Here is a 55820-nt window from a genome sequence, read left to right as displayed (position 1 = left end):
GGCGACGACGTGGCCACGGTGCTCGCCGAGGCGCTGCACGAGGCGGACGTGTCGGCCGTCGCGCCCGCGCTGGTCGGCGGCCTGGCCGAGGGGCACGACGAGCTGCTGCGGCCGCTGGCCGACGCGGTGGGCCAGGGGCTGGTGTCGCACGAGTTCGGGCTGTACCACGCGGTGCAGTGCCAGGACGAGGTGCCGTTCAACACCTTCACCACCAGATCCCGACTTTTCACGGTAAATGTGGACAAAGCGGTGTGTGATGCTTGGCGGCTCCCCAAGTCCACCCCCGTGAACGCCGTCCCCAAGGCCCCCATCTACGTCGTCGGCGGCGACCGGGATCCCACCACCCCCGCGCGGACCGCCGGGGCCGCCGCCAGGGCCATCCCCGGCGCCCGTTTCGAGACGTTCCGCGGCAGCCACGCCGTCTTCCTCACCAGCGCGTGCGCCAGGAAGCACATCGCGGAGTTCGTCGAGACCCCCGACCGCGCATGGCCGAAGCCCTGCGAGCCCGACCCGGCCCAGCCGCCCACGCTGCGGCTCGCCGACACGCACGTCACCGGCGCGCCGTACCTGATCTCGAAGGCTCCCTGGCTGGCCGCGCCCTTCGGGCTGTTCGCGCTCGTCTCGCTCGTCCAGCTCGCCGCCGGCGCGCTGCGCGGCCGGTCGGTGACCGCCTTCGCGGGGCTGGCCGGCGTCGCGTTCGCCGGGCTGACCGGCCAGGCCGTCTACGGCATGGCCGAAAGGAACGAGACGGCCCTGGCCGTCGGCGTCCCGGGCACGATCGGCCTGTACACGTGGATCGCGGTGGCCTCGGCCGTGCTGAGCGTCGCGGCCCTGTTCCACGATCGGCGGTGGCCGCACATCGTGGCGGCGGTCGCCGGCGCCGGATTCCTCGTATGGTGGTTCACCTGGTTCCTGTGACGCGCATCCGTGAGCTGGACGCCCTCCGCGGCTTCGCGGTGGGCGGCATCATGCTGGTCAACACCTGGCAGCACGCGAGCCACGAGCCGTACACCGGGATCGACCGCGCGATCGAGGCCCTGTTCCAGAGCCGCTTCTACCCGATCTTCTCGCTGCTGTTCGGGATCAGCTTCGTGCTGTTCCTCGACCGCTCGAAGAGCCGCTGGGCGCTGGCCCGCCGGCTGGCCTGGCTGGCCTGCTTCGGCCTGCTCCAGCACACCTTCTACGAGGGCGAGGTGCTGACCGACTACGCCCTCTACGGCCTGGTGGTGCTGCTGCCCGCCTCGTTCCTGCCGGGCGGCCTGCCGGTGCTGGCGCTCGGCGTCGTGGCGACCGTCTGGGCGACCTGGCACGGCGCGGGCCCGACGCTCATCCCGGGCCTGTTCCTGGTCGGCATGGGGCTGATGCGGCTGCGTCCGCCGCGGAGCCTGCTGGCGCCGGTGTTCGCGGGCTCGGCGCTGACGTCCTTGGTGCTGACGGCCACCTGGGCGGGCGTCGCCGACGTGCCCGGGGCGGGCGACTGGACCGTCTACAGCGTGGCCGCGCTGGCCGGGGCGGCGGCGTACACCAGCGGGCTGCTGCTGGCGCTGCGGCCCTGGTTGTCGGCCCTGCTGGAACCGCTGGGCCGGATGGCGCTGACCAACTACGTCACGGGCACGGCGGTGATCGCGCTGTGCACGGTCCCGCTGAAGACCGGCGCCACCCGCTGGCCGGTGCTCGCGGTGGCGCTGACGACCGTGGTGGCGCAGACGTTGATCAGCGGGTGGTGGCTCACCAGATTTCGGTACGGCCCCCTTGAGTGGATCTGGCGGTGCCTGACCTGGTTTCGACTGGTGCCCAACCGGTTAGAGTCGGGCCGTGACCACAATCGCCCTCTGCCAGATTCCGGTCTCTCCTGACCCCGCCACCAACCTCAAGAGGGCCAGGGAGGCGCTCGCCCGCGCCGAGGGGGCCGACCTGGCGATCTTCCCCGAGGCCACGCTCACCCGTTACGGCAGGCGCGTCACCGAGCTGGCCGAGCCGCTGGACGGGCCGTTCGTGTCGGGGCTGTCGGAGGCGGCCCGCACGCACGGCCTGGCGGTGATCGCCGGGGTGTTCGAGCCGGGCGAGGGCCCGGCCGGGTCCAAGGTGCACAACACGGCCGTGGCGATCGGCGCGGACGGCGCGATCAAGGCCGCGTACCGGAAGATCCACCTGTTCGACTCCTTCGGCTCCAAGGAGTCCGACATGGTGGCGCCGGGCGCCGAGCCGACCGTGGTCGAGCTGGCCGGGCTGCGCGTCGGGCTGGTCACCTGCTACGACATCCGCTTCCCCGAGCTGACCAGGGCGCTGGTCGACAAGGGCGCCGACCTGTTCGCGGTGATCGCCGCCTGGGGGTCGGGCCCGCTGAAGGAGGACCATTGGGTCACGCTGGTCCGCGCACGGGCCCTGGAGAACACGATGTGGACCGCCGCCGTCGGCCAGGCGCCCAACCCGGAGGAGTCGAAGGACGGGTTCGGCGTGGGGCGCAGCATGCTGGTCGACCCGCTCGGGGTGGTACGGGCCGACCTCGGCACCGGCCCGGGGGTCCAGCTCGTCCGCCTCGACACCGAATGGACGGCCACCGCCAGGGCCATGCTCCCGTGTCTGGATCACCGGGTGCTCAAGGGTCAACCGACCGTAAAGTAGAGCCATGAGCGGAACGCAGATGCAGAAGGTCGTGCCGCCGCGTCTGCTCGTGCCGTACCTGTCGGGCAAGCGCACCGTGATCTCCGGTTACGTCTACCGGGTCCAGGACTGCGTCAGGCTGACCACGCCGGCGGCCCTCTACTACGGCCTCGACCTGTCCTTCGACGGCTCGGAGCTGTTCCCCGAGGTCCCCGAGCTCTACGTCATGCGCTGGCACGCCCGCGACGTCGACACCTACGCGGTGCCCTACGGCCCGCACATGGGAGGTGACTGGAGCGACGTGCCGCCGTTCGCCGGCAACGGGTTCACCACCTCGCCCGACCACGTGGTGCCGCAGTTCCACACCGTCCCGATGCCGATCCCGGCGGGCGCGGAGATCGTCCACGTCACCGGCGAGGGCGAGCGGCCCTTCGCCGGCTACGACGGCCTGACCTGGCGGCCCGCCGCATGAGCGAGGAGATCACGCCGGTCGCCTCCGGCTTCGTGGCCCGCTTCGGCGAGCGTACGCTGCCGGCCGCGCTCGGCCCCGACAACGACCAGGTCGTGCTGTTCAGCGAGGTCGACCTCGACGGCTTCGAGCCCTCCTCGGGCTACTGGCGGCGGGTGGTGGCCAGGTCGCAGCTGGAGTGGCTGGTGCTCATCCGCACCGTCGGCGCCTTCGGCGGCGAGCCGTGCATTGTGCTCGACGAGGACGACGACGGCCTGCACATCGCCTACACCGGCCACAGCGGCATGAAGGCCGAGGCGCTCGGCTACTGGATGGTCGACCACGGCGCGTACGAGGTCGTCGTGCCGCGCGAGGAGGTCTTCTCCATCCGCGTCGAGCGCGTGCCCGTGCCGTAGCCTCTCAGCCGAGGCCGCGATAGCGGGCCAGGCGGGCCGCCAGGCGGTCGGCCGGGCCCACCTTCAGCAGCTCGGCGATCTCGTGCTCCAGCGCCCGCCCCACGCGCTCGCAGAACTGCCTGGGCTCGTAGGCGGCGTCGGGCAGCTCGGGGATCACCCGATCGACGATGCCGTCACGCCGCAGGTCGGTGGCGCGGATGCGCTGGGCCTGGGCGATCTCGGGGGCGAAGTCGACCGACCGGTAGAGGATGGCCGAGGCGCCCTCCGGCGGCAGCGGCGACAACCAGGCGTGCTGCGCGCACAGCACCCGGTCGGCCGGCAGCAGCGCCAGCGCCGCCCCGCCCGCGCCCTCGCCGAGCAGCAGGCAGACGGTCGGGGCGTCGAGCGTGACCAGCTCGGCCAGGCAGCGGGCGATCTCGGCGGCCAGCCCGCCCTCCTCGGCCGACTTCGACAGGTCGGCCCCCGCGGTGTCGACCACGGTGACCAGCGGCAGCCCCAGCTCGGCCGCCAGGCGCATGCCGCGCCTGGCCACCCTGAGCCCGGCGGGGCCGAGCGGCGAGCGCTGGCGCTGCCTGCGCCGGTCCTGGCCGAGCACCACGGCGGGCGCGGACCCGAACCTGGCCAGCGCCAGCACGAGCCCCGGCTCGTTCTCGCCGGCGCCGCTGCCGCTGAGCGGCGTCACGTCGGTGGCGGCGAGCTTGAGCAGCGTGCGCACGCCCGGACGGTCGTCGCGGCGCGAGCGGGTGATCGCCTCCCACGCCTCGACGGGCCGCAGGTCCTCCTCGGGCGGCTCGCCCGCCTCGACGGGGGCGCGGCCCGCGCACAGCACGGAAAGGGCCCTGATCGCGACCCTGCGGGCGTCGTCGGCCGACACCACGGCGTCGACCAGGCCGTGGTCGTAGAAGTTCTCGGCCACCTGGACGGCCTCGGGAAAGGGGTAGCCGTGCAGCGCCTCGAACACCCGCGGCCCGAGGAACCCGATCAGCGCCCCCGGCTCGGCCGCGGTGACGTGCCCGAGCGACCCCCAGGAGGCCAGCACGCCGCCGGTCGTCGGGTGGCGCAGGTAGACGACGTACGGCAGCCCCGCCGCGCGATGTTGTTGCACCGCGACGGTGATCCGGACCATCTGGACGAACGCCAGCGCGCCCTCCTGCATCCGCGTGCCGCCCGAGGCCGGGGAGGCCAGCAGCGGCAGCCGCTCACGCGTGGCCCGCTCGATCGCGGCCGCGATGCGGGTGGCCGCGGCGACCCCGACCGATCCGGCCATGAAGGAGAACTCGCAGACCACGACGGCGACCCTGCGGCCGTCGAGCAGCCCCTCGCCGGTGATCACCGACTCGTCGTAGCCGGACTTCGCGCGGGCCGCCGCCAGCTCCTCGGCATAGGAGGAGCCGGGCTCCGCCGGGTCGGCGGGCGGCGCGTCCCACGATTTCCACGACCCCCTGTCGAGGACCGCTTCGATCAGTGTGCGCGCGTCCGGACGGCTCACTATCGCTCCTAACGATCAACCGATGATGCCATGGTGACGCACGAGGGTACATGCCGGAGCCGGGAATTGCCGATCATCCCTCCCGCTCTTCGAGCCAGGCGAGCACGGCCTCGCCGTCCTGGCCGAGCGCGGGGGGCGCGGTGTGCTCGGCCGCGGGCAGGCCGTCGAAGCGCAGCGGCGGCCCGGGCAGCTCGATCGGGCCGAGCACGGGGTGGTCCACCTCGACCACCAGCCCCTGGGAGCGGGTCTGCTCCCAGGCGTAGACCTCGTCGATCGACCTGATCGCGCCCGCGGGCACGCCGGCCTCGCCCAGCCTGGCCAGCCAGTGGGCGCGGTCGTGGTCGGCCAGGGCCTTCTCCATGTCGGCGATCAGCTCATCCCGGTGCGCGAATCTCTGCCTGTTGGTCGCATATTTCGCCACATCAGGGTCGATGTCGAGTAGTTTGGCGACCTTCTTCCACTGGCCGTCGTTCGCCACGGCGATCTGCAGCAGGCCGTCGGCGCAGCGGAAGGCGCCGTAGGGGGCGATGGAGGCGTGGTGGTTGCCGTTGGCGCCGGGGACCTGGCCGCCGACCGTCCAGGCCGTGCCGTGGTAGGAGTGGACGCCGGTGACCGCGGCCAGCAGGGACGTGCGCACCACCCGGCCCCGGCCGGTCCGCTCGCGCTCGTACAGGGCCGCCGCCACGCCGTACGCGCCGTGGATGCCGGCCAGCAGGTCGGCGATCGAGGCCCCCACCCGGTACGGCTCCTCGCGCGAGGGCCCGGTCAGCGACATCAGCCCCGCCTCGCCCTGGGCGATCACGTCGTAGCCCGGCCGGCCGCCCTCGGGCCCGTCGTGGCCGAACCCGGTGATCGACAGGACGACCAGGCGCGGGTTGAGCTCGTGCAGGCGCTCGACGGGGAAGCCGAGCCGGTCGAGTACGCCGGTGCGGAAGTTCTCGATCAGCACGTCGCTCTGCCGGACGAGCCGCTCGATCAGCTCCCTGCCCTCGGCGGACTTGAGATCGACCGCGATGGACTGCTTGTTGCGGTTGGCCGCCAGGAAGTAGGTCGAGATGTCATGGTCGGGCCCGACGAAGGGCGGCCCCCAGCCGCGCGACTCGTCACCCCCGTCGGGATGCTCCACCTTGATCACCCGGGCGCCCAGGTCGCCGAGCATCTGCGCGGCGTGCGGCCCCGCGAGGGCCCTGGACAGATCGAGCACGACGACGTCGCCGAGGGGTCCGGGCAAGGTCAACCTCCAGCTTGCGTTGGGCCGGAAGAATATTCTCTCAGGCGGCCGTCGCCCATCGCCTACCCTGGTCCGGTGAAATCCCTGGCCCGCCGCATCCAGGCCCTGCCGCCCTCCTGCGGGCCCGTCCGCCTGGTGGCCGTCGACGGCCCGGCAGGCTCGGGCAAGACCACGTACGCGGGCCGGCTCGGCGCGGCGCTCGGCTGCCAGGTGATCCACAGCGACGACTTCCCCGTCCACTGGGACGACGGCCCCGGCGCCTGGTTCCGCCTGCTGGACGAGCAGGTCCTGCAACCGCTGCGGCACGGCCGCCCGGCCGGTTTCCGCAGGTACGACTGGGTGGGCGAGCGCTATGCCGAGCACGTCGCCGTGCCGGCCGGGCCCGTCCTGGTCGTCGAGGGCGTCGGCACCGCCCGCCGGTCGGCCGCCGGCCTGCTGGCCTTCACCGTCTGGGTCGAGGCCCCGGACGCCGTGCGGCTGCGGCGCGTCCTCGACCGCGACGGCCCGGAGCTCGAACCCCGCTGGCGGAAGTGGTTCGCGGCCGAACGGGCCTGGTTCGCCGCCGACCGCACCCGCGAGCGCGCCGATCTCGTCGTCGAGACGTGAACCGGGTCGCCCTCCCGCCCGACTGAGCAGGGTGACGGAAGGACGACATGACAGATGAGCTGCTCGTCGTACGCGCCCAGCTGGGCGAACGCGCGGCGATCGCCGAACTCGTGCACCGGTGGCACACCCCGGTCTGGACCTACGTCCGGCGCATGCTGGACGCCGAACGGGCCGACGACGTCGCCCAGGAGATCTGGGCGGCCGTCGTGCGCGGCCTGCCCCGGCTGCGCGCCCCCGGACGGTTCGCGCCCTGGCTGTTCACCATCGCCCGCCGGGCGGTCACCGACCGCCTGCGCGAGGAGTACGCGAGGGCGGAGAGCGCGGCCGAGCCCGAGCCGGTGACCGAGGACCCCGCCGGGGCCGTCGTGGACCGCGCCGGCCTGGTGGCCGCCCTGTCCGCCCTGCCCCTTCCCGAGCGGGAGATCCTCGTCCTGCACTACCTGGAGGACCTGCCGGTCGAGGAGTGCGCCCAGATCTGCGGCATCCCCGCCGGAACCGTCAAGTCCAGACTCAGCCGCGCCCGCCGCCTCCTGCGCGACCACCTGAAGGAGATCGACCATGACCGATGAGCCGCGCCTGACCGCCGACGAGATCATCGAGCGCCTCGAACCGTCGCTGTCGCCGTGGCGGCGCGTGCGCGCGCTGACCGCCCTGCTCGCGGGGACCGCCGGGACGGTCTTCGTCTGCGCCCTGTGGTGGACCGAGCCCGGCCCACTGCCCGGCCGCACCCACCTGGCCTTCGCCGCCCTCACCGCGTTCTGCCTGGCCTGGGCCTGCTACGGCGGCTGGCTGAGCACGCGCAGGACGCCGCTGTTCGCCCGCGACCGGGTGATCGCCGGCTGGATCGCCCTGGCCGCCGCCCTGCTCACCACCGCGCTCGTCGCCGCCGTGGCCACCGGCGCGCTGGCGCTCGGGCTCGCGTTCGTGGCGGCGAGCGCCGTGCTGACCGGGCAGGCCCACGCGCGGCGGGCGCGGCTGCTGCGGCTCAAGCGGGATCTAGGTGGGTGACGTCGTTGAACGCCACCACCTCGAACCCTCCGCCCGCGGCCCGCCAGACCGACAGCGACGCGTTCAGCACCGGCGCGAACCGCAGGACGTCGGCCAGCTCGGCGTCGTCCCGCCCGGCCATGACGTGCCGCAGCCCCAGCACCACCGAGTCGTGGGCGACGATCAGCACCCGCCGCCCGTCGGCCGCCTCGCGCAGCCCGGCCAGGAAGTCCTTGAGCCGGACCACCACGTCGGCCAGCGACTCGCCGCCGGGCGGCCGGTAGGCGTAGGGGCCCTCGGCCCGCATCCGCCGCACCTCGCCGGGGAAGCGCTCGCTGATGGCGGCCAGGTTGAAGGGCGCGAACGCGCCCGACTCCTGGTCCCTGAGCCGCCCGTCCACGGTCACCGGCAGCGCGGCGGCTCCCCAGGACTCCCGGACGGCGTTCCAGGTGTCCAGCGCCCGCAGGTACGGCGAGCACCACACCACCTCGGGCGCCTCGCCGTCGGGCAGCCCGGCCAGCCTGCGGCCGAGCGCCTGCGCCTGGAGCAGGCCGAGGTCGGTCAGCGACACCTCGTCGTCGCCCCGCTCGTAGACCAGCGGCCGGTCGCCGGCCTGCGCGTGCGCCAGGTTCGCCTGGCTCTCCCCGTGTCGTACGGCGATGATCCGCGAAGGTCCCATGCCGGACATCCTCGCATCCGGAGGCCGCACCTGGCCGGGGTCGCCGGAACGGGCCGTCGTAGGGTGATCTCATGACTGAAGTCGCAGTACTCGGGGCCGGGCTCATGGGCGCCCCCATGGCCCGCAACCTGCTCAAGTCCGGCCTGTCGGTCAGGGTGTGGAACCGTACGCGGGACAAGGCCGAGCCGCTGGCGGCCGACGGCGCGCTCGTCGCCGGCTCCCCCGCCGAGGCGGTCGAGGGCGCCGACGTGATCGTCACGATGCTCAGCGACGGCGACGCCGTCCATGACGCGATGACCGCCGCCGCGCCCGCGTTCCGCCCCGGCCAGGTGTGGGCGCAGATGAGCACGGTCGGCGTGGCCGCGGTGGACCGCCTGGCCGCGCTGGCCGCCGAGCACGGGCTGACCTTCGCCGACGCGCCCGTCCAGGGCACCAGGCAGCCGGCCGAGCAGGGCAAGCTGGTCATCCTGGCGGCGGCCCCCGAGCAGGCCCGGCAGGCGCTCGCCCCGGTCTTCGACGCCGTCGGCTCGCGCACGCTCTGGCTCGGCGAGGACGGCTCGCAGGGCACCGGCACCAAGCTCAAGATGGCCGCCGTCAGCTACGGCATCTCGATGACCGGCATCGTGGCCGAGGCCCTGGCCCTCGCCAAGGGGCTCGGCCTCGACCCCGGCATGGTCCGCGAGGTGGTGACCGGCGGCCCGATGGACAACGTCTACTTCCAGGCCAAGTCGAAGGCCATCCTGGAGGGCGACTTCGAGCCGTCCTTCACCGTCCACAACGCCGAGAAGGACACCCGGCTGATCACCCAGGCGGGCGAGTCGGCCGGGGTGCGACTGGACATGGTGGCGGCGGCCGGCGAACGCCTGCGCCGCGCCGAGGCCCAGGGACACGGCGACCAGGACATGGCGGCCACGTACTTCGCGAGCTTCGGCGAGGAGTAGCCCGCACCGGCGCCTACAGTTCGTCCACCTCGGCGAACGTTCTTCCGCCGGACAGCCTCGGGTAGCCGGGGCCGCGGTCGAAGAAGCGGTCCGCGGGGGGACGGAGGCGGGCGCGGAGTTCGGCGGTGCCGCGTTCGTCGATGCGGTCGCCGTCCAGGACCACGCCGTAGTCGCCGAGGGCGCCGGCGATCGAGACCTTGCCGTCGCGGACGTCGGCCGCCACCGCCCTCGGGTCGCGGTCGTAGGGGGAGCCCCAGCCGCCGCCGCCCGTCGTGCGGATGCGGATCAGGTCGCCGGCCTGGACGGGGTGGTCGTCCACCAGGCCGTCCATCTCCTTGCCCGCGATCTCCACCCGGAACGGGCGCCCGGCCAGGCCGCCGTTGACGCCCCAGCACGACAGGATCGACCGGTCGGCGATCGACATGTACGACGCGTCCCGGAGCATTCTGATGTGCTTGTCGTAGCCCAGCCCACCGCGGAACATGCCCGGACCGCCCGAGTCGCAGGCCAGCCCCAGCCGCTCCACCCGGAACGGCCAGCGCGCCTCGGCGAACTCGACCGGGATGTTGCGCGAGTCGGGGACGATGTGGATGGTGTCCTCGCCGTCGGCGTACCAGCGGCCGCCCGAGCCGCCGCCCAGGACCTCGCGCATCAGGTACGGCATCCCGTCGGCGTCGGTGCCGTACACGCCGGTGTAGCGGATGGTCTCCTGGTCGGCGGGCATGCGTCCGCCTGTGGCCTTGGCCAGCACGCCGGCCAGCACGCCGAGCAGGCGCAGGATGACGAACGTGCGGGCGTTGGTGGGGGCGGGGAAGACCGGGGTGAGCAGCGTGCCCTTCTCCGGGAAGACCATCTTGATCAGCGGGACGACGCCCTCGTTGACGTCGAGCTCGGCCATGCGCTCGGGCGTGTCGGCGAGGTTGCGCAGCACGGGCGCGAGCCACTTCTTCAGGAAGACGCCGTCGGCGTAGTCGCCCGCGTGGTTGATCGGGCCCTTGGCCTGGGGCGAGGTGCCGGTGAAGTCGATCGTGAGCGGCGCGTCGGCGGCGTGGTCGACGGTGAGCGTGATGCGCTGGGCGTGCAGGCGGGGCTCGTCGACGCCGTCGTGCTCGGCGTAGTCCTCCCAGACGTACGTGCCTTCGGGGATCTTGGCGAGCAGTTCCCTGCGGAAGGTCTCGGTGGTCTTGGAGACGATCGCGTCGAAGCACTCCTCGACGGCCTGCCTGCCGTACCGGTCGAACAGCTCGCCGAGGCGGCGGGCGCCCATGAGGCAGGCCGAGCACTCGGCGTCGAGGTCGCCGGCCAGGGAGTCGGGCATGCGGGAGTTGCGGGTCATGATGCGCAGCGCGGTCTCGTTGGGGACGCCCTGGTCCCACAGCTTGATCGGCGGGATCATCAGGCCCTCTTCGTACACCGAGCGGGCGTGCGAGGGCATCGAGCCGGGCACCGCGCCGCCGATGTCGTCGTGGTGGCCGAACGCCTGCACGAACGCCACCACCGCCCCGTCGTGGAAGACCGGCACGGTGACGCACAGGTCGGGCAGGTGGCCGATGCCGCCCTCGGACAGGTAGACGTCGTTGTGGAAGTAGACGTCGCCGGGCTTCATCGTCTCGATCGGGAAGTCGCGCACGATCGGCTGGACGAGCGCGCTGTAGGAGCGGCCGGTGAGCTTGCGCAGGCGGGCGTCGTGGATGCCGGCGCGGAAGTCGTGCGCGTCGCGGATCATCGGGGAGCGGGCCGTGCGGGCGATGGCCGTCTCGACCTCCTGCTCGACGGAGGCCAGCGTGCCCTCGACGATCTCCACCAGGATCGGATCAATCACGTCGGATCTCCACATTTCCGTATTCGTCCACCTTCGCGGTGAAGCCCGGGTGCACGGGGATCGTCGATCCGTACTCCTCGATGACCGCCGGGCCCTGGACGGTGGCGCCGGGGCCGAGGGCGGCGCGCTGGTGGATCGGCGTGTCGCGGGTCTCGTCGAAATGCACGGGACGGACCGAGGTGGCCCCGCTGCCCGGCCCCTCCAGCCGCCGGACGGCCGGACGGGTGATCGGACCGATTCCCGAGACGCGCAGGTTGACCCATTCGACGCCGTGGCGGGGGTCCTCCCGGTAGGCGTAGCCGTACAGCTTCTCGTGGGCGTCGTGGAAGCCGTCGATCACCGTGCGCTTCCAGTCGTCGTCGAGCGGGCCCGCCGGGGCGGCAACGCGCACCTCGAACGCCTGCCCGTAGTAGCGCAGATCGGCGCTGCGGACGTAGACCGGGTCGTCGAAGCCCTCGCGGTCGAGCGCCTCGGCGGCCTGGCCCTCCAGTTCCTGGAAGATCTGCGCGGCGGTCTTGAGCGCGAGGTCGCGGGTGACGTACGTGCGCACGTAGTCGTTCTTGACGTCCACGGTGAGCAGGCCGAACGCCGAGACGTTGCCCGGGTCGCGCGGGACGACGACGGCCGGCAGCCCCAGGATGTCGATCAGGCGGCAGGCCAGCAGCGGCCCCGACCCGCCGAACGTCACCAGCGGGAAGTCGCGTACGTCGAGGCCGCGCTTGACGGTGAGCTGCCGGATCGCGTTGCTCTGGTTGAACGCGCTGATCTCCAGGATGCCGGTCGCGGTGCGCTCGGGGGTGAGCCCCAGCTTGGCGGCCAGCGCCTCGACGCCCTGGCGGGCGGCCTCCACGTCGAGCGGGATCTCGCCGCCGAGCAGGTGGGGCGGGATGCGGCCGAGGAAGACGTGCGCGTCGGTGACGGTGACCTCCGAGCCGCCCTTGCCGTAGCAGAGCGGCCCCGGATCGGCGCCGGCGGAGCGGGGGCCGACCTTGAGCGTGCCCTCGGGCGAGATCCAGGCCACCGAGCCGCCGCCCGCGCCGACCGTGACGATGTCGATCATCGGGATCTTGCACGGGTAGCGGCCGACCGTGCCCTCGGTGGTCAGCGACGGCTCGCCGTCGATCACCACGGCCACGTCGGTCGAGGTGCCGCCGCCGTCGAGGGTGATCACCGAGGGGTGCCCGGCGGTGGAGGCGATCAGCGCCGCGCCGAGCGCGCCCGCCGCCGGGCCCGACAGCACGGTGGTGATCGGCTGGTTGACGACCTCGCGGGCCGACAGCACGCCGCCGTTGGACTTCATCACCGAGAACGGCATGCCCAGCCGGTTGGACAGGTTGGCGATGTAGCCGCGCATGGCGGGCTTGACGGCGGCGTCCACCAGGGTGGTGATCGAGCGTTCGTACTCGCGGTACTCGCGCAGCACGTCGCTGGAGAGCGAGATCACCGCCTCCGGGTGCTCGCGCCAGAGCACCTCGCGCATGCGGCGCTCGTGCTCGGGGTTGGCGTAGGAGTGCAGGAAGCACACGCCGACCGCGTTGATGCCCTTCGACCTGAACCAGCGCGCCGCCTCGACGGCCTGCTCCTCGGAGAAGGGCCGCACCTCGTTGCCGAGGTGGTCCAGCCGCCCGCCGACCGTCCTGACGAGATGCACGGGGACGATCCGCGGCGGCTTGACCCAGAAGTAGGAGTTGCCGTAGCCGTCCGGCACGCTCTGCCTGGCGATCTCCAGGACGTACTCGAAGCCCTCGGTGGTGATGAACCCGAGGTTCGCGATGCGGTCTTCGAGCAACTGGTTCGTGGCGACGGTGGTGCCGTGGACGATGGAGGCGACGTCGAGCTCGCCCAGCTTCCCGATGCCCGCGACGAACCCGTCGGCCGGGTTCGCGGGGGTCGAGGGGGTCTTGGTGGTGACGATCTCACCGGTCTGCTCGTCCACCGCCACGACGTCGGTGAACGTGCCCCCGGTGTCCACTCCGATACGGACGCTACGCATGGCTCCTCAGCTTCGGCGACGGCCGAGAACTTCGTCGATGACCCGGGGCGCGTTCTGGGTGCCGACATAGGCCGCCAGGCGCACCACCAGCTCCTGGGACTTCGCCAGTTCGGCCTCGACCTTGGCCTTCCCCGACTGCCCCGCCTGCACGCCGAAATAGGCGCCCATGATCGTGCCCACCACCCCGGCGACGCCCGCGAACAGCGCGGCGAACTCCTTGGTGGCGAACACGGCGGCGCCGAAGGCGATCAGGATCGCGACGATGCCCGCCACGACGACCAGGAAACCGTACCGCCATCGGGTGGCGTCGGCCTGGGCGGCCGTCACGTCGTCCTGTGTCAGCATCGCGTCGAGCGTCGGTGGATTGTCGGTGACCACAGTTCCTCCTGATAGTCCAGGGGAGAAATGTCCCACGAGGTCATGGGACAAGCCAAGCCGCTAAGCTGGCCTCCTGTGACCGAACTGTCTGCCTTGTCTGCCGTGCCTTCTGGAGCGCGGGACGCCGTGCTGAAGTTCTACTTCGGCCCCATGGACTGCGGGAAGTCCACTCTGGCGCTCCAGATGAACTACAACCACGGCCGCCAAGGGCGGCGCGGGCTGGTCCTGACCAAGCACGACCGCTCCGGCGGCCCGAAGGTCACCAGCCGGATCGGGCTGGGCCTTGAGGCGATCGAGGTGGAGGACACCCTCGACCTCGTGCGCCTGGTCACCTCGCACGAGCGCATCGACTACCTGATCTGCGACGAGGCCTGCTTCTACACGGTCGAGCAGATCGAGCAGCTCGCCGACCTGGTGGACGAGCACGGCATCGACGTCTACGCCTTCGGGCTGGCCTCCGACTTCCGGTCGGTCATGTTCCCGGGCGCGCAGCGGCTGTTCGAGCTGGCCGACGAGGTGTGCCGGCTGCAGGTCGAGGTGTTGTGCTGGTGCGGCCGCCCGGGGCAGCTCAACGCGCGCGTGGTGGGCGGCGTGCTGGCGCGGACGGGCGAGCAGGTCGTGATCGGCGACACCGACGCCTCGGCGGTGCGCTACCAGGTGCTCTGCCGCCGCCACCACCGCTCCGGCCAGCTCGGCGAGGGCGCCACCCCGGCCTGACCCCGGCGCCACACACCAGCCGGCGCAGGGCGCCGCTCCGGTCTCACACCAGCCGGTGCAGGGCGTCCCTGAACAGGCGTTGCTCGTCCTCCGGCAGGGTGGAGAGGAAGGCGCGCTCGGCGGCCTCCACGGCCGGCACCGCGAGGCGCATGGTCTCGCGGCCGCCGTCGGTCAGCTCCACCGCGTTCTTGCGGCGGTCGCCCGGGTGGGGCCGCCGCGCCACCAGCTTCTTGGCCTCCAGCGCGTCGACCATGGCGACCATGGTCGTGCGGTCGATGCCGAGCCGCTGGGCCAGCTCCTGCTGCGACAGCGGCTCGGGGGCGTCGATCACCGCCAGCACGGCGAGCTCCCGCCCGTCGAGGCCGTACGGCTCCAGCGCCGGGCCGGTGAACTCGGCCAGGCGCAGCGCGGCATGCTTGAGCAGGTAACCAAGGCGACGGCTGGACACCCCCCGATTCTCGCACCGCCGCGGGCGGGGCCGTTCAGACCGCGCAGAAGCCGTCGTCGTCGCACCCGTCGGCCGGCGGCGCGAGCTGGGTGATCGGCGTCTGCCCGGTACGCTCGGCGACCTCGTCGATGGCCGCCGCGAAGGCGTCCTCGGGCTGCGCGCCCGACACCGCGAACTTGCCCTCGAACAGGAACAGCGGCACCCCGCTGATGCCCAGCGCCCCGGCCCGGCCGAGCTGCTCGCGCACCTGCTCGGCGCCCTCGCCGGTGTCCTCGACGCCGACCTCGGCGGCCAGGCGGCTCAGCACGCCGGGGTCGCCCACGTCCGCGCCCTCGCCGAAGTACGCGCCGAACAGCCGGTCGGCCATCTCCTTGCCGAGCCCCTGGGCGGTGGCGACCTCGATGAGCCGGTGGGCCTCGAAGGTGTTGGCGCTGACGGCCCGTTCGTAGTCCATCGCCAGGCCCTCTTCGGCGGCGACGGACCCGACGCGCTCGGTCATCTGCCGCGCGCCGGGCCCGAACTTGCGCTCAAGGGCCGGGATCAGCGGCTCGGCCTCGGCGGGGGCGTCGGGATTGAGCTGGAACGGGCGCATGGTCACCTCGATCGTGCCGCCCTTGGCCCGGAAGCGCTCGGCGGCGCGGGCGAATCTGACATGCCCGATGTAACACCAGGGGCACACGACATCGGAGAAAATCTCGACTTTCACCTCAGCCACAACCACGCGGCCCGCACGGCGATTCCTGCGGGCCGCTCCCGCAAGGAGCCGATCAGCCGGCGGCCAGTTCCTCCAGGCGGTAGGGCAGGTAGGCCGAGTCGTCCACCAGCGCGGACGCGCCGCGCCACCATCCGAACCACTCGCCGCTGCGCCACATCCAGTCGACCCGCTCGATGGCGGCCACCACGTCGCCCACGGTCCCCCAGCGTTCGCCCAGCTCCTCCCGGGTGACGCCGTGGCGTACGGCCCAGGCCCGCAGGACGCCCGCGGCGGCGGCCGGGATCTCGCGGGCGTAGGGGTCGGGCTTCTCGCCGGGGAGCCGGTGGGGCCCGAGCCCGGCCGCCACCCCCCAGCTCCACTGGGCCTCGGCGGGCCTGGAGTAGCGCAGCGACTGGAAGTCCAGATTGGACCCGAGCGCGTCGTCGGAACGGCGGGCGACGACCGCGTCGAGCCGGCCGCCCGCGTCGAAGTGCACCACGAGCCGCTGGCCCGGCCTGACTCCCGGCGGCAGGGAGAAGCGGTCCTCGGCCTGCCAGGAGTTGAGGTCGACCGCGGCGGCGGGACGGCCCCAGAGCTGGTCGGCGGCGTCGTCGGCGCTCCAGGCGGCCAGCATCTCCAGCGCGGTCAGGTCCGTCCACGGCTCGATCGCGACGGCCGTGCGCAGCACCTCGTCGGGAGAGGGCAGCTTGCCGCCCCTGGGCCGCGTCCACCAACCGTCGCCCAGCTCGCGGGTGCCGACGAGGAGCGCGGCGATGGCGGCCAGTTCGGCCGATCTGCGGGTGAGGGAGGCGCCGAGCGCGAGCCCGAGCGCGCGGTCGGTCCGTTCGTCGCCGAGCACCGGCCGCACGTCGGCGACCAGGGTCTCGGCGGTCGGGCGCTCGTCGCCCAGCAGGTTGCGTACGATGCGCCTGGCTTCGGTCCGTGCGTCTTCAGCGTGTGCCTGCCGCATACCGCCACGCTACGCCCGGAGATCCTTTTCCGCGAGGGTCGTCGGGGCGCGTCCCTCAGCCACGCCGGCCGCGTCCGCCTCGGGCGAGCAGCCAGCCGACGGCGACGCCGGTGAGGGCGACGCCCGCGCCCATGCCGAAGGAGGCCAGCAGCGCCCACGGGCGGGTCTCGGCGGCCCGTCCGGGAGGCCGCTGGAAGACCGCGGGAGCGGCCTGGGCGGGTGCGGCGTCGGCCGGCGCCTGGGCGGCGGGGAGCGGGGCGCAGAGGTGGCCCTCGACGGCGGAGAAGAACTCCCCCGCCGTGCGCCGGGCCACCGAGCCGAGCATGCGCTGCCCGACCCCGCCGATCATCCCGCCGATCACGGCGTCGGCGTCGTAGTCGACGCGGGTGCCGCCGTCGATCTCGCTCAGGCGCACCTGGACGGTGGCCTCGACCGTGCCGGGCGCGCCCTGGCCGCGCGCCCGCAGGGTGAAGCTCTCCGGCGCGTGCGGCTCGGCCAGCGCCACCTCCCCCTGGTAGACGCCCTTGACGGACGCCACGCCCGCGTTGACCGTCATCCTGTAGGTGTCCGGCCCGGTCTCCTCCAGGCGCTCGCAGCCCGGGATGGTGCGTACGAGCACCGCCGGGTCCTGGAGCGCGGCCCACACTCGATCACGTTGTACGCCGATCACGGCGCTGCCCGCCACCTTCATGCGGCCACTCTAGGCACCGGTGAGCGGCTGGTTAAGGGCAAGACCTGCCAGTCGCGCGACGCGTCGTGCGGATCAGGGCTGGCAAGATGGTGCTCCATGTGCTGGGGGCGTGGAACGGTCTGGGGCGGGGCCGGGCGTGGCGGGCTGGGTCCCGTCGTGCTCGCCGGGGTGCTGTCGGCGCTGGTCGCCGGGTGCGCGCAGGGCGGCACGACCGGCGACGTCGAGCCGGGGCCGTCGGCGAAGCCGTCCGCGACCGGCGCGCGCACTCCCCGGCCCACCCCGCAGGGCCCGCCGGGGGCGCTGCCGCGTGCGGGCGAGGTAGGCCCGATCAGGGGCGAGGACGGCCTGCCCCCGGTGATCAGCTCGATCCCCACCAAGCGCAAGGTCGTCTTCCTGACCATCGACGACGGCTGGGAGCAGGACCCCGGCTTCGTCAAGCTGGTACGCGACCGGCGCGTGCCCATCACCGCCTTCGCCATGCGCGACGCGGTCGAGGCCAAGGGCAGCCCCGACCCGGCGGGCGGCCCCGGCCGCTACGTGGGCGCCGGCAAGTGGGGATATTTCCGCCAGCTCCGCGATCTCCACGTGCCCATCGAGAACCACACGCTGACCCACCCCGACCTGCGCCGCCTGCCCTTCGACGGCCAGCGCCGCGAGATCTGCGGCTCGGCCCAGGTAGTCGGCAAGGAGATCGGGACCCGGCCGTCCCTGTTCCGGCCGCCGTTCGGCAGCTACAACACCGACACGCTGCGGGCCGCCCGGCGCTGCGGGATGAAGGCCGTGCTGCTGTGGACGGCCAGCGTCCAGCCGGGCGGCAAGATCGCCTATCAGGTGCCCGACAAGCGCCTGCGTCCCGGCGACATCCTGCTCCTGCACTTCCGCCCCAACCTGGCGGCGGACTTCCGCGTGCTGATCGACAAGATCCGGCGGCGCGGTTTCGAGCTGGGCAATCTCCAGGCCTACCTGGACGCCTCCGGCGGGGTCCGCCGGGCGGGGTAGAGAACGATCCGCCCGGCGGGTGACGCGCCGGGACGCACCCGTACGGAATCCTCGACGAGTAGCCAGAAAACGGGGGATGTGACCAAGGTCGCATCGCGATGCTCTACGCCCTGTAGTACTACTACAGGTAGAAGTACTACAGCCTGTAGAGCGATGAGCGGGTGGGGAACAGATGGACGCGCTTGACCTGGCACGGTGGCAGTTCGGGGTCACCACCGTGTACCACTTCTTGTTCGTACCCCTGACCATCGGTCTGGGCATCTTCGTGGCGGGCCTGCAGACGGCCTGGCACCGTACGGGCAAAGAGCACTACCTCAAGCTCACGAAGTTCTTCGGGAAGCTGTTCCTGATCAACTTCGCCATGGGCGTGGTGACCGGCATCGTGCAGGAGTTCCAGTTCGGCATGAACTGGAGTGAGTACTCCACGTTCGTCGGGGACGTGTTCGGCGCCCCGCTGGCCATGGAGGCGCTGCTGGCCTTCTTCATGGAGTCCACGTTCCTCGGCCTGTGGATCTTCGGCTGGGACCGGCTGCCGAAGAAGGCGCACCTGGCCAGCATCTGGGCCGCCGCCATCGGATCGAACCTGTCGGCCTACTTCATCCTCGCGGCCAACGCCTGGATGAAGCACCCGGTCGGCTACGAGGTCGTGGACGGCAAGGCCAGGATGACCGACCTGTGGGCGGTGCTGACCAACTCCACGGCGGTCGCGCAGGTCCCCCACGTCATCGGGGCGGCGTTCATCGTGGCGGGCGGGTTCGTGCTGGCGGTCAGCGGCTACTGGCTGCTCAGGACGCGCGCGCCGATGTGGCGCAGCGCAGCCCGGGGCGCGCTGGTCATGACGGCGATCGCGGGGGCGGTCGTCGCGGGCACCGGCGACATGTCGGCCAAGCTGATGTACGAGCAGCAGCCCATGAAGCTGGCCTCCGCCGAGGGCCTGGAGCGCGACACCGCCGGGGCGGCCTTCTCCCTCGCGCCCGGCATCGAGATCCCGAAGGTCCTCAGCTTCCTGGCCACCAACGACCTCAACGCCACCGTCCAGGGCACCGAGGACCTGCAGAAGCGCTTCGAGCAGCAGTTCGGCCCCGGCGACTACCGGCCCGACCAGACGATCGTGTTCTGGTCGTTCCGCGTGATGATCGTGTTCGGCATGGCCACGGCGGGGCTGGCGCTGCTCGGGCTCTGGCTGACCCGGCGCAGGCGCGAGGTGCCGCCCTGGCTGGCGCGGGCGCTGCTGCTCGCGCTGCCGCTGCCGTTCGCCGCGGTGATCGCGGGCTGGCTGCTGAGCGAGATCGGCCGGCAGCCGTGGACGGTCGCCGGCGAGCTGCTGACCGCCTCCAGCGTCTCGCCCGGCGTGACCCTGGCCGAGGTCGCCATCTCGCTGACCGTCTTCACGCTCCTGTACGGCGGCCTCGCCGTGGCCGAGGTCGTCCTGCTGGCCAAGCACGTGCGCAAGGGCGTCGAGGAGCCGCAGCCGGCTCCCGAGGCGCAGCCGCTCGAACCGTCGCTGATGTACTAGAGGGACCAGACCATGATCAACCTGTGGTTCGTCATCATCGCCTTCCTCTGGACCGGGTACTTCGTCCTCGAAGGCTTCGACTTCGGCGTCGGCCTGCTGGCGCCGCTCCTGAGCAGGAACGCCGCCGAGCAGCGTCAGAGCCTGCAGACCATCGGCCCGGTCTGGGACGGCAACGAGGTGTGGCTGATCACGGCGGTCGGCGCCATGTTCGCCGCGTTCCCCGCCTGGTACTCCGGCCTGTTCAGCGCCTTCTACCTGCCCGTCACGCTCATCCTGGTCGGCCTGATCGTGCGCGGCGTCGGGCTCGAATGGCGCGGCAAGGTCGCCAACCCGATCTGGTGCGACGTCGGCATCCTGGTCGGCAGCGGCCTCCCGGCCTTCCTGTGGGGCGCGATCTTCGCCGACGTGCTGTTCGACAGCGGCCCGGCGGCCCTGGTCGGCGGGGTGTTCACGCTGACGCTCTGCGTGCTGCACGGCGCGGTCTTCCTGGCGCTGCGGACCACCGGCCCGGTGCGCCGCCGGGCCAGGACCGCTGCCATGGCCGCGGCGGCGGTGGCCATCCCGGTGGCCGTGCTCGCCCTGTCGAACCTGGGCTCACCGCCCGCCCTGGCCGCCATGGCCGCGCTGGCCGCCGCCGCCGCGCTGATCTGGCGGCGCAGGGAGGGCTGGGCGTTCGGCGCGACGGCCGCGGGCATCGTGCTGGCCACGCTGGCGGTCTTCATCGAGCTGCGCGTCGCGCCGCTGCCGGGGCTGACGCTGGCGCAGGCCGCCTCGGGGCCGTACACGCTGACGATGCTGAGCTGGATCGGGCTGATCACGCTGCCGTTCGTGCTGGTCTACCAGGGCTGGACGTACTGGGTGTTCCGCAAGCGGGTCATCCTGACGGCGGCGTAGGGCCCGCTAACCGACCTTGCGCATCTGGTTCGTGCGGTGGTCCTTCAGGTGGAGGTCGCCGCCGAGCCGCTCCTTCAGCAGCTCCAGCACCTTGCGGCTGGACAGCACGGTCCACAGGTTGCCGACCAGGTGGGGGTTGTACTCGGGGGCGGCGTCCATCCAGGCGTCCTTGCCGGACTGGCTGGCGAACGTCGTGACGAAGAACTGGCCGTCGGGGGTCCGGCAGTAGCCCGTACGGATCTCGGCGGCGTCCACCTGCATGCGCGGCTTGCAGCCGACCTTGGCGGCGAGCTGTTCGACGGTCTGCGGCGCCGCCGCCCGCGGGGCGCTCGGACCGGGCGCCGCGGAGCCGCCCCCGGAGGAGCAGGCGGCGACCAGCCCGGCCAGCAGCGCGAGAGCGGCCAGACGTGGAAATGTCGTCATGTGCGGAGGTACGCACGGCCGCCCGCGCCGGTTCAGCGCAGGACGACGCAGCCCCGGGCGCGCAGGAGATCGAGCACCGGCGGGTCGTCGTAGAGCTTGTTCCAGCGCAGGTCGAGCTTGCGCAGCCCGGTCAGCGCCGCGAGCGAGTCGGGCAGCTCGCGCAGCCGGTTGTTGCGCAGGTCGAGATGGGTGATCCCGGACGGCAGCACGGGCAGCTCACTCAGGTGGTTGTTGCGCAGGTCGAGCACGCGCAACCCGGTCAGCGCCGCGAGGGAGGCGGGCAGCCGGGTCAGCCGGTTGCCCTGCAGGTGCAGCTCGCGCAGGCTGCCGAGCCCGCCGACGGTCTCGGGCAGCGCCTCCAGCCGGTTGTTGTACAGCCGCAGCTCCACCAGGGACGTCATCGACCCGAGCGCGTCCGGGAGCCTGGTCAGCCGGTTGTCGGTCAGGTTGAGGTAGGCCAGCCGGTCGAGGCGGCCGAGCGCGGCGGGGACGTCGGTGAAGCCGTTGTCGCTCAGGTAGAGGTAGTCGGTGAGCGGCAGGTCGCCCACCTCGGGCGGGATCGAGGCGAGCCGGTTGTGGCCGAGGTCGAGCATGCGCAGCCGGGTCAGGCCGCCGATGTCCGGGGAGATCTCGGTGAGGGCGTTCTCGGCGAGGTTGAGGGATTCGAGCGCGGTCAGCTTCCACAACGCGGCGGGCACGGAGGTCAGCCGGTTGCCGCCGAGCGCCAAGTGGCGCAGGCGCGGGCCGAGGTCGCCGGGCAGACGCTCGATCCGGTTGCCGTAGAGGAACAGGGTCTCCAGTCCGGGCGGGCAGGCGGGGACCTCGCTCAGCTCGTTGCCGTCGAGGTGCAGGGCGCGCAGCGCGGTCAGGCCGGACAGGCCGGGCAGCCCGCGCAGCCGGTTGCCGTCGAGCCGCAGCTCCTCCAGCGAACCGAGCCCGGCCACCCGGTCGGGCACGTGCGTGATCCCGTTCCAGGCCAGGTCGATCGTCCGCACGTCGTCGGGGACGTCGGGGAAGGCGGTCAGGCCGGCGCCGGGAGCGAGCATGCCGCAGATCATCGCATACGCAGCCCGTACAGGTCGGACGGCGAGATGGGCATGCGGTCGATCTCGATGCCCTCGGCGTCCTCGATCGCCGAGGCGATGACCGCCGACACCGGGATCACGCCGGCCTCGCCCGCGCCCTTGATGCCGAGCGGGTTGAGCGGCGAGGGCGTCTCCAGGTGGGCGGTCTCGATCGGGGGGATCTCGGTGGCGTACGGCATGAGGAAGTCCATGAAGGAGGCGTTGACGAGCTGGCCGTGGACGTCGTACTCCATGCGCTCGTACAGGGCGCCGCCGATGCCCTGGGCCACTCCCCCGTGGATCTGGCCCTCCACGATCATCGGGTTGATCAGCCGGCCGCAGTCGTGCACGACGGCGTACCTGACGACCTTGATCTCGGCGGTGTCCGGGTCGGTCTCCACGATGGCCGCGTGCATGCCGGAGGCGAACGTGGACCTGATCGGCGAGTAGTAGCCGCGCCCTTCCAGACCCGGCTCGTCGCCCTCGGCCACCGGCGGCCGGGACGGGTCGGCCACGCCGGAGAACTGGGTCGCCCTGGCCGTCTCCTCGTCGAAGGCGTACCGCAGCGGGTTGGCCAGCACGGCCACCGTCGAGAGTGGGATCGCGGCGGTCGGCGCGCCGACGACGTGCACCATGCCGTCGTCGATCTCCAGGTCGGCCGGGTCGGCCTCCAGCGCCTCGGCCGCGATGCGCAGGGCCTTCTCCTTGACCTTCCGGCAGGCCAGGGCGATGGCGTTGCCGCTGACGACGGCGGCCCGGGAGGCGAAGGTGCCCACCGCGTACCCGAACCTGCGGGTGTCGCCGGTGACCACGCTGACGCGGTCGATGGGCACGCCCAGCTCGGCGGCGGCGATCTGGGCGAAGGCGGTCTCGTGGCCCTGCCCCTGGGAGGTCAGGCCGGTCGAGACGTGCACCCGGCCGTCGGAGGTGATCTGCACGTGCCCGCCCTCGTACGGGCCGACCCCGGTGCCCTCGACGTAGCAGCCGATGCCGATCCCCCGGCCGGGACGCCGCTCGAAGGTGTCCCAGCCGATCAGCTCCTTGATCATGCGGAGCATCTCCGGGTAGTCCCCGCTGTCGTAGACGAGCGGGCGGCCGTCCTGGAAGATCATCCCCTGGTCGTACGGGAACTCCTCGGGCCGGATGAAGTTGGCCGCGCGCACCTCGGTCCGGTCCTTGCCGAGGTAGCGGGCGATCTTGTCCATGGTCCGCTCCATGCAGAACACGCCCTGCGGGCGGCCGGCCCCGCGGTAGGGCGTGACCTGCACGGTGTTGGTGTAGACCGCGGTGAACTCGACCCGGTAGGCCCCCGGCTTGTACGGCCCCAGCAACTGCGTGGAGGTGACGATGGGGACGATGATCCCGTACGGCGTGTAGGAGCCGTGGTCGTGCAGGATCGTCACGTCCAGGCCCAGGACGCGGCCGTCGTCGTCGAAGCCGACGCGCACGTGGTGGATCTGGGCGCGTTCGTGAGCCGAGGAGATGAAGTGCTCCCTGCGGTCCTCGGTCCACTTGATCTCGCGGCCGAGCGTCATCGCGGCCCACGGCACCAGGATCTCCTCCGGCCACGGGTGCACGATCTTGACGCCGAAGCCGCCGCCGACGTCCGGCGCGATCACCTCGACCTGCGGCAGCGGCAGCCCGAGCGCGGCGGCGACGGCCATGCGCACGCTGGTGGAGGTCTGCGTGCTGGAGTGCACGCGCAGGTCGCGGCCGTCCCAGCGGGCGTGCACGCCGCGCCCCTCCAGGGGCGTGCTGGCGCTGCGCTCGATGTCGAGCCGGAAGGCCAGCGTGTGCGGCGCGCCCTCGACGGCCTCGCGCGCGCCCCTGCCGTCGGCCCCCGGCACCTCCTGGACGAGGTGCGCCCCCACGTTCCCCGGCACGTCCTCGTGCACGAGCTGGACGCCCTGCACCGCCTCGGCCAGGCCGACGACCGGCTTGAGCGGCTCGTAGGCGACCTCGATGAGCGCGCAGGCGTCCTCGGCGGCGTACCGGTCGGCGGCCACGACCATGACCACGGGCTCGCCCACGTGCCGCACGACCTCCCTGGCCAGCGGGTACGCCGTGCGCCCGTGGGTGAGCGCCGGGTGCGGGATGAGCAGCGGCAGCGGCCGGCCGACCCGCTCGGGCAGGTCCTCCCAGGTGTAGATCGCGACCAGGCCCGGCACGTCGAGCGCGGCGGACACGTCGATGTCGCCGACGCGGGCGTGGGCGTGGGGCGACCTGACGAACGCGGCGGCGAGCGCGTCGCGGCCGAGGTCGTCGAGGTAGCGGCCCTGGCCGGTGAGCAGTCTCGGGTCCTCCCGCCGCTGCACCGGCTCACCGAACAGTCTGGTGCTCACGACACCTCCACACACGGCCCACCGGCCGGAAGCGAGCTCATGACTCCTCCGCCAGCAGCTCGGCGGCGCGGTGGACGGCCTTGATGATGTTCTGGTAGCCGGTGCACCGGCACAGGTTGCCGGAGACGCCTTCGAGCACCTCTTCGTGGGTGGGCGCCGGGTTGTCGGCCAGCAGGGCGGTCACCGTGCACAGGAAGCCCGGGGTGCAGAAGCCGCACTGCAGGCCGTGGCACTCGGCGAAGGCCCGCTGCACCGGCGAGAGCCCGTCCGGGCCGGCCAGGCCCTCGACGGTGGTGATCTCGCGCCCGTCCACGGTGACCGCGAACGTCAGGCACGACCGGACCGGCTCGCCGTCGAGCAGCACCGTGCAGCAGCCGCAGACGCCGTGCTCGCAGCCGACGTGGGTGCCGGTCAGGCCGAGGTCGTGACGCAGGCAGTCGGACAGCAGGCGGCGTCCGGGGACGCTGACCCGCCTGGCCGTGCCGTTCACGGTCAGCGTGATCTCATGTTCCACCGGTCGCCGTCCCCTCCCGTGCCGCTTCGCGCAGTGCCCGTTCGGCCAGCACGCCCACCAGGTGCCGCCGGTAGGCCGCGGTGGCGTGGATGTCCCCCTCGGGGTCGGTGCCCTCCCGCACGGTCCGCGCGACGGCGGGCCAGTCGACGCCCGCGGCCGGCCGGTGGCCGCACTCGCGCGTCACGTCCATCAGGACGGGGACCGGGCCCACGCCGACGCAGGCGACCCGGGCCGCGGCGATGCGCAGGTCGTCATCGAGCGTGACCACGGCGCAGACGCCGGCCAGGGCGTAGTCGCCGTGCCGCCGGGACACCTCCTGGAACGCCGTCCCGGCCCGTCCGCCGAGCGCCGGGAAGTACGCCGACACGGCCAGCTCGCCGGGGCGGACGTCGGACTCCATGGGCCCGACGAAGAACTCCCGGGCCGGCACGTCCCGCTCGGTGATCCCGGCGGCGCTCCAGCGGGCCAGCCGTACCGAGCCGCCCAGGACGGCCAGCACCGCGGGCAGCTCGGCGGCCGGATCGGCGTGCACCAGGCTCCCGACGACCGTGCCCCGGTTGCGGATCACGGGGTGGGCGACCAGCCGCAGCGCCTTCGTCAGCAGCGGGTGCGCGCCGGACCGGGCCACCCGCGAGTGCCGGGCCAGCGCGCCCACGCGGACCCCGTCGCCGCCCGCCTCCACGGTGTCCAGGACGGCCAGGCGGTTGATGTCGACGACGTGGCCGGGGGCGGCCAGCCGCATGTTGAGCATGGGGATCAGGCTCTGGCCGCCGGCCAGCACCTTGCCGTCTACCTCCGCGAGCGTCCGCAGCGCCTCGCCGAGGTCGCGGGGCGCGTGGTAGTCGAACGGCGGCGGCTTCACCCGGCCTCGCCCTGGACCGGCCGCGGGGAGCGTCCGGCGATGACGCGCAGCAGGTGGTAGCCGCCCACCACCACGACGGTGCCGAGCGCGATGCCCTCAAGGGAGAAGTCTCCGCCGATCATGTGCGTCACCGGTCCGATCGCCAGGATGATGCCCGCGCCGATCGGGACCATGTTGACCGGGTCGGCGAAATCCACCCGGTTCTCGATCCAGATCTTGGCGCCGAGTAGTCCGATCATGCCGTACAGGATGACGGTGACGCCGCCGAGCACGCCGCCCGGCGTGGCGGCGACCAGCGCGCCGAACTTCGGGCACAGGCCGAACAGGATCGCGATCACGCCGGCGATGTAGTAGGCGGCCGTGGAGTAGACCTTGGTGGCGGCCATGACGCCGATGTTCTCGGCGTAGGTGGTCGTGGGCGAGCCGCCGACGGCGCTGGTGACGACGGTGGCGGCGCCGTCGGCGATGATCGCCCGGCCGATGTAGGGGTCGACGTCGGTGCCGGTCATCTCGCCGACGGCCTTGACGTGACCGACGTTCTCGGCGATGAGCGCGATCACCGCGGGCAGCACGAGCAGCACCGCGGAGAAGCGGAAGTCGGGCGCGTGGAAGTCCGGCAGCCCGAACCAGTCGGCCTTGGCCACGGCGTCGAAGCTGACCCGGTCGTGCGGGAAGGCCGTGGCCACGCAGTACGTGCCCTCCGCCGGGCAGGCCGCGCCGGCCGCGTCGCGCAGGTTCTGGCCGGGCAGCACGGAGGTGACCGGACCGGCCGCCCGGTCCAGCACCCACGACAGCGCGAACCCGGCGACCAGCCCGATCAGCACCCCGACGCGCCCGGCGAACCCCTTGAACGCCACGATCACGACGAACGTCACCAGCATCGTCACCAGCGCCACCCACTGGTCCTGCCCCCAGTAGACGTCGGCGACCACGTACGCCAGCCCGAACCCGATGAGCATCACCACCGCGCCGGTGACGACGGGCGGGAAGATCCGGTAGATGATCTGCACCCCGAGCAGGTGCACGGCCAGCCCCGCGAGCGCCAGCACGAGCCCGGCCACCAGGATCGAGCCGGTCACGAGGGCGTCCGCGACGGACTGGTCGGTGCCGACGGCGGCCCTGATGGCGAACACGCCGCCGACGAACGACGCGCTGGTGCCCAGGTAGCTGGGCACCTTGCCCTTCACGATCAGCAGGAACATGATCGTCGCGACGCCCGACATCATCACGGCGACGTTCGGGTCGAGCCCCATGACCAGCGGGAACACGAACGTGGCGCCGAACATCGCGATCACGTGCTGGGCGCCGAAGCCGACCATGCGCGGCCAGCTCAGCCGCTCGTCGGGCCTGACCACCTCGCCGGGCGCCAGATGCCTGCCGTCACCGTGTCTGGTCCATCCGAAAACCATCTGCGCCCTCTCTTCCGGGCCGGCGACCGTGCCTTTGCGGGCACATTAGGACCGCCGCAAGGCGGCTACACGGGCATGATCTGCCAAACATCCCGCGGTCACCAGAGCGAACCTCTCGTACGGGAGGGTCGCCGACCGGAAAGAGAGGGGTTATCGGCCGGTTTCGGGCACCGGTTCGCGGCGCGTGGCGCGCAGCAGGTGATAGCCGATGAGCAGCACGATCGTGCCGAGCGCGATGCCGCTCAGGGAGAACGTGCTGGTGATCGGGAACGCGACCGGACCGATGGCGATGATGATGCCCGCGCCGACCGGGACCAGGTTGACCGGGTCGGACAGGTTCACCTTGTTCTCGATCCAGATCTTGGCGCCGAGGAGGCCGATCATGCCGTACAGGATGGTGGTGACGCCGCCGAGCACGCCGTCGGGGGTCGCGGCCACGAGCGCGCCGAACTTGGGGCACAGGCCGAACAGGATCGCGATGACCGCCGCGATGTAGTAGGCGGCCGTGGAGTAGACCTTGGTGGCCGCCATGACGCCGATGTTCTCGGCGTACGTGGTGGTGGCCGGGCCGCCGACCGAGGTGGCGACCACGGTGCCGACGCCGTCGGCCATGATGGCGCGGCCCATGTAGCCGTCGACGTCCGCGCCGGTCATCTCGCCGACGGCCTTGACGTGGCCGACGTTCTCGGCGATGAGCGCGATCACGACCGGCAGCACCAGCACGATCGCCGACACCTCGAACACGGGCCCGTGCAGCGACGGCAGGCCGATCCAGTCGGCCTTGGCGACGCCCTGGAGGTCGACGCGGAAGTGCTCGGTCACCTTGCCGGTGGCGTCGGGGGACAGGATCTTGCCGCCCACCAGGTCCCAGACCCACGACAGCACGAACCCGAAGACCAGGCCGAGCAGCACGCCGATCCGCCCGAGGAAGCCCTTGAAGACCCCGATGAACACGAACGTGGCCGCCATCGTGAGCAGCGCCACCCACGGGTCCTTGGGCCAGTAGACGTCGGCCGCGACGTAGGCCATGCCGAACCCGATCAGCATCACCACGCCGCCGGTGACGATCGGCGGGAAGACGCGGTGGATGATCTGCACGCCCAGCAGGTGGATGGCCAGCCCGCACAGGCCCAGCACGACGCCGACGGCCAGCAGCGCGCCGGTGACGGTCGCGTCGCCGCCCCCGGCCGCCCGGATCGCCACCACGGCCCCCACGAAGGACGCGCTGGACCCGACGTAACTGGGGATCCTGCCCTTGACGATCAGCAGGAACAGGATCGTCGCGACGCCGGACATCATCACGGCCAGGTTCGCGTCGAGCCCCATGACCAGCGGGAACACGAACGTCGCGCCGAACATCGCGATGACGTGCTGGGCGCCGATGCCCACCATCCTGGGCCAGGAGAGCCGCTCGTCAGGCTTGACGACCTCTCCCGGCGTCAGATGTTTCCCGTCGCCGTGCAGCTTCCACCTGAACACCGCGAACCCACCTCAATCTTCCGCCTGACCAGCGGCGACGTCTTCCGAACATGTCGGAGAGCACAATAAGGGGTGTCGCGACCATCCGGATACGGCGGGCCGTTATTGCACGTGGATCGTGAACCCGTCGCCGCTGACCACCTGGCCCGTGCGGATCTTGGCCGTCTTCCGCAGCTCGACCTCGCCGTCGACCTGGACCAGGCCCTCGGCGATGAGATGTTTGGCCATGCCGCCGGTCTCGGTGACCCCGCAGTACTTCAGCAGGTCGCACAGCGGGATGTACTCGGAACGCAGTTCGAAATCCAGATCCACGAGCCCCAAGCCTAGATGCCGCGCATGCGCAGCACGTGCAGGGCCAGGGTCAGGTTGAGCCGCAGGTGGGGGTCGTCGGTGAAGTTGCCGAGCAGGCGTTCCAGCTTCCCGATCCGGTAGCGCAGCGTGTTGTAGTGGAAGTGCAGCCTGCGGGCGGTCTCGGCGACGTTGAGATTGGTCTCCAGGAGCACCTGGAGGGTGCGCCGCAGGTCGGCGTTCTCGGCGTCCTCGTCCCAGGCCAGCGGGCCCAGCGTCTCGCGGACGAACGCGTGCAGCTCGCCGGTGTCGTTCACCAGCGACAGCAGCCGGTAGACGCCGAGCTGGTCGAAGTGCGCGACCGCGCCGGGCCCGTGGAGCTGCCGGCCCACCCGGGCCGCCTTCAGCGCCTGCGAGTACGCCTCCGGCAGCGTCCCGGCCCCCGGGCTCGGCCGCGAGGTCCCGGTCGAGAACGTCGCGGGCGGCACGTCGGCGAACGCCGAGGCCGCGTCCTTGGCCACCCTGGCGGCGTCGAGCGAGGCGTCCACCACGGCGACGACCTCGTGCGAGAACCCGGCCACCGCGCCGCGCGGGTCGTGCCGCCGGACGGCCGCCGTCCAGCAGGACACCAGCCGGTCCTGGGCGCTGCGCTCGTCGCCGTCGGGGTCGAGCTCGGCCACCAGCACGATCACCGGCCGCGCCAGGTCCCAGCCGAACGCCCTGGCCCTGGCGTTGACCCGCTCGGCCGTCCCGGCCCGGCCGGTGAGCACGTCGCGCAGGAAGTCGGCCCGGTACTTGCTCTCGACGGCGTTGACCGCCTCCTGCCGGGTCACCACCAGCGCGGCGACGGTCGCGGCGCGTTCGAGGATGCCGATGTCGCTGTCCCTGATCGCGCCGGTGGCGCTGTAGGCGATGATCCGGCCGTGGTGGTGACCGCCGGCCAGCACGGGGGCCGAGGCGAACGCCCTGCCGCGCCCGGACGCGTCAGCGGTCCGCGCGGGCGGCGGGCCCTCGCGGGAGATCGACTCGCGCAGCGCGGCGACGTGCTCGGCCGCCCCGGCGGTGGCCAGGACCCGGCCGGAGCCGTCGACGGCGGCCACGGCCACGTCGAGGAGCTGGGCCACCTCGGCGGCGACCTCGTTCAGCCCGCCGCCGGCCAGCACCACGTGGACCAGCGCCCGGTGCGCCTCCTCGGCGCGGGCGAGGACGGCGGCCTGGCGGTTGAGTATGTCGGTGAGCACCTGGTTGAGGATGTCGTCGAAGCCGACGTCGTTGGGCAGCAGGATGAGCGGGAAGCCGAGCCGGTCGGCCTGCTCGGTCATCTCGGCGGGCAGCTCGTCCACGTACCGGCCGAGTTTGATCGCCAGGGCGGCCAGGCCGCGCTCGTCCAGGTCGGCGACCAGGCGGCCGAGCGACTGCGGCGTGTTGCGTAGCGGGTAGCCGGTGGTCAGCAGCAGCTCGTGCGGCTTGACCCAGGCCAGGATGTCGGGCACCTCCATGACGTTGAGCCGCTGCACGATGCGTCCGAGCCCGCTCTCCCCCGCGATCAGCCTGGCCTCGGCCAGTGTCGAGACGCCGAGCACCTCTCCGACGGAGACGCCGTGGATGATCGTTCCGGTGCTGGCCAGACGCACGGGGGGCTCCATGTGGTGATTGTGACTCCACAGGTGGTCTGTCAGGAAGAGCCAACCTTCCCGCTGACTGTTGGCAAATTTCTCCGTACGGAGGGTTCTCCGGCCGTTCTACGGTCAGGACCAGGGTCCGATGGGAGGTTCGGTGACCGTCAGTACTCATGCGCGGCGTTCCCGCGTCCGCGTGACGGGCGCGGCGAGCACCGCCGTGCGTCCCGTGCTGGAGGGGCCGCGCAGCCCGGCCCGGGTGCTCGCGGCGTTCGCGGCGGGGATATACCTGGAGGTCAGGACCGACTGCGAGCCGTCGGTGATCGCCCTCATCACCGGCGAGGCGGCCCGGCTGCCCAACTCGGTGCTGATGGCCACGCCGCTCCCCCATGTCACCGTGGGTGACGACGCCTCCGTGGGCGACCGCGGCGTCGAGCTGGGCTCGCTGAGCCTCGGCGTACGCCGCTGGTGGGACCCGGCTCCCGCGCTGGGCCCGGTGGACCCGCTCAGCCTGGCCGGCATCGTCCTGGACGGCCCGGGACGGCCCGGCCTGGCCGGGAACGACGCGGTCGAGCTGCTGGCGAGCAGCTGCGCGCAGGCCCGGCTGCTGGGCGCGGTGACGGCGGCGGAACGGCTCGTGGGGCTCGGTCCCGGGCTCACGCCGAGCGGCGACGACGTGCTGGCCGGGCTGCTGGTGACGCTGAGGCACCTCGGCGCGGCGACCGGCACGGAACGGGCGGTCTGGCTGGCCGACTGGCTCGCGGCCACCGTCACCTTCGACGCGCGCACCCGTACGACGCCGATCTCGGCGACGCTGCTGCACTGCGCGGCCAGGGGCGAGGCCAGCCCGGAGGTGACCGGCGTGCTGCGCGGCATCGCGGGCAGGCAGGCGCTCGAACCGGCGTTGCGGCGGCTGCACCGGCTGGGCCACACCTCGGGCGCCGATCTCGCGCAGGGCATCTCGATCGGGCTGGACTCGGTCCGGGCGTTGAGCGGGCGCCGGTGAGCGACGACCTGATCCAGCTCCGAAAAGGGACGTACCACGACTCAGTCACCCTGATGCGAATAAGTCGTACGTTGACCGAAATGCCGGGCGTGGAGGTGGCGATGGTGGCCATGGCCACCGAGCTCAACCTCGCCATCGTGCGCGACCTCGGGTTCACGCCCCCGCCCGCGGGGCCCGGCGACCTGCTGATCGCCGTCCGCGGCGGCGACCCCGCGCGGGCCGTCGAGGAGCTGGACGCCCGCCTGGCCGCCCGGACCGCCGCCGGTACGACCACCGCCGGGGAGCAGCCGCCGCGCACCACCCGATCGGCCGCCAGGACGCCGGCCGACCTGGTCCTGGTGTCCGTGCCCGGCGAGCACGCCTTCTGCGAGGCGTACGACGCCGTCGAGGCCGGGCTGCCGGTGATGATCTTCAGCGACGGCGTGCCCCCGGCCCAGGAGCGGTGGCTCAAGGAGCTGGCCGAGGAGCGCGGCGTCCTGGTCATGGGGCCCGACTGCGGCACCGCAGTGGTCGCGGGCGTCGGGCTCGGCTTCGCCAACGTGCTGCGGCCGGGGCCCGTCGGCCTGGTCGCCGCCTCCGGCACGGGCGCCCAGCAGGTGTCGTGCCTGCTCGACTGGGCGGAGGCGGGCGTCAGCCACATCATCGGCGTGGGCGGCAGGGATCTGTCGGCCGAGGTCGGCGGGCTGTCCACGATGCGCGCGCTGCGGCTGCTCGACGACGATCCGGCCACCGAGCTGGTCGTGCTGGTCGGCAAGCCGCCGGACCCGGCGGTGGCGCGGGCCGTCCGGGAGGTGGCCGCCGGGATGCACACGCCGGTGGTGGAGGCGATGCTGCCGGAGACCGACCTCACCGAGGCCGCCGCGCGGACGCTGCGGGCCCTGGGCCGGAGCGTGCCCGAGTGGCCGTCGTGGCCGGGGGCGCTGCGCGGGGAGCCGCGGAGCGTCAGGGGGCTGTACGCGGGCGGCACGCTGTGCGCGGAGGCCGCCGTCCTCGCCGGGCCCGGCGAGTTCACCGACTTCGGGGACGACGCCTACACCAGGGGCAGGGCGCACCCGATGATCGACCCGACGCTGCGCCTGGAGGCCCTGTCACGCGTCCGGGCGGACGAGGTGGTGCTCCTGGACGTCGTGCTCGGCCACGTCGCCGACCCCGACCCGGCGGCGTCGCTGGCGCCGGCCGTCGCCCGTACGCCCGCCACCGTCGTGGTGGCCCTCGTCGGCAGCGCGGGCGACCCGCAGGACCTGCACCGGCAGGCCGCCGCGCTGCGCGGGGCCGGGGCGGCCGTGTTCGTCTCCAACGCCGAGGCCGCCCGACACGCCCGGAGCCTCCTGTGACCCCCACCGCCCTGGTTCCGTCCGTTGCCGTTCGCCGTGTCGCCGGGAGGGTGTCGTGAGCCTGTTGTCGGGGCCGCCGCGGGTGATCACCGTCGGCGCGGGGCTGCTCGACGAGGCGCTGGCGGCCCAGGCCGTGCCGACGACGCCCGTCGCCTGGCGTCCGCCGCTGCCCGGCACCGCCGACGCCCTGGCCAAGGTGCTGGCCGACCCGCGCAGGACGGCCGCCAACGAGCTGGCCGTGCGCAGGCTCACCGGCGCGCGGCCGTACCTGGTGGGCCTGCGGCGGGCCGCCGAGGTGCTGCCCGTGGGCGCGTTCCTGCACGCCGGGCCGCCGATCGAGTGGGAACGCGCCTCGGGCCCGATGCGCGGCGCGCTGATCGGCGCGATGTTGCTGGAGGGCCTGGCCGGCGACGAGCGGGAGGCCGAGGCCGGGCTGGCGGCGGGCGCGGTCGCCCTGCGGCCGTGCCACGAGCACGCCACGGTGGGGCCGATGGCGGGCGTGGTGAGCCCGTCGATGTGGCTGCTGGAGGTGCGCGACGAGGAGCACGGCGGCACCGCCTACTGCTCGCTGAACGAGGGCCTGGGCAAGGTGCTCAGGTACGGCGCGTACGACCCCGAGGTGCTCGACCGGCTGCGCTGGATGGACGAGGTGCTCGGCCCGGTCCTGGCGGCGACGCTGGCCCGTACCGGCCCGGTGGACCTGCGCTCGCTGATCGCCCAGGCCCTGCAGATGGGCGACGAGCTGCACAACCGCAACCGCGCGGCCACCTCCCTGCTGCTGCGCGAGCTGGCCCCGGCCGTCGTCGAGGCCGCGCCCGCGCAGGCGGCGCAGGTGCTGCGCTTCATCAACGGCAACGACCACTTCTTCCTCAACGCGGGCATGGCCGCGGGCAAGGTGAGCACGGACGCCGCCCGTGACATCCCCGGCTCGTCGCTGGTCGTGGCCATGGCCAGGAACGGCACCGACTTCGGCGTGCAGGTCTCCGGGCTCGGCGGACGCTGGTTCACCGGCCCCGCCGGGGTGCCGGACGGGCTCTACCTCGGCGCGTACGGCCCTCAGGACGCCAACCCCGACATCGGCGACTCCACGATCACCGAGACCTCCGGGCTGGGCGGCTTCGCGATGGCCGCCGCCCCCGCGATCGTGCGCTTCGTCGGCGGCGAGGTCGCCGACGCGGTACGGGCCACCCGCTCGATGTACGAGATCACGCTCGCCGAGCACCCCGCCTACCAGATTCCCGGGCTCGGATTCCGCGGCACGCCCGTCGGCATCGACGTGACGCTCGTCGCGAGGACGGGCATTCTGCCGGTCGTCAACACCGGTATCGCCGGGCGGGTGGCGGGCACCGGTCAGGTCGGCGCGGGGCTGGTCGAGCCGCCCGCACAGGCGTTCACCAGCGCCTTGATCGCGCTCGCCGCTGAGTAAGTGATCAGTTTGAAAAGCCGTATATCGGCAGGTCAGGACGGCTGTAAAGGGCCATCGCCTTCCATTACCGATTTTCCGCCGATATCGTGGCGAACCTCATAATCTGCAAGTAGCGCATGGCGCACGGTGTCGCGTACGGCGATCTACCGCACGAAGTGGTCACGCTCTGATGTGACAGATGAGGCTGAATGGGGGCGGCAAGATGGCAGCCGACCGCTTGCTCGGCGGGCCCGGCCCGGACCAGGGTGCACCGGGGGGTGACCCGCAGAGCCAGGGGCGTCTGGTCGGCAGGCGTTACCGGTTGATGTCGCCGGTCGGCAGGGGCGGCATGGGGATGGTGTGGCACGCCCACGACGTGCTGCTCGACCGGGACGTGGCGGTGAAGGAGCTGATCCTGCCGTACGGGCTGGATCAGGCGGGCACGCAGATGGCGCACCGGCGCATGCTGCGCGAGGCCAGGTCGGCCGCGCGGCTGACGCATCCGGGCATCGTCACCGTCCACGACGTCGTCGAGGAGGACGGCCGTCCGTGGATCGTGATGGAACTGGTCCGCGCCTGGTCGCTGGAGCAGGCCGTACGGCAGAGCGGGCCGCTGCCGGTGATCCAGGCCGCCGAGATCGGCATCCGTGTGCTCGACGCCCTCCGGCACGCGCACGCGTCCGGCATCCTGCACCGCGACATCAAGCCGGGCAACGTGCTGCTGACCTCGGACCGGGTGGTGCTGACCGACTTCGGCATCGCCGCCATCGAGGGCGACGTGACGATCACGCAGACCGGGCTGCTCATGGGCTCGCCCGCGTACGTGCCGCCGGAGCGGCTGTCCGGTCAGCCGATCGGGCAGGCGGCCGACCTGTGGTCCTTCGGCGCGACGCTGTACGCGGCCGTGGAGGGGCGGCCGCCGTACGAGGGGCCGGACGCGATCGCCGTGCTGGGCGCGGTGCTCACCCAGGAGCCGGTCAGGCCGCAGCGGGCCGGGTCGCTGCTGCCGGTGATCGAGGGCCTGCTGCGCAAGAACCCGGCCGAACGACTCACCTCCGAGCAGGTCGCCGAGATGCTCGAAGCGGTGCTGCGCGCTCACGGCTCGGCCCGGCCGCGCCCGGTCGAGACGCTGCCGGGCGAGCCGGACCAGACGCCGCTGGGGCTGATGCCGCCGCTGGAGTTCCCGTCCGGGCCGATGCCGTCGCGCATCGTGGAGACCCCTTCGGGGCCGGTGCGGGTGCCGTACGACCCGCTGGCCGGCCCGGCGGGCGGGTACGCGATGCCGCCCTACGACGGGCTGTCGAGCCCGTCGGGCAGCCATCGCACCGACCAGCTCCCGTCCCCGGCCGGCGGCTTCGACGCCTTCGGCGGCCCCTCGGGGCCGCACCGGATGGAGCCGCCCGCCGACGACCCCGACGACCTCGACGCGCCCGTCCCGCCCGCGCCGCAGCCGATCCTGCCGCTGACCTCGGACAGCAGGGCGGCGGCGACCTCGGCCCCGTGGCCACTGGCCTCGGCCGACGACCTGCGCGAGCACTCGCGCGACCTGTCGCACGACATCAGCCACAGCCGCCTGGCGACCCTGCCCGGCTCCTCGCCGCGCTCGGACGCCACGCGCACCGGCCAGTCGCGGACCGGCTCCACACGCACCGGCTCGACGCGAACCGGCTCCGCACGGACCGGTCCCTCGCGCTCCGGCTCCTCGCGTTCCGGCACGAGCCGCCGCCGGGCCCAGGAGGGCGGCGGCCCCTGGACGCGTAACGGCAGGCCCACGCCGCTGCTGATCGCCGGCGCGGTCGCGGGCGTGGCCGTGGTGATCGGCGCGATCGTGGTCATCCTGTCCGGCGGCTCGCCCCAGGTCTCGCCCGGCGCGTCGCCGGGCGCCTCCGCGAGCGCGGCGCCGAGCAAGGCCGGACCGTCGCCGGTGCCCGACGGCTACAAGGAGCACACCGCGCCCGGCTTCGCGGCGGCGGCGCCGGACGGCTGGAAGCTCGCCACCTCGGGGGACGCGGCCACGTTCACCGGCCCCAAGGACTCCGGCACGCGGATCACGGTCGAGCAGGCCGCCCCGCAGGCCGACGGGCTCGCCGAGCTGAGCCGGCGCGAGGCCGACGGCGGCGTGGAGGGCTACATCCAGGTGCAGCTCCAGGCCACGGACTACCGGGGCTGGAAGGCCGCCGACTGGGAGTACACCTACACCTCAGCGGACGGCGTCCCGATGCACGCCCTGACCCGGTACGTCACGCTCGACGACAAGACCGCCTTCACGATCTCGTTCGATATGCCCGAGCTGAAGTGGGACGACCAGGCCGAGGCCCGCAAGGTGTTCCTGGACACGTTCCGCCAGACCACCTGACCCCCCATATTTGTATCGATCAGTCCAAAACGTGCTAGCGTGCTCGTCATGGCACGACCACGCACGTTCGAGGAGGACCGCGCCGTCGAGGCAGCCATGCGCGCGTTCTGGGACGCGGGCTACGAAGGCACCTCGACCCAGGACCTGTGCGCGGCCACCGGCCTCGGCCGCAGCAGCATCTACAACACCTTCGCGAGCAAGCGCGACCTCTACGAGCGGGCCCTTCGCCGCTACCACGAGGAGCGCACGTCCGCGCTGATCGAGCTCATGGACTCCGGCCTGCCGGTCGTGGAGAAGATCCGGACCGTGCTGTGGCAGGCGGTCGACCCGGAGGCCGGCGACCCGGCCGGCTGCCTGGTGGTCAACGCCCTGGTGGAGGTGGCCCCGCACGATCCCGGCATCGCCGCCCTGCTGCGCCGCGACGGCGAGCGACGGGTGGAGGCGCTGCGGGGCGCGATCGAGCGCGGGCGGGCCCTCGGCGAGATCGACGCCGGCAAGGACGCCCTGGCGCTGGCGCACTTCGTCGTGGCCACGGTCAGCGGCTTGCGCGTCGCGGCCAGGGGCGGGGCCGGGCGGGCGGTGCTCGAATCCATCGCCACGACCGCGCTGACCGCTTTCTGACCTCGCGCCGTTCTCTTTTGATGCTCGAATTTTGTACTGAACGTTCTAAAACAGGAGTGTCGATCATGCCTTTGGCGGTGTTCATCCTGGGGTTGGCGATCTTCGCCCAGGGCACCTCGGAGTTGATGCTGGCCGGACTGCTGCCGGAGATGGCCGCCGACCTCGGCGTGTCCGTCCCGGACGCGGGACTGCTGATCTCGGCGTTCGCGATCGGGATGCTGGTGGGGGCGCCGGTGCTGGCCGTGGTCACGTTGCGGTGGCCGCGCCGTACGGCGTTGCTGACGTTCATGCTGGTCTTCACGCTGACGCACGTGGCCGGGGCCCTGACGTCGAGCTACGGCCTGCTGTTCGCCACCCGCGTGGCGGGCGCGGTCGTCTACGCCGGGTTCTGGGCGGTCGCGGCCTCCACGGCGATCGGCCTGGTGCCGCCGAACGCCAGGGGCAAGGCCATGAGCGTGCTGGTGGGCGGGCTGACCGTGGCCACCGTCCTCGGGCTGTCCCTGGGCACGGTCATCGGCCAGCACCTCGGCTGGCGCGCCGCGTTCTGGGCCGTGGCCGCGCTGTCGGCGCTGGCGGCCGTGGGCGTTCTGGCCACGATCCCCGGCGGCCGGCCGGAGCGGGAGAACGCGCCGCGCATCGCCGACGAACTGCGCTCGACGCTGAACCCGCGCCTGTGGATCGCCCTCGCCACCACCTCGCTGGCGACCGGCGCGCTGCTGGTCTCCTTCAGCTACCTGAGCGCGATGCTGGTGGACACCACGGGCATGGAGGCGGCCTGGGTGCCCGCCGTCCTGGCCCTGTACGGCGTCGGCGCGACGATCGGCATCACCATCGGCGGGCGCACCGCCGACGCGCGCCCGTTCCCGACCCTGTACGCGGGGATCGCCGGCCTGGTCGTGACCTCGGTCCTGCTGGCTCTGGCGGCGCCGGTCGCGGTGCTGGCCGTCCCGCTGATCGTGCTGCTCGGGGCGTTCGGCTTCGCCACCAACCCGACGCTGAACACCCGCGCCTTCACCCTGGCCAAGGACGCCCCCACGATGGCCGCCGCGATGAACGTCTCCGCCTTCAACGTCGGCATCACCGTCGGCCCGTGGCTCGGCGGGCTGGCCATCGGGGCGGGCGCCGGGTACCCGTCCGTGGGCTGGATCGGGGCCGTGCTCGGCGTCGCGGCCCTGGGCACGGTGGCTCTGTCCGCCCGTACGCGCCGGGAGCCGGTCGCCGCGGCCCACCGGGCCGAGGCCGTCCCGAGGCCGTGAGGTACCGTCCTGGCCATGGAACTGGCGAGCATCCACTTCTATCCCGTCAAGTCCACCGCCGGACACGACGTCCACCGGGCCGAGGTGCAGCCGTGGGGGCTGGCCGGCGACCGGCGGTACCTGGTGACCGACGGGCAGGGCGGCCTGCTGACCGCCCGCGAGCACCCGATGCTGCTGGCCTGCGTGGCCGAGCTGGACGGCGACACCCTCACCCTGACCGGCCCGCACGCGCCCCCACTGCGCGTCACCCCTACCGACACCCTGACCACGGTGACCGTCTGGCGCACGCCGGTCGAGCTCACCGACTGCGGCGACGACGCGGCCCGCTGGCTGTCGGACCTGATCGGCCGTCCGGCGCGGCTGGCCTGGCTCGACGACCCGACCCGCCGTCCCGTCAACCCCGAGTACGGCCTGCCCGGCGACCGGGTGAGCCTGGCCGACGGCTACCCCCTGCTGCTGACCACGACCGCGTCCCTCGACCGGCTCAACGACTGGATCGCCGAGACGGCGGCCGAGCGCGGCGAGGAGGTCCGGCCGCCCCTGCCCATGGGCCGCTTCCGGCCCAGCGTGGTGATCGACGGGGCGGAACGGCCGTTCGCCGAGGACGAGTGGCGGCGGCTGCGCATCGGCGAGGTCTCCTTCCGGGTGACCAAGGGCTGCGACCGTTGCGTGCTGACCACGATCGACACCGCGACCTACGCCAAGGGCAAGGAGCCCATCAGGACGCTGTCCCGCCACCGCAAGTGGGACGGCAAGGTCTGGTTCGGCATCAACCTGATCCCGGACGCCCCCGGCACGATCACCGTGGGGGATTCCGTCACCATCTTCTGATAGAAGGCACCTTTCCCAAGAGAAATGGATGCCTGTCCTCTTTAGGGTGATGTCGGGGTATATGCGAGACTTCACAGGTGACCAGCACCCCCACGAAACCCCCCGTCTCCCTGCCTGACCTCGTCAACGTCCAACGCCGGACCCTGGTCGTCCTGTCCGCCGCGCAGATCGTGGGCGGTGTGGGCGTGGCCGTCGGGCTGGCGCTCAGCTCGGTGGTCGTCGACGAGCTGTCCGGCTCGACCGTGATCAGCGGGTTCGCCGGGACCGCGACCGTGCTCGGGGCGGCGCTGCTCGCGCTGCCGACCGCGCGGCTGTCGACCCTGGGGGGACGCCGGGCGGGCCTGTCGCTGACCTACCTGGCGGCGCTGGCGGGCTGCGCGATCTCGGTGGCCGCGATCAGCCTGGGGAACTGGCCGCTGCTGCTGGCCGGGCTGGTGCTGGTCGGCGGTGGCAGCGCGGGCAGCCTGGCCGCCCGCTACTCGGCCACCGACCTGTCGCCGCAGGGCCACGCGGGCCGGCACCTGTCGCTGGTGGTGTGGGCCTCGACAGTCGGCTCGGTCGCCGGGCCCAACCTGGCCGAGCCCGCCGACCGGATGGGCATCCAGGCGGGGCTGGCGGCCAAGGCCGGGCCGTTCGCGTTCGCGGCGCTGGCGTTCGCCGTGGCGCTGGTGATCATCATCGGCGGCCTGCGTCCCGACCCGCTCAAGCTGGCCCGCGAGCTGGACGGCGCCCCGGAGCCCGGCCCCGGCCGCCATCGCACGATCAGGACGGGCCTGCGGACGCTGCGCGAGACTCCCATGGCCCGCCGCGCGCTGGTCATGATCGCGGTCTCGCACACCGCGATGGTCTCGATCATGTCGATGACCCCCGTGAAGCTCCACCACGACGGCTCGACCCTGAACGTCATCGGCCTGGTGATCAGCCTGCACATCGCCGGCATGTACATGCTCTCGCCGGTCGTGGGCTGGCTGTCCGACCGGGCGGGCAAGGTGCCGGTGCTGCTGCTCGGCTCGGCGCTGCTGCTCGCGGCGGCCGTCCTGGCGGGCACGGCCGGGCACCGCGTGTGGCAGGTGACCACCGCCCTGATCGTGCTCGGGCTCGGCTGGTCGTGCGGGCTGGTGGCCGGGTCGGCGCTGGTCACCGAGTCGGTGCCGATCGACCGCCGTCCCGCCGTGCAGGGCCTGTCCGACCTGCTCATGAACGTCTGCGGCGCCACCGGGACGATCATCGCGGGCGCCATCGTGGGCATCCTGTCCTACGGCGTGCTCGGCCTGGTCGTCGGCGTCATGGTCACCCTGTCCGGCCTCTGGCTGGCCTCGGCCCGCTACCGCGAACGCGCCTGACCGGCCCGGACGGTCACTTGGCGTCGCCGTAGCAGGCGACGGCGACGGTCTCCATCGGGAAGCGCACCGGGGTGGAGCCGAACAGCAGCCTGCTCGCCTCGGCCGCCGCCGTCGTCACCGCCGCGGCCACCTCCTCCGCCTGCTCCAGCGGGCAGTGCACCATGACCTCGTCGTGCTGGAAGAACACCAGCCTGGCGGGCTCGGGCAGCAGCCCGCGCAGCACCGCCAGCAGCGCCAGCGCCCATTCGGCCGCCGTGCCCTGCACCACGAAGTTCCTGGTGAACCTGCCCCGGTCGCGGGCCGCCCGCCCGCCCTCCGGGCCGGACACGAGCTCCTTCCACCGCCCGGACGGCGGCGGGCTGGTACGCCCGAGCCACGACCGGACCAGCCGCCCCTCTTCCCCCGCCTTGGCCGCGTCCTCCACGAACTGGTACGCCTTCGGGAAGCGCTGCCGCATGACGGCCAGCAGCTTGGAGGCGTCGCCGCTGGTGCCGCCGTACATGGCGGACAGCATCGCGATCTTGGCATTGGCGCGCTCGCCTCCGAACGACCGGGCCAGCGCAGAGTAGAGGTCGATCTCCCCCGCCGCCCTGGCCAGCCCTCCGTCGCCGGCCATCGCGGCCAGCACCCTCGGCTCCAGCTGGGCCGCGTCGGCGACGACCAGCGTCCATCCCTCGTCGGCCACCACGACCCGGCGCATCACCTTGGGGATCTGCAGCGCCCCGCCGCCGCTGGTCGCCCACCGTCCGGACACCACGCCGCCGACGACGTACTCGGGGCGGAAGCGCCCGCCGCGCACCCACTGGTCGGCCCAGACCCAGCCGTGGAAGCTGTACAGCCGGGCCAGCTCCTTGTAGGCCAGCAGCGGCGCGACGGCCGGGTGCTCGATCTTCTTCAGCTCCCACGACCGGGTCGTCTTCAGCGCCACCCCCGCGCCCTTGAACGCCTTGACGAGCTGCTGCACCGAGTCGGGGTTGACCGGGTGCCCGAGGGCCGCCGCCACCTCGTCGGCCAGCGCCTGCAGCTTGGCCGGGCGCATGCCGTGCACGGGACGCGGTCCGAGCATGTCGGTGAGCAGCGCGTCGTGCACGTCCCGGCGCCAGGGCATGCCCTCGTCCGACATCTCGGCCGCGACCAGCGCGCCCGCGGACTCGGCGGCGACCAGCAGCCGGAAGCGGCCCGGCTCGGGCAGCGCCTCGATGCGGCGGAGCTGCTCGGCCAGCACCTCGGCCACCGCCTCGGCCCCCAGCGGCTCGGGCGCGAACAGCGTGCCGGACACGCTCGGCTGGTCGTCGGGCACCGGCAGGCCGTGCAGCCGGGCGTGCGCGGCCCGCGCCGAGCGCGGCTCGCCGTAGCGGCCCTCGTGGGCGAGCAGGAGCCCCTCGGTGAGCGCGAGGTCGTGGCAGCGCGCGACCCGCACGCCCCGCTCCAGCAGCGGCGGGTATGTCTCCCGCGTGTCGGCCCAGACCCACCGCGGCCCGGACCCGGCCTCCAGCTCCCGCACCGCGGACGCCGGATCGGCCACGCGCCGGGCCGTTCCCCCGACGGGGAGCACCGTCTCCCCCGCTACCACGACATACACGCACATAAGGGTGCCAAACAGCTACGACAAACCGATGTGCACCTCGTCCTCCAGCGGCGGCCGGAGCTCCTGCTCCAGGCAGCCGGTGGCGGCGAAGCACCGCAGGGTCAGCCGGTCGGGCGTGACCGACACGTGCAGGAACTGCTTGAAGAACGGCGGGTGGTCCCAGTCGGACAGCTCCGACAGGAAGCGGTGGAACACCTTGTCCACCGGCAGCCTGAACGGCCACGGCCAGGCCCCGAGCAGCCGCGCCGCCCAGCGCATCCGCCGGGTGACCGTGACCTGGCCCTCGATCGGCCGGGCCGGCCGGTTGCCGATCCGGCTCGACATGATGCACACCGCCTCCTCGGGCGTGAGGCGCAGCCACTTCATCCGCAGCCGGCGGGCGTAGAGCTGGCTGTAGAAGGACAGCGAGTCGCCGCGCAGCGGGTAGCACTTGAAGTCGTCCTCGGCCACGCCGGCGACGTCCACCCTGTCGATGATGTGGGTGGCGTGCATGAACGCGCCGCCGCCGCCGGTCACGACGTACTGGATCACCCGGTCGCCCACCTTGACCGGATAGCGCTGGTAGTTGTGCACGTCTCCGCCGATGGCCGCGACGTACCGGTGGGCCGGGTCGCGCACGATGTCATCGATCGTGCCGCCTTCCTCCAGCAGTGACGGCTTGTGGACGTTGCCGGTGTAGATGGGCTTCCCGGTCACCAGGATCTTCGGCCGCGGGTCGAGCGAGACGCGGCGCAGCCAGGCCGTCTGCGCCTTGTCGATCACGTTCTTGATGCCGGTGTCCACGCCCACGATCACCAGGCTGTCGCTCTCGATCGCCCAGTACGACGCCGGCTGCGCGGCCTGCTGGGCCGGCCGCCCCCGTAGCTTGCGCGCCTCGGCCAGCTTCGCCTCGTCGATCGTCTCCGGCTTGCGCCACAGCAGGCCGCGCAGCCCGCGGTCCGGCTTGGGCTTGAGTGGCGGGGCGTCGCAGAAGACCCGCATGAAGCCGCCGAGCCCGTCGTACCAGTCGTGGTTGCCGGGGATGGCGTAGATCGGCGCCTCGTAGTCCTGGTACGGGCGGAAGAACTTGTTCCCGTACTCGTTGCCCGACCCCGTCGGGTAGATGACGTCGCTGGCGATGACGGCGAACGACGTGTCCTCCCCCAGCCTCAGCATGCCGGGGACGACGGCGTACTGGGAGGCGTCGCCCTCGCCGGTGTCGCCGAGGATCAGGAAATTGAAATTTCCCCCGACGCCGGGCTGGATGCGAAATTCCGGATCTATCCCGCGCGCTTCCTGAGCCGCGATCCACCGTTCCCGCACCTCCCCGGAAGGATCACCGAACAAGCCGGCCAGGATCTCGTTCCTGGACAACCAGAGCGTGCGTAAATTCAACCAGGTGAATCCGCCCTTGTCCGGCCTGAGCTGGGCGAACGTCCCCGGTTCCGCACAGCCCCAGCCGGCCCCCGCCTCCGACACCCGTGAGGAATGTTGTTTCCCGCGCTCGGCCGCCACTTCCACCATGACCACATCTTTACCGGCATCTTCCATTCGCGCACACTCCACGCTCCGTACTCCCGGAAACACAGATGGTGCGGCATGGTGTAACCTCACGTCCCCAAGCAAGCCCTTGGGACGCGGAGGTGGGCTCCCATGAACCGGAACGGCCCGGACGACGCGACCCGGATGGGCACTCCCGACGCGGCGGCCGTGCAGGCGCTGCTGGCCTACGCCCTGCGCCTGCCCCGGTGGGGCCGGGGCGCCGAACGGGCCCGCGAGGCCATCGCGCAGAGCCGGGCGCTGGCCGCCAGCTCCCCCGCCGAGTACACCGGCCTGCTGGTCCACTGCCTGCGCACCACGGCCGGGCTGCTGCTCGACCGCTCCCGCGCCGTCGAGGCGCTGCCCATGGCGCAGGAGGCGGTGGCGCTCAGCCGCGGGCTCGGCGGCGGCCACCTCGCGGTCTCGCTGTACCGGCTGGCCGAGGCGTACGAGGCGCTCCACCGCTACAGCGACGCCGCCGAGACGCTGGCCGAGGCCGATCAGATCCCGGGCGGCGACTGAGGCACGAGCACCCCGGGGTTGAGGATCCCTGCCGGGTCGAGCCGGTCCTTGACGGCCTGGAGCACTCCCACGCCCAGCGGGCCCAGCTCCGCGCCGTAGGCGTCCCGGTGGTCGCGGCCCACCCCGTGGTGGTGCGAGATCGTGCCGCCGGCCTCGACGATGGCCGCGTTCACCGCCTCCTTGGCCCGCTCCCACTGCGCGACGGGGTCGCCCTCCTGCGGAGTCACGACGGTGAAGTACAGCGACGCGCCGGTCTCGTACACATGGGAGACGTGGCACATGACCAGCGGCGAGCCGAGGGCGCCGAGCAGGGCCAGCCGGACGGCGTCGTACAGGCGCGGCAGGTTCGACCAGAAGCCGGCCGTCTCCAAGGTCTCCACGGTGGCGCCCGCGCCGAGCAGCGAGTCGCGCAGGTACGGCGCGGAGAAGCGGCCGTGCTCCCATGCCTGGCCGGGCTCGGGGCCCAGCGGCTCGCCGCCGTGCCGGGCCAGGACCGCGGCGGCCGCGGCGTGCCGGTGGCCGATCCAGTCGCCCTCGACGCCGAGGATCACCAGGCAGCCGGAGTCGCCGCCGCCGATCGCGTCCGGCCGGGCCAGGCCGATCATGGTCTCGGTCTCGTCGGAGAGCCGCAGCACGGTAGGAAGCGGGCCTTCCTGGGCGAGTGCCCGCACGGCGGCCGTCCCCGCTCGGAACGACTCGAACCGCCAGCCCTCGTAGCGGCGCTCGGCCGGACGCCTGCGCACCCGCAGCCGCAGCGACGTGATGACGCCGAACGCCCCCTCCGACCCCAGGACGAGCTGGCGCAGGTCGGGCCCGGCCGCGGACTTCGGCGCGCGGCCGAGCTCCAGCGTCCCGGACGGCGTGGCCAGCGTGAGGCCGACGACCATGTCGTCGAAGCGGCCGTACCCGGCCGAGGCCTGGCCGCTGGAGCGGGCCGCGGCGAAGCCGCCGAGCGTGGCGTACTCGAAGGACTGGGGGAAGTGCCCGAGCGTGAGGCCGTGCTCGGCGAGCAGCCGCTCGGCCTCGGGGGCGCGCACGCCCGGCTCGAAGTCGGCCACCATCGACTCGGCGTCGACCGAGCGCAGCCGGTCGAGCCTGCCCAGGTCGAGCGCGATCACGCCGGTGAAGCCGGCCCGCGCGGCCACGAGCCCGCCGACGACGGAGGTGCCGCCGCCGAACGGCACGACCGCGACCCGCTCGGCCGCGCACAGCCGCAACAGCTCGGCCACCTCGTCGTGCGAGCCGGGCAGCACGACCGCGTCGGGGGCGTCGGACCCGTCGCCGGCGCGCATCCGCAGCAGGTCGGGCGTGGATTTGCCGCGCGTGTGCCGCAGCCTGGCCTCGTGCGACGTCAGCACGTGCGCGGGCCCGGCGACGGCCGCGAGGGCGGCCAGCACCGGCTCGGGCAGCGCGACCGGCGGCAGCCGCACGTCGTCGAAGGCAGCGGCCGGGGTTTCGGGCGCGCGCACGCCGAGGAGGTCGTGCAGCAGCTTGCGGATCTGTTCGGGCAGCTCGCGGGCCTTGGCGGGGTCGCCCCAGCCACACCAGAGCATGGGTTCACCGGTCACGCATACACTGTGACACATGACGTCGAACCGTCACAATGAGGGCGTGCTGGACGCGGCACGCGCGTGCGTGCTGGCCTACGGCGTGCGCAGGACCACGCTCACGGACGTGGCCAGGCGGGCGGGCGTGTCGCGGATGACGATCTACCGCCGCTGGCCGGACGTGCGCTCGCTGGTCGCCGACCTGATGACGCGGGAGTGGGTCGCGGTGGTGTCGCGGCTCGACCTGTCCGATCCGGTACGCGCGATCGTGGACGGCGTACGCGGGCTGCGCGCGCACCCGCTGTGGCGGAAGATCGTGGAGGCGGACCCGGAGCTGCTGCTGCCGTACCTGCTGGACCGGCGGGGGGCGAGCCACGAAGCGGTGCTGGCCCTGCTGGAGCCGGCCGTCGGCGGTCCGGCCAGGGCGCGGGCCGTGCTGCTGGTGGCCCAGTCGTTCCTGCTGTCGGCCCCCACGATGCTCGACCCCGTGACGCTCGACGACCTGGACGCCGAACTCGCCGCGCTGCTGGAGGCCTACCTTGGATAGCTCGCTGAACGCCCGCAGAAGGTCGTACGAACTGGGCGTGGTCGCCGGGGAGCGGCTCGACGTGCTGGTGGTGGGGCTCGGTGCGACGGGAGCCGGCGCGGCCCTGGACGCCGCCTCCCGCGGCTTGAGGGTAGCCGCGATCGACGCGCACGACCTGGCTTTCGGCACGTCGAGGTGGAGCTCCAAGATGGTCCACGGCGGGCTGCGCTACCTGGCCAAGGGCCAGGTGGACGTGGCCTACGAGAGCGCGGTCGAGCGCGGCATCCTGCTCAGGACGACGGCTCCGCACCTGGTCAAGGCGCATCCGTACCTGCTGCCGCTGACGCCGGCGGTCGACCGGCGGCAGGCCGCCGTGGTGATGGCCGGCTACCGGCTCGGCGACGGGCTGCGGACCGCCGCGCGCACCCCGCGCCGCCTGCTGCCCGGCCCCACGCGGCTCGGCGCGGCGCGCGCCCACACGCTCGCCCCGGTGCTGGCGCGCGACGGCCTGCGCGGCGGCCTGCTGTCGTGGGACGGCCGGCTGCTCGACGACGCCCGCCTGGTCGTGGCGCTGGCCAGGACCGCCGCCGGGCACGGCGCCCGCGTCCTGACCCGCTGCCGGGCCCTGCGGCTCACGGACGAGGGCGCCGAGGTGCGCGACGAGCTGACCGGCGAGCAGTTCACCGTCCGGGCCAGGGCGGTGGTCAACGCGACGGGCGTGTGGGCCGGGCAGCTCGACCCGGCGGTGCGGCTGCGTCCGTCCAGGGGCAGCCACCTCGTGCTCGACGCGGGGACGTTGCCGGGGCTGATCGCCGGCATGCACGTGCCCATTCCCGGAGAGACCAACCGATTCGCGCTCGTACTTCCCCAGGGCGACGGGCGCGTCTACGTCGGGCTGACCGACGAGCCGGTGGACGGGCCGGTGCCCGACGTTCCCGAAGTGCCCGCGGAGGACGTCACAGCGCTCCTGGAGGTGCTGAACGGCATCCTTGAGGTCCAGGTGACCCCTGAGGCGGTCGCGGGCGCGTACGCGGGCCTGAGGCCGCTCCTGGCCGCCGACGGCCGCACGGCGGACCTCTCGCGCCGGCACGCGGTCCTGTCGGACGGCGGCGTGGTCACGGTCGTCGGGGGCAAACTCACCACATACCGGCGAATGGCCGAGGACGCCGTGGACCGGGCAGTCTCCCTCAAAGAGCTCGACGCCGGACCGAGCCGGACGAAGAAGATCCCCCTGGTCGGCGCCGGACCGCAGCCGGGCGGCGTGCCGGCGCGGCTCACCGAGCGGTACGGCAGCGAGGCCGAGGCGGCGTACGAGCTGGTCAAGGCCCATCCGGAAGAGGTCGGGCTCGGCCTGACCAAGGGCGACCTGCTCTGGTCGGTCCGGCACGAGGGCGCGCTGGACGAGGCCGACCTGCTGGACCGAAGGACCAGGATCGGCCTGGTCGCCGCCGACCGCGACCGGGCGCTGCCCGCGACACGCGACGTGCTCGGGATCCGGTGACCCCGCCCCCGAACCCGCCGATGCGTTAGGTTATCCTTACCTAATTCGTCGGGAAGGGGGAGGCGTTGGCGAGGGGCTGCGAGCACATGGCGGGCTGCCACACGGGAGCCATGCCGACCCTGGCCAGCGCCACCGTGGGAGCCAGGCTCTGGCTGCTCGTCGAGTACGACGGCCCCTGGCCCTCCCACCTGGAAAGCTTGCAACTTCCTGAAGAAATCTCCGAACTCGTGCGCCGAGCGCTCGAACGCGGTATCAGGCCCCAGCTCATCAGGCGTCCGGGGAGGCGAACCCGCCAGCGGGACCAGGGAATCCGTGTGCTATTGGCCTACGCGGCGGGCGACCGCCCCTGGTTGGCCCGCGGTGTCGTCGCAGGTCCGGACGATCTTGACCTGGACGCCTTCGTGGCGGGAGTGCTCCCGGAGTCCTGCATACTTGAAGACGAGCCGGTATTTCTGGTCTGCACGCACGCCAAGCGCAATGTGTGCTGCGCCCGCATTGGACTACCCCTCGCTCGGTCGCTGGCCGAATCTTTGCCCGACAGAGTGTGGGAAACGTCACACGTTGGCGGCGATCGCTACGCCGCCAACCTCGTGTGCTTGCCACACGGAATTTTCTACGGCAGCATGTCTCAGGCTGCTGCACTGGCAGCGGCTAACGCGTACCGGTCGGGCGAGGTCATTCTCGACCGTCTCCGGGGGCGCGCAGGCATCCCTGAGCCATTGCAAGCCGTCGAGCATTTTGCCCGAGCCCATACGGGAGAGTGCTCCGTCGGCGCAGTGGCCGTGGAATCCTCCAGGTCGGACGGCGACGTCACCGAAGCAGTCGTGCGCTGCGGAGACGTCCGGTTCCAGGTTGTGGTTGAGCCATCGGCGTTCACAGCGCCGTGTGGTACGGCTTGCGCCGAGACGATCACCACCTACCGGCTGGTTTCGCTGGACAGGCTCACGCCTGTGCGGTACGCCACGCCCGCCCTCGCCTGACTAGGGAACATCACGGCCCGTCCTTGCGTTGGAACAGTGACGCCAAAAGCGTCCAATGCGGCTCAATTACCGAAATACCTCTCACGAAGGTGGTTTTCTCATGTCTCAGGTACGTCGGCAGCTCGCCCGCCCGCGCCCCAGCTGGGGTTGGCAGGATGATGCCGCGTGCCGGGGTGAGGATCTCGTGCTCTTCTTCGGCCCCGACGGGGAGCGGCAGCCCGAGCGTGACGTACGTGAGCGGAAGGCCAAGGCGATCTGCGCCGGGTGCCCTGTCCGCAACGAGTGCCTAGACTACGCGCTGTCCCGGCCGGAGAAGTACGGCACGTGGGGCGGTCTCAACGAGGACGAGCGCGCCAGCGAGCGTCGCCGTCGCATGCGCCGCGCCGCCAGCGCCGGCATCTCCGCCGCCTGACACACCTCGGCAGCATCAACGATCATCGCGTGATCACTCAGTTGTCCCGATGAACCGGAGCCTGGCCTTCCATGTCCAGGCTCTGGCGAACCCGGTCGGGGTAACTGCCTGATCAGGCCCGAGATCGTCATCCCGGACACACCCGGCCACCCCCGCCCGATCCTGGGCAGGGGTGGCCGTCGCGGTTTCCACCGCACCCACCTTTTCTCCAGGCATTTCCGTCTTTCCTGCGGACTCGACCTTTCTTCCGAGCGTGTCCGCCTTTCGTGCCGGCTCGGCCTTTCCTCCGAGCTCGGCCGCCTCTTTCCCGGCTCGCCCCTTCCTCCAGGCGGGCCTTTCTTGTGGGCGTACCCGCCTTGGTTTTTCTGCGGGCTTGGGTGTGTTTGCTCCTGGTATGGCCGGTTTCCTGGCGGTTGCCCGTTGTTCGGAATGCCGTCATGTGGCGCCTCTAGCGTGCCCGCCATGAGACGCATCACCACCTTGACGTGCGCGGCGGCCATGACGCTCGCCCTCGCCGCCCCCGCCACGGCCGCCCTGGCCGACCCCGCTCAGCCCGAGGGCCGGGGCAGCGCGACGTTCGGCCGCGCCACGCTCACCGGCTTCGCCGCGCTTCCCGCCCAGACCTACGTCCCCCGGAGCGAGCCGTCGGGCTCGCTGCTCGGCACCGCGCCGGTCAACGGCGTCACCCCGCCCTTCCCCGGCCAGCCCGTGCAGGGCTTCAGCGGCATCGCCCGCCGCCACGACGGCAGCTTCGACGTGCTGTCCGACAACGGCTTCGGCAACAAGGCCAACAGCGCCGACTTCCTCCTGCGCGTGCACAACGTCAAGCCGGACTTCGACGCCAGGACGGTCGAGGTGCTCGGCGGCTTCAACCTCACCGATCCGCGCGGGCTCGTCCCGTTCGCCCTGACCCGCCCGGACCGTACGCTGACCGGCTCCGACTTCGACGTCGAGTCGATCGTGCGCGCCACGGACGGCACGTACTGGATCGGCGACGAGTTCGGCCCGTTCCTGCTGCACTTCGACCGCAAGGGCCGGCTGCTCGACGCCCCGATCGAACTGCCCGGCGTCAAGGCCCCCGAGAACCCCTACCTGAACGGCGGCCGTCCCAACCTGGCCAGCAGCAAGGGCTTCGAGGGCATGGCCAGGTCGGTGGACGGCCGCAGGCTCTACCCGCTGCTCGAAGGCACGGTGAACGGCGACCCGGCGGGCACTCTGCGGATGAACGAGTTCGACCTACGCAAGCGCGCATACACCGGGCGCACGTGGACGTACCGGCTGGAGGACCCCTCGCACTCCATCGGCGACGCCGTCGCCGTGGACGAGAACCGCTTCCTGATCATCGAGCGGGACAACCTCCAGGGCGACGCCGCCAAGGTCAAGCGCGTCTACCTGGCCGACACGCGGGACCGGGACCACGACGGCGCACTGGACAAGACGCAGGTGGCCGACCTGCTCGACCTGGCCGACCCGCGCGGCCTCGGCGGCACGCCCGGCACGTTCCGGTTCCCGTTCCAGACCATCGAGGACGTGGCCGTGCTCGACGACCGCACCCTGGCCCTCCTGGACGACAACAACTTCCCCTTCTCCAGCGGCCGCACGCCGGGTCGTCCCGACGACAACGAGTTCATCACCGTCCGCCTCTCGCGCGGCCTTCAGGCGGATCCGCGAATTTTTCGTTAGAGGCATGTAGAGAGGCGCGGGCCGGCTCCGACCTCCTGGTGACACAAGCACGAAGAAGGAGTCCGGCAATGCAGTCCACGCTTCAGACCGTCACCTCGGCCGACGGCACCCGCATCGCGTTCGAGAGCGGCGGCGACGGCCACCCGGTGATCCTGGTGGGCGGCGCGTTCAACGACCGCACCACCGTCGCCGCCCTCGCCACCGCGCTCGCCCCCGGCTTCCGCGCGATCGCCTACGACCGCCGCGGCCGGGGCGGCAGCGGCGACGCGCCCGCCTACGCCGTCGAGCGCGAGATCGAGGACCTCGCGGCGCTGATCGAGCACGCGGGCGGCTCGGCGAGCGTCTTCGGCCACTCCTCCGGCGCCATCCTCGCGCTGGAGGCCGCCGCGTACGGGCTGCCGATCGCCCGCCTGGCCGTCTACGAGCCGCCGTACGTCGTGGACGGCGCCCGCACCCCTCCCGGGGACGACTTCGCCGAGCGCCTGCGCGCCCTCATCGCGCAGGACCGCCGCGACGACGCCGTGGCGCTGTTCCTGACCGAGGGCGTCGACGTGCCGGAGGAGACCGTGGCGGGCATGCGCTCGGAGGGCGTGTGGGGCTGGTTCACCGGCCTGGCGCACACGCTCCCCTACGACGCCGCCGTGTGCGGTCCGGGGCAGCTCCCGCCGGTCGAGCGGCTGTCCCGGATCACCGTGCCCACCCTGGCGATCGGCGGCGACCAGTCTCCGAAGTGGATGCTCGACGCCGTACGGGCGGTCGCCGAGGCCGTGCCGGGCGCGCGGCACCTGGTGCTTCCCGGCGAGGACCACGGCGTGCTCGGCCGGCCCGAGGCGCTGCGTCCGGTCCTGGCGGATTTCCTGTCCTGAGCGGGATCATCCGCTCGCGCGGCTTCTGCCGAGGGCGTCCCGCAGCTCCGCCGCCGCCGCGGGGGTCAGCAGGGGGTGGGAGTAGAGGTCGAGCAGGGTGAGCGCGAGCAGGTGGGCGCCCTCGGGGCTGAACACGTCCACGCCCAGGCCGCGGGAGACGTGCTTGTGCAGGACGCCGATCGACAGCGACATGGCCGTGGACACCGTCGCGCGGGCCTTGCGGCCGGCGAACGGCTCGTCCGTGCGGGTCTCGTCGAGCTCTTCGAGCCACCGCTCGCTCAGCTCGGCGATGCCGTCGAACAGCGGCTCCGCCCAGCCCTCGGCCAGCGCCCGCGCCACGTACAGCCGGTAGGGCGCCAGCGCGTCGAGCGCGGCGGCCACGGGGTTGCTCCCGGCGGGCACGGCCCCGGCGCGGACGTCGCCCTCGATGCGCCGGACGATCCTGATCAGGTGCTCGTCGCACGCCTCGCGCAGCGCCCGCTTGGAGCCGTAGTGGTGGCGCAGCAGCCCCGGGGACACGCCCGCGGTCTCGGCGATGGCCCGGGTCGTGGCCCCCTCGAAGCCGTGCTCGCCGAAGTGCAGCAGCGCCGCCTCCCTGATGCGGGCGCGCGCGGTGAGGTCTTCGGGCTCGGTCATGCGGTACGGCTCCCGTCCGGACGTACGGATCGTGACGACCCTACACGCGGACGCACGAAGCGGACGGAGATAAGGTGCGCCCTATGCCGGATTCACCGCTCGTGACCGCGGACGACCTCGACGAGGCCGTCGCCCTCGCCGTCGACACCCTGCGGGACGCGCCGCCGCAGGCGTGGGAGGAGCAGGCGGGCTCGCTGGAGTGGACCTGCTGGGAGACCGTCGAGCATCTCGCCGACGACCTGTTCTCCTACGCCGCCCAGCTCGGGCTCAGGGTGCCGCCGCTGGACACGTACGTGCCCTTCGCACTGGACCGGCGCAGGCCCGGCGGCCCGAACAACGCCGTCCACGCCGACCGCGCGGCCGGGCCCGTCGGGCTGCTGCAGGTGCTCCAGGCCAGCGGTGCGCTGTTGTCGGCCATGGTCCGCACCGCGCCGCCGGGGGCCGGAGGTCATCACATCTTCGGCACGGGGGACGCGACGGCGTTCGCCGCGATGGGCCTGGTGGAAACGCTCGTGCATATGCACGACGTGTCCGCTGGGCTCGGCCTGGCCTGGGAGCCGTCCGCGGATCTGTGCTCGCGGGTGCTGGCCCGCCTGTTCCCCGACGCCCCCGTGGACACCGCCCCGTGGGCCACGCTGCTGTGGACGACCGGCCGCGGCGAGCTGCCCGGACGCCCGCGCCTGCCCCGGTGGCGCTGGTACAACGAACCCCGCTGATCAGACGATCAGGTCGTCGAACTCCCCGTCCTTGGCCCCGAGGACGAACGCGCTGATCTCGGCCTGCGTGTACACCAGCGCGGGGCCGTCGGGGAACCGGGAGTTGCGCATGGCGATCTCCCCCGTGGGCAGGCCCGCGACCTCGACGCAGTTGCCGTTGGGGTTGCTGCGCCTGCTCTTGCGCCATACGACGGGGAGGTGACCGGCGGGGGTTCCGTTCCGGAACTCGTGCATGGGGGACAGCTCCTAGCGATCTTACGGATGCACGTGCATCCGCGTTTGCGCTGACCATACGACAGCACGACAGACTCCATATACCGGATGCCCAAAAATCCGACTATGGAGTGGATCACAGGAGTTTCAGCAGCTCATCCGGAAATGAACTGTTCCAGAAAGCGCCTCGTCTGCTTCGGCTCCAGCGCCTGGATGCTCAGCCGGTCCATGACCTCCATGAAGTGGTCGGAGTCTGCCGGCTTGTCCAGATAGAGGGCGCTGGTGAGCTGCTCCATGTAGACCACGTCGGGCAGCTCGCGCTCGGGGAAGCGCAGGATGCTGAACGAGCCGCCGGCCGCCGCGTGCCCACCGCTCTCGAACGGCACCACCTGGACGGTGACGTTGCGCTCCTCCGTGGCGTCGAGCAGGTGGCGGACCTGCTCGCGCATGACCTCGGCCCCGCCGAGCGGCCTGCGCAGGACGGCCTCGTCGATCACGGCCCAGAGCTTGAGCCCGCTCTCCAACCGCCTCTGGCGGGTGGTCCGCAGGGTGACGCGGCGGTCGAGCTCGGAGTCGAGCGCCTTCTCGTTGCCGAGCCGGATGACGGCCTTGGCGTAGGCGGGCGTCTGCAGGAGGCCGGGGATGAACTGGTTCTCGAACGTGCGGATGGCGGAGGCGGCGCCCTCCAGGCCGATGTAGACCTCGAACCAGCCGGGGAGCAGGTCGCCGTACTTGTGCCACCAGCCGGGGGCGTTGGCCTGCAGGGCCAGGGCGAGCAGCGGCTCCCGGTCGTCGGGATCGGTGACGCCGTAGAGGGTGAGCAGGTCGGCGACGTCCCGCTGCTTGAAGCTGACCTGCCCGAGCTCAAGTCGGCTGATCTTCGCATGAGATGCGCGAATGGAGTATCCGGCATCCTCTCGGGAGATTCCCTTCTCGGTACGGAGTCTGCGCAGTTGCGTACCCAGCAGGATCCGCAGCACCGTCGGGCTTCCCGGCGAGTAGCTGAGAAGCTTTCCCTCCGCGCTCTGTGCGCTCACTCGACCGCTCCTAGATCATCTGCACGTGCAGATGGTATTCGCATCGGTAAAACACGAAAAGTCTTGCATCAATAACCACACCCCGTAAAGATGGGCACTGGATCACCAGACCGCGCTTCGGGGGCCAGGATGACGACTTTCGACGCTCGGCCGCAAGCCGCCATAGGTTCCGGGCCACCAGGGTGGCTCGCCTCCATTCTGGTGGATGGGCGGGCCGGACCGTGCGACGCGGTGTTCCCGTTCCACGAAAGCACCGCGTCCGAGCCGGGGTGCGTGGCGATGGCCCGGCGTTTCGTGGACCAGACCCTCACCTCGTGGGCGGTCGCCGACCTGGCCTTCGACATGCAGCTGGTGGTCTCCGAGCTGGTCACGAACGCGATGCGGCACGGCGGCGGGGCCGTACAGCTGCGGCTGCTCTTCCGGCGGCCCGAGCTGGCCTGCGTGGTGACCGACCACAGCCAGACCGTCCCGGTGGCGGCGCAGACCGACGTGTTCGCCGAGTTCGGGCGCGGGTTGCGGCTGGTGGACGCGCTCTGCAGCGCATGGGGCTGGTTCGCCCCCGGCGGCTCCAGGAAGCTGGTGTGGGCGGTCCTGTCCACCTAGACACCGGCCCGAGCGTCGGTGTCCGGTAGGGGTCACCTCCGGTCCAGGAGGTCCAGCACGTCGGCGTCGGTGAGCTGGTCGAAGTGCTCGTACCACTGGCCGACCGCTCTGAAGTCGACCGGGGTCAGCAGCACCACCACCTCGTCGGCCTCCGCCCGCATCATCCTGACGGTGTCCTCGGCGCCGACCGGCACGGCCAGCGTCACCTTGGCGGGACCGGCGGCGGCGACCGCGCGCAGGGCCGCCCTCGCGGTGACGCCCGTGGCCAGTCCGTCGTCCACGACGATCACCTCGCGACCGGCCAGCGGCGGCAACGGCCGGCCGCCCCGGTACACCTCCACCCTCCTGGCCAGCTCGTGCCGCTCCCGCTCGACCACGCCGGCCACGTCCTCGGGCGTCATGCCCAGCCGGTCGAGCATCGTCAGGTCGAACACCGGCTCGCCGCCCTCGGCGATCGCCCCCACCCCCAGCTCGGGCGCCGGCGGGTAGCCGATCTTCCGGGTGACGAGCACGTCCAGCTCCCCGCCGAGCCGTCGTACGACGGGCACGGCCACGGCGACCCCGCCGCGCGGCAACGCCAGCACGACGGGGTCGTTCACCTCCGGCAGCCGCTCGGCCAGCAACGCCCCGGCCTCGGCCCGATCCGCGAACAGCTCCATGACCTGTGCCTACCCCCACAACCCGCCCTACTCGCCCCCCACCCCAGGAGGCGGAAGGGGGGCGGGCTCGCCCCCACCTCCCGCACCGAGCGGAACAGGAGGTGCGCCCGGCCCCACCTCCCGCACCAACCGGAACGG

The 55820-nt window shown here is 72.5% G+C and carries 56 protein-coding genes (1 of these 56 running past the window's edge); 30 read left to right on the top strand and 26 right to left on the bottom strand.

Going from position 1 to position 55820, the window contains the following annotated elements:
- The 5 genes in view from ACIA8R_RS05950 to ACIA8R_RS05930 are tightly spaced (at most 4 nt apart) and all read left to right on the top strand, a layout consistent with a single transcriptional unit that may run on beyond the window.
- On the top strand, positions 1–918 hold the 3' portion of the coding sequence (locus ACIA8R_RS05950) for an alpha/beta fold hydrolase (RefSeq protein WP_397036821.1). It extends 753 nt beyond the left edge of the window; only the last 918 of its 1671 coding nucleotides appear in the window; its start codon lies beyond the left edge, outside the window; it ends in the stop codon at positions 916–918.
- Positions 915–1856, top strand: coding sequence for a DUF418 domain-containing protein (locus ACIA8R_RS05945; RefSeq protein WP_364089779.1), 942 nt, complete (start codon positions 915–917; stop codon positions 1854–1856). Before ACIA8R_RS05950 ends, ACIA8R_RS05945 begins: the two co-directional genes overlap by 4 nt.
- Entirely contained in the window at positions 1816–2625 is an 810-nt protein-coding gene (locus tag ACIA8R_RS05940; protein WP_357698259.1) for a carbon-nitrogen hydrolase family protein, read from the top strand. The genes ACIA8R_RS05945 and ACIA8R_RS05940 overlap by 41 nt, the downstream gene beginning before the upstream one ends.
- Before the next feature lie 4 nt (positions 2626–2629).
- Positions 2630–3076 (top strand): hypothetical protein, encoded by a 447-nt coding sequence (locus ACIA8R_RS05935; RefSeq protein WP_357698257.1) that lies wholly within the window; start codon positions 2630–2632, stop codon positions 3074–3076.
- Positions 3073–3468 (top strand): hypothetical protein, encoded by a 396-nt coding sequence (locus ACIA8R_RS05930; RefSeq protein WP_357698255.1) that lies wholly within the window; start codon positions 3073–3075, stop codon positions 3466–3468. The genes ACIA8R_RS05935 and ACIA8R_RS05930 overlap by 4 nt, the downstream gene beginning before the upstream one ends.
- A 4-nt stretch (positions 3469–3472) precedes the next feature.
- On the opposite strand, the gene ACIA8R_RS05925 is transcribed toward ACIA8R_RS05930, so the two are convergent.
- Both ACIA8R_RS05925 and ACIA8R_RS05920 read right to left on the bottom strand, forming a co-directional pair.
- Positions 3473–4957, bottom strand: a complete 1485-nt coding sequence (locus tag ACIA8R_RS05925; RefSeq protein ID WP_364089785.1) for a carboxyl transferase domain-containing protein — start codon at positions 4955–4957, stop codon at positions 3473–3475.
- A gap of 73 nt (positions 4958–5030) precedes the next feature.
- Positions 5031–6188 (bottom strand): CaiB/BaiF CoA transferase family protein, encoded by a 1158-nt coding sequence (locus tag ACIA8R_RS05920; protein ID WP_397036817.1) that lies wholly within the window; start codon positions 6186–6188, stop codon positions 5031–5033.
- 75 nt (positions 6189–6263) lie between these two features.
- Here ACIA8R_RS05920 and ACIA8R_RS05915 point away from each other — a divergent pair, with 75 nt between their 5' ends.
- The 3 genes from ACIA8R_RS05915 to ACIA8R_RS05905 are packed head-to-tail and all read left to right on the top strand — an operon-like array spanning position 6264 to position 7802.
- Positions 6264–6794, top strand: a complete 531-nt coding sequence (locus tag ACIA8R_RS05915; RefSeq protein ID WP_357698249.1) for a hypothetical protein — start codon at positions 6264–6266, stop codon at positions 6792–6794.
- Between the two features lie 47 nt (positions 6795–6841).
- Positions 6842–7363 carry a sigma-70 family RNA polymerase sigma factor gene (locus ACIA8R_RS05910; protein WP_364089794.1) on the top strand — a complete coding sequence of 174 codons (522 nt, stop codon included), beginning with the start codon at positions 6842–6844 and terminating at the stop codon, positions 7361–7363.
- Positions 7353–7802 carry a hypothetical protein gene (locus ACIA8R_RS05905; protein ID WP_357698245.1) on the top strand — a complete coding sequence of 150 codons (450 nt, stop codon included), beginning with the start codon at positions 7353–7355 and terminating at the stop codon, positions 7800–7802. Before ACIA8R_RS05910 ends, ACIA8R_RS05905 begins: the two co-directional genes overlap by 11 nt.
- Here ACIA8R_RS05905 and ACIA8R_RS05900 read toward each other — a convergent pair.
- Complete coding sequence (locus tag ACIA8R_RS05900; protein ID WP_397036814.1) at positions 7780–8460, bottom strand: histidine phosphatase family protein; 681 nt, start codon at positions 8458–8460, stop codon at positions 7780–7782. The two genes, ACIA8R_RS05905 and ACIA8R_RS05900, sit on opposite strands and share 23 nt — an antisense overlap.
- Before the next feature lie 71 nt (positions 8461–8531).
- Between ACIA8R_RS05900 and ACIA8R_RS05895 the strand changes: the two genes are divergently transcribed.
- Positions 8532–9401, top strand: coding sequence for an NAD(P)-dependent oxidoreductase (locus tag ACIA8R_RS05895; protein WP_364089803.1), 870 nt, complete (start codon positions 8532–8534; stop codon positions 9399–9401).
- Positions 9402–9414: 13 nt separating this feature from the next.
- Here ACIA8R_RS05895 and ACIA8R_RS05890 read toward each other — a convergent pair whose 3' ends face one another.
- The 3 genes from ACIA8R_RS05890 to ACIA8R_RS05880 are packed head-to-tail and all read right to left on the bottom strand — an operon-like array spanning position 9415 to position 13561.
- Positions 9415–11223 carry a hydantoinase B/oxoprolinase family protein gene (locus ACIA8R_RS05890; protein ID WP_357698237.1) on the bottom strand — a complete coding sequence of 603 codons (1809 nt, stop codon included), beginning with the start codon at positions 11221–11223 and terminating at the stop codon, positions 9415–9417.
- The gene (locus ACIA8R_RS05885; protein ID WP_364089809.1) at positions 11216–13216 is read right to left on the bottom strand and encodes a hydantoinase/oxoprolinase family protein; all 2001 of its coding nucleotides are present in this window, start codon (positions 13214–13216) and stop codon (positions 11216–11218) included. Before ACIA8R_RS05885 ends, ACIA8R_RS05890 begins: the two co-directional genes overlap by 8 nt.
- Positions 13217–13222: 6 nt before the next feature.
- Positions 13223–13561 carry a hypothetical protein gene (locus tag ACIA8R_RS05880; protein ID WP_364089812.1) on the bottom strand — a complete coding sequence of 113 codons (339 nt, stop codon included), beginning with the start codon at positions 13559–13561 and terminating at the stop codon, positions 13223–13225.
- Positions 13562–13696: 135 nt separating this feature from the next.
- On the opposite strand from ACIA8R_RS05880, the gene ACIA8R_RS05875 reads away from it, so the two are divergent.
- Positions 13697–14311: a thymidine kinase gene (locus tag ACIA8R_RS05875; protein WP_357698233.1), complete on the top strand. Its 615-nt coding sequence runs from the start codon at positions 13697–13699 to the stop codon at positions 14309–14311.
- A 43-nt stretch (positions 14312–14354) separates the two neighbouring features.
- On the opposite strand, the gene ACIA8R_RS05870 is transcribed toward ACIA8R_RS05875, so the two are convergent.
- The 4 genes from ACIA8R_RS05870 to ACIA8R_RS05855 all read right to left on the bottom strand — a co-directional run bounded on the left by ACIA8R_RS05870 (position 14355) and on the right by ACIA8R_RS05855 (position 17114).
- Complete coding sequence (locus ACIA8R_RS05870; RefSeq protein ID WP_357698231.1) at positions 14355–14759, bottom strand: MarR family transcriptional regulator; 405 nt, start codon at positions 14757–14759, stop codon at positions 14355–14357.
- A 34-nt stretch (positions 14760–14793) separates the two neighbouring features.
- Positions 14794–15465: a DsbA family oxidoreductase gene (locus ACIA8R_RS05865; protein WP_357698229.1), complete on the bottom strand. Its 672-nt coding sequence runs from the start codon at positions 15463–15465 to the stop codon at positions 14794–14796.
- Between the two features lie 61 nt (positions 15466–15526).
- Positions 15527–16423, bottom strand: coding sequence for a hypothetical protein (locus tag ACIA8R_RS05860; RefSeq protein ID WP_397036810.1), 897 nt, complete (start codon positions 16421–16423; stop codon positions 15527–15529).
- A 55-nt stretch (positions 16424–16478) separates the two neighbouring features.
- On the bottom strand, positions 16479–17114 hold the full coding sequence (locus ACIA8R_RS05855) for a carbon monoxide dehydrogenase subunit G (RefSeq protein WP_357698226.1): 636 nt from the start codon (positions 17112–17114) through the stop codon (positions 16479–16481).
- Between the two features lie 96 nt (positions 17115–17210).
- On the opposite strand from ACIA8R_RS05855, the gene ACIA8R_RS05850 reads away from it, so the two are divergent.
- The 3 genes from ACIA8R_RS05850 (at position 17211) to cydB (ending at position 20523) form a co-directional block, all read left to right on the top strand.
- Positions 17211–18113: a polysaccharide deacetylase family protein gene (locus tag ACIA8R_RS05850; protein ID WP_397036808.1), complete on the top strand. Its 903-nt coding sequence runs from the start codon at positions 17211–17213 to the stop codon at positions 18111–18113.
- Between the two features lie 172 nt (positions 18114–18285).
- Entirely contained in the window at positions 18286–19629 is a 1344-nt protein-coding gene (locus tag ACIA8R_RS05845; protein ID WP_397036806.1) for a cytochrome ubiquinol oxidase subunit I, read from the top strand.
- A gap of 12 nt (positions 19630–19641) precedes the next feature.
- Complete coding sequence (cydB, locus tag ACIA8R_RS05840; protein WP_364089825.1) at positions 19642–20523, top strand: cytochrome d ubiquinol oxidase subunit II; 882 nt, start codon at positions 19642–19644, stop codon at positions 20521–20523.
- Positions 20524–20529: 6 nt separating this feature from the next.
- Here the strand turns inward: cydB and ACIA8R_RS05835 are convergent, their stop codons facing one another.
- The 9 genes from ACIA8R_RS05835 to ACIA8R_RS05795 all read right to left on the bottom strand — a co-directional run bounded on the left by ACIA8R_RS05835 (position 20530) and on the right by ACIA8R_RS05795 (position 30550).
- Positions 20530–20946, bottom strand: a complete 417-nt coding sequence (locus ACIA8R_RS05835) for a hypothetical protein (protein WP_364089828.1) — start codon at positions 20944–20946, stop codon at positions 20530–20532.
- A gap of 32 nt (positions 20947–20978) precedes the next feature.
- The gene (locus tag ACIA8R_RS05830; RefSeq protein ID WP_397036803.1) at positions 20979–21992 is read right to left on the bottom strand and encodes a leucine-rich repeat domain-containing protein; all 1014 of its coding nucleotides are present in this window, start codon (positions 21990–21992) and stop codon (positions 20979–20981) included.
- A gap of 8 nt (positions 21993–22000) precedes the next feature.
- A complete protein-coding gene (gene cutA / locus ACIA8R_RS05825; protein WP_397036801.1) occupies positions 22001–24352 on the bottom strand; it encodes an aerobic carbon-monoxide dehydrogenase large subunit in 2352 nt (783 codons plus the stop codon).
- Between the two features lie 37 nt (positions 24353–24389).
- Positions 24390–24866 (bottom strand): (2Fe-2S)-binding protein, encoded by a 477-nt coding sequence (locus ACIA8R_RS05820; protein ID WP_357698213.1) that lies wholly within the window; start codon positions 24864–24866, stop codon positions 24390–24392.
- Entirely contained in the window at positions 24856–25728 is an 873-nt protein-coding gene (locus tag ACIA8R_RS05815) for an FAD binding domain-containing protein (RefSeq protein ID WP_397036799.1), read from the bottom strand. The genes ACIA8R_RS05820 and ACIA8R_RS05815 overlap by 11 nt, the downstream gene beginning before the upstream one ends.
- The gene (locus tag ACIA8R_RS05810) at positions 25725–27137 is read right to left on the bottom strand and encodes a uracil-xanthine permease family protein (protein ID WP_397036797.1); all 1413 of its coding nucleotides are present in this window, start codon (positions 27135–27137) and stop codon (positions 25725–25727) included. Before ACIA8R_RS05810 ends, ACIA8R_RS05815 begins: the two co-directional genes overlap by 4 nt.
- A 150-nt stretch (positions 27138–27287) precedes the next feature.
- Entirely contained in the window at positions 27288–28616 is a 1329-nt protein-coding gene (locus ACIA8R_RS05805; protein WP_397036795.1) for a uracil-xanthine permease family protein, read from the bottom strand.
- A gap of 102 nt (positions 28617–28718) precedes the next feature.
- Positions 28719–28928, bottom strand: coding sequence for an RNA-binding S4 domain-containing protein (locus ACIA8R_RS05800; protein ID WP_352363868.1), 210 nt, complete (start codon positions 28926–28928; stop codon positions 28719–28721).
- An 11-nt stretch (positions 28929–28939) separates the two neighbouring features.
- Positions 28940–30550 (bottom strand): PucR family transcriptional regulator, encoded by a 1611-nt coding sequence (locus ACIA8R_RS05795; protein ID WP_397036793.1) that lies wholly within the window; start codon positions 30548–30550, stop codon positions 28940–28942.
- Between the two features lie 130 nt (positions 30551–30680).
- On the opposite strand from ACIA8R_RS05795, the gene ACIA8R_RS05790 reads away from it, so the two are divergent.
- From ACIA8R_RS05790 to ACIA8R_RS05755, 8 genes are all read left to right on the top strand, one after another.
- Positions 30681–31529, top strand: coding sequence for a DUF2877 domain-containing protein (locus ACIA8R_RS05790; RefSeq protein ID WP_397036791.1), 849 nt, complete (start codon positions 30681–30683; stop codon positions 31527–31529).
- 80 nt (positions 31530–31609) lie between these two features.
- A complete protein-coding gene (locus ACIA8R_RS05785) occupies positions 31610–32863 on the top strand; it encodes an FdrA family protein (RefSeq protein ID WP_397037327.1) in 1254 nt (417 codons plus the stop codon).
- A gap of 55 nt (positions 32864–32918) precedes the next feature.
- Positions 32919–34289, top strand: coding sequence for a DUF1116 domain-containing protein (locus ACIA8R_RS05780; RefSeq protein WP_397036789.1), 1371 nt, complete (start codon positions 32919–32921; stop codon positions 34287–34289).
- A 202-nt stretch (positions 34290–34491) separates the two neighbouring features.
- Positions 34492–36624: a serine/threonine-protein kinase gene (locus ACIA8R_RS05775; RefSeq protein ID WP_397036787.1), complete on the top strand. Its 2133-nt coding sequence runs from the start codon at positions 34492–34494 to the stop codon at positions 36622–36624.
- Positions 36625–36672: 48 nt separating this feature from the next.
- Positions 36673–37245, top strand: a complete 573-nt coding sequence (locus tag ACIA8R_RS05770; RefSeq protein ID WP_364089861.1) for a TetR/AcrR family transcriptional regulator — start codon at positions 36673–36675, stop codon at positions 37243–37245.
- A gap of 65 nt (positions 37246–37310) precedes the next feature.
- Positions 37311–38501: a Cmx/CmrA family chloramphenicol efflux MFS transporter gene (locus ACIA8R_RS05765; RefSeq protein ID WP_397036784.1), complete on the top strand. Its 1191-nt coding sequence runs from the start codon at positions 37311–37313 to the stop codon at positions 38499–38501.
- A gap of 15 nt (positions 38502–38516) precedes the next feature.
- Positions 38517–39332 (top strand): MOSC N-terminal beta barrel domain-containing protein, encoded by an 816-nt coding sequence (locus ACIA8R_RS05760; RefSeq protein ID WP_357698193.1) that lies wholly within the window; start codon positions 38517–38519, stop codon positions 39330–39332.
- A gap of 77 nt (positions 39333–39409) precedes the next feature.
- Positions 39410–40675: an MFS transporter gene (locus tag ACIA8R_RS05755; RefSeq protein ID WP_357698192.1), complete on the top strand. Its 1266-nt coding sequence runs from the start codon at positions 39410–39412 to the stop codon at positions 40673–40675.
- Positions 40676–40688: 13 nt separating this feature from the next.
- Here the strand turns inward: ACIA8R_RS05755 and ACIA8R_RS05750 are convergent, their stop codons facing one another.
- Together ACIA8R_RS05750 and ACIA8R_RS05745 are read right to left on the bottom strand one after the other, a co-directional pair.
- Positions 40689–42263 (bottom strand): bifunctional 3'-5' exonuclease/DNA polymerase, encoded by a 1575-nt coding sequence (locus ACIA8R_RS05750; RefSeq protein ID WP_397036782.1) that lies wholly within the window; start codon positions 42261–42263, stop codon positions 40689–40691.
- 15 nt (positions 42264–42278) lie between these two features.
- Positions 42279–43766 (bottom strand): metallophosphoesterase, encoded by a 1488-nt coding sequence (locus tag ACIA8R_RS05745; protein WP_364089871.1) that lies wholly within the window; start codon positions 43764–43766, stop codon positions 42279–42281.
- 129 nt (positions 43767–43895) lie between these two features.
- On the opposite strand from ACIA8R_RS05745, the gene ACIA8R_RS05740 reads away from it, so the two are divergent.
- Positions 43896–44303 carry a hypothetical protein gene (locus ACIA8R_RS05740; protein WP_357698186.1) on the top strand — a complete coding sequence of 136 codons (408 nt, stop codon included), beginning with the start codon at positions 43896–43898 and terminating at the stop codon, positions 44301–44303.
- On the opposite strand, the gene ACIA8R_RS05735 is transcribed toward ACIA8R_RS05740, so the two are convergent.
- Positions 44282–45856, bottom strand: coding sequence for an FAD-binding oxidoreductase (locus tag ACIA8R_RS05735; protein ID WP_364090294.1), 1575 nt, complete (start codon positions 45854–45856; stop codon positions 44282–44284). The genes ACIA8R_RS05740 and ACIA8R_RS05735 overlap by 22 nt on opposite strands.
- A gap of 31 nt (positions 45857–45887) precedes the next feature.
- Here ACIA8R_RS05735 and ACIA8R_RS05730 point away from each other — a divergent pair, with 31 nt between their 5' ends.
- From ACIA8R_RS05730 to ACIA8R_RS05705, 6 genes are all read left to right on the top strand, one after another.
- On the top strand, positions 45888–46397 hold the full coding sequence (locus ACIA8R_RS05730; protein ID WP_357698184.1) for a helix-turn-helix domain-containing protein: 510 nt from the start codon (positions 45888–45890) through the stop codon (positions 46395–46397).
- Positions 46390–47877: a glycerol-3-phosphate dehydrogenase/oxidase gene (locus ACIA8R_RS05725; protein WP_364089875.1), complete on the top strand. Its 1488-nt coding sequence runs from the start codon at positions 46390–46392 to the stop codon at positions 47875–47877. The genes ACIA8R_RS05730 and ACIA8R_RS05725 overlap by 8 nt, the downstream gene beginning before the upstream one ends.
- 110 nt (positions 47878–47987) lie before the next feature.
- Entirely contained in the window at positions 47988–48857 is an 870-nt protein-coding gene (locus ACIA8R_RS05720; RefSeq protein WP_364089878.1) for a sucrase ferredoxin, read from the top strand.
- Between the two features lie 100 nt (positions 48858–48957).
- Complete coding sequence (locus ACIA8R_RS05715) at positions 48958–49269, top strand: WhiB family transcriptional regulator (RefSeq protein WP_125634885.1); 312 nt, start codon at positions 48958–48960, stop codon at positions 49267–49269.
- Positions 49270–49731: 462 nt separating this feature from the next.
- Entirely contained in the window at positions 49732–50952 is a 1221-nt protein-coding gene (locus ACIA8R_RS05710) for an esterase-like activity of phytase family protein (protein ID WP_397036778.1), read from the top strand.
- Positions 50953–51020: 68 nt separating this feature from the next.
- Positions 51021–51818: an alpha/beta fold hydrolase gene (locus ACIA8R_RS05705; RefSeq protein WP_397036776.1), complete on the top strand. Its 798-nt coding sequence runs from the start codon at positions 51021–51023 to the stop codon at positions 51816–51818.
- Positions 51819–51824: 6 nt separating this feature from the next.
- Here the strand turns inward: ACIA8R_RS05705 and ACIA8R_RS05700 are convergent, their stop codons facing one another.
- Entirely contained in the window at positions 51825–52454 is a 630-nt protein-coding gene (locus ACIA8R_RS05700) for a TetR/AcrR family transcriptional regulator (protein WP_357698175.1), read from the bottom strand.
- Positions 52455–52537: 83 nt separating this feature from the next.
- Here ACIA8R_RS05700 and ACIA8R_RS05695 point away from each other — a divergent pair, with 83 nt between their 5' ends.
- Positions 52538–53170 carry a hypothetical protein gene (locus tag ACIA8R_RS05695; RefSeq protein ID WP_364089890.1) on the top strand — a complete coding sequence of 211 codons (633 nt, stop codon included), beginning with the start codon at positions 52538–52540 and terminating at the stop codon, positions 53168–53170.
- Here ACIA8R_RS05695 and ACIA8R_RS05690 read toward each other — a convergent pair whose 3' ends face one another.
- Positions 53171–53404 (bottom strand): DUF397 domain-containing protein, encoded by a 234-nt coding sequence (locus ACIA8R_RS05690; RefSeq protein WP_352327185.1) that lies wholly within the window; start codon positions 53402–53404, stop codon positions 53171–53173. It abuts the gene before it with no gap.
- Positions 53405–53538: 134 nt separating this feature from the next.
- Positions 53539–54420 carry a helix-turn-helix transcriptional regulator gene (locus tag ACIA8R_RS05685; protein WP_357698171.1) on the bottom strand — a complete coding sequence of 294 codons (882 nt, stop codon included), beginning with the start codon at positions 54418–54420 and terminating at the stop codon, positions 53539–53541.
- A 231-nt stretch (positions 54421–54651) separates the two neighbouring features.
- On the opposite strand from ACIA8R_RS05685, the gene ACIA8R_RS05680 reads away from it, so the two are divergent.
- Positions 54652–55023 (top strand): ATP-binding protein, encoded by a 372-nt coding sequence (locus ACIA8R_RS05680; RefSeq protein ID WP_397036773.1) that lies wholly within the window; start codon positions 54652–54654, stop codon positions 55021–55023.
- Between the two features lie 32 nt (positions 55024–55055).
- Here ACIA8R_RS05680 and ACIA8R_RS05675 read toward each other — a convergent pair whose 3' ends face one another.
- On the bottom strand, positions 55056–55682 hold the full coding sequence (locus ACIA8R_RS05675) for a phosphoribosyltransferase (protein ID WP_397036771.1): 627 nt from the start codon (positions 55680–55682) through the stop codon (positions 55056–55058).
- Positions 55683–55820 lie beyond the last annotated feature (138 nt).

This window comes from Nonomuraea sp. NPDC051191 (genome assembly GCF_044455665.1).
Lineage (GTDB): Bacteria > Actinomycetota > Actinomycetes > Streptosporangiales > Streptosporangiaceae > Nonomuraea.
This window is presented reverse-complemented; position numbering and strand designations above follow the sequence as displayed.

Coding starts and splice junctions, on each gene's coding strand:
- ACIA8R_RS05850 (WP_397036808.1), top strand. CDS start 17,211: ATGTGCTGGGGGCGTGGAACGGTCTGGGGCGGGGCCGGGCGTGGCGGG.
- ACIA8R_RS05730 (WP_357698184.1), top strand. CDS start 45,888: ATGACGTCGAACCGTCACAATGAGGGCGTGCTGGACGCGGCACGCGCG.
- ACIA8R_RS05830 (WP_397036803.1), bottom strand. CDS start 21,992: ATGCTCGCTCCCGGCGCCGGCCTGACCGCCTTCCCCGACGTCCCCGAC.
- ACIA8R_RS05930 (WP_357698255.1), top strand. CDS start 3,073: ATGAGCGAGGAGATCACGCCGGTCGCCTCCGGCTTCGTGGCCCGCTTC.
- ACIA8R_RS05690 (WP_352327185.1), bottom strand. CDS start 53,404: ATGCACGAGTTCCGGAACGGAACCCCCGCCGGTCACCTCCCCGTCGTA.
- ACIA8R_RS05785 (WP_397037327.1), top strand. CDS start 31,610: ATGCCGGGCGTGGAGGTGGCGATGGTGGCCATGGCCACCGAGCTCAAC.
- ACIA8R_RS05700 (WP_357698175.1), bottom strand. CDS start 52,454: ATGACCGAGCCCGAAGACCTCACCGCGCGCGCCCGCATCAGGGAGGCG.
- ACIA8R_RS05880 (WP_364089812.1), bottom strand. CDS start 13,561: ATGCTGACACAGGACGACGTGACGGCCGCCCAGGCCGACGCCACCCGA.
- ACIA8R_RS05720 (WP_364089878.1), top strand. CDS start 47,988: ATGCCGACCCTGGCCAGCGCCACCGTGGGAGCCAGGCTCTGGCTGCTC.
- ACIA8R_RS05910 (WP_364089794.1), top strand. CDS start 6,842: ATGACAGATGAGCTGCTCGTCGTACGCGCCCAGCTGGGCGAACGCGCG.
- ACIA8R_RS05675 (WP_397036771.1), bottom strand. CDS start 55,682: ATGGAGCTGTTCGCGGATCGGGCCGAGGCCGGGGCGTTGCTGGCCGAG.
- ACIA8R_RS05740 (WP_357698186.1), top strand. CDS start 43,896: ATGAACCGGAACGGCCCGGACGACGCGACCCGGATGGGCACTCCCGAC.
- ACIA8R_RS05885 (WP_364089809.1), bottom strand. CDS start 13,216: ATGCGTAGCGTCCGTATCGGAGTGGACACCGGGGGCACGTTCACCGAC.
- ACIA8R_RS05705 (WP_397036776.1), top strand. CDS start 51,021: ATGCAGTCCACGCTTCAGACCGTCACCTCGGCCGACGGCACCCGCATC.
- cydB (WP_364089825.1), top strand. CDS start 19,642: ATGATCAACCTGTGGTTCGTCATCATCGCCTTCCTCTGGACCGGGTAC.
- ACIA8R_RS05695 (WP_364089890.1), top strand. CDS start 52,538: ATGCCGGATTCACCGCTCGTGACCGCGGACGACCTCGACGAGGCCGTC.
- ACIA8R_RS05905 (WP_357698245.1), top strand. CDS start 7,353: ATGACCGATGAGCCGCGCCTGACCGCCGACGAGATCATCGAGCGCCTC.
- ACIA8R_RS05900 (WP_397036814.1), bottom strand. CDS start 8,460: ATGGGACCTTCGCGGATCATCGCCGTACGACACGGGGAGAGCCAGGCG.
- ACIA8R_RS05855 (WP_357698226.1), bottom strand. CDS start 17,114: ATGAAGGTGGCGGGCAGCGCCGTGATCGGCGTACAACGTGATCGAGTG.
- ACIA8R_RS05715 (WP_125634885.1), top strand. CDS start 48,958: ATGTCTCAGGTACGTCGGCAGCTCGCCCGCCCGCGCCCCAGCTGGGGT.
- ACIA8R_RS05860 (WP_397036810.1), bottom strand. CDS start 16,423: ATGCGGCAGGCACACGCTGAAGACGCACGGACCGAAGCCAGGCGCATC.
- ACIA8R_RS05765 (WP_397036784.1), top strand. CDS start 37,311: ATGCCTTTGGCGGTGTTCATCCTGGGGTTGGCGATCTTCGCCCAGGGC.
- ACIA8R_RS05835 (WP_364089828.1), bottom strand. CDS start 20,946: ATGACGACATTTCCACGTCTGGCCGCTCTCGCGCTGCTGGCCGGGCTG.
- ACIA8R_RS05760 (WP_357698193.1), top strand. CDS start 38,517: ATGGAACTGGCGAGCATCCACTTCTATCCCGTCAAGTCCACCGCCGGA.
- ACIA8R_RS05735 (WP_364090294.1), bottom strand. CDS start 45,856: ATGCTCTGGTGTGGCTGGGGCGACCCCGCCAAGGCCCGCGAGCTGCCC.
- ACIA8R_RS05750 (WP_397036782.1), bottom strand. CDS start 42,263: ATGTGCGTGTATGTCGTGGTAGCGGGGGAGACGGTGCTCCCCGTCGGG.
- ACIA8R_RS05845 (WP_397036806.1), top strand. CDS start 18,286: ATGGACGCGCTTGACCTGGCACGGTGGCAGTTCGGGGTCACCACCGTG.
- ACIA8R_RS05795 (WP_397036793.1), bottom strand. CDS start 30,550: ATGGAGCCCCCCGTGCGTCTGGCCAGCACCGGAACGATCATCCACGGC.
- ACIA8R_RS05710 (WP_397036778.1), top strand. CDS start 49,732: ATGAGACGCATCACCACCTTGACGTGCGCGGCGGCCATGACGCTCGCC.
- ACIA8R_RS05770 (WP_364089861.1), top strand. CDS start 36,673: ATGGCACGACCACGCACGTTCGAGGAGGACCGCGCCGTCGAGGCAGCC.
- ACIA8R_RS05935 (WP_357698257.1), top strand. CDS start 2,630: ATGAGCGGAACGCAGATGCAGAAGGTCGTGCCGCCGCGTCTGCTCGTG.
- ACIA8R_RS05810 (WP_397036797.1), bottom strand. CDS start 27,137: ATGGTTTTCGGATGGACCAGACACGGTGACGGCAGGCATCTGGCGCCC.
- ACIA8R_RS05775 (WP_397036787.1), top strand. CDS start 34,492: ATGGCAGCCGACCGCTTGCTCGGCGGGCCCGGCCCGGACCAGGGTGCA.
- ACIA8R_RS05895 (WP_364089803.1), top strand. CDS start 8,532: ATGACTGAAGTCGCAGTACTCGGGGCCGGGCTCATGGGCGCCCCCATG.
- ACIA8R_RS05745 (WP_364089871.1), bottom strand. CDS start 43,766: ATGGTGGAAGTGGCGGCCGAGCGCGGGAAACAACATTCCTCACGGGTG.